The organism is Streptomyces sp. A01 (assembly GCF_059026195.1).
This window is the reverse complement of record NZ_JBWLKN010000010.1, coordinates 1-56,798: the sequence shown is the minus strand read 5'-3', so window position 1 is coordinate 56,798 and position 56,798 is coordinate 1. Positions and strand designations below refer to the sequence as shown.

The following is a 56,798-nucleotide window of genomic DNA, read 5'->3' as shown; positions in this document are numbered from 1 at the left end:
CCTGGGTCTTCTACATCTTCGGCGCCTTCCTGATCTGGACGGCGTGGAAGCTCATCCAGGAGGCCCGTGCCGAGGAGGAGGAAGAGGAGTTCGAGGAGAACCGCTTCCTGAAGATGGTGGAGCGGCGCTTCCCCTCGACCGACAAGTACCACGGCACCAAGCTGTTCGTCGTCGAGAACGGCAAGCGGCTGATAACGCCGATGCTCATCGTCATGCTGGCCATCGGTACGACGGATGTCCTGTTCGCGCTGGACTCGATCCCGGCGATCTTCGGCCTGACCCAGGACCCGTACATCGTCTTCACCGCGAACGCCTTCGCCCTGATGGGTCTGCGCCAGCTGTACTTCCTCATCGGCGGACTGCTGAAGAAGCTGGTCCACCTGTCGTACGGGCTGTCGGTCATCCTCGGCTTCATCGGAGTGAAGCTGGTCCTGCACGCGCTGCACGAGTCCGGTGTGCACGTTCCGGAGATCAGCATCCCGGTCTCGCTCGGCGTCATCTGCGCGGTGCTCGTCATCACGACCATCACCAGCCTCGGCGCCAACAAGAAGCAGACCAAGGTGGACGCCGCGAAGAACGCCGCGGAGAAGGACAGCGTCGACGTCTGATCGGGCAGCCCGAAGGGGCGCACCGGGGAGTGGCATCCCTGGCGCGCCCCTTCGGTGCGTTCTCCGGTGCTATCCGGCCATGTGCCGCCGCGTCCGCGTAAGCGCTGCCGTCAAGAGCCTCGCCTACGGACAGGTCTGCTGCCTGGGGTTCGTCGTGCTACCAGCCGCGCTCGCGCCACTCGGCGAGGTGCGGGCGCTCGGCGCCGAGCGTGGTGTCGGCGCCGTGGCCGGGGTAGACCCAGGTCTCGTCCGGCAGCACGTCGAACAGCTTGCTCCGCACGTCGTTGATCAGGCTGGTGAAGGACCGCTCCTCGCCCCAGGTGTTCCCGACACCGCCGGGGAAGAGGCAGTCGCCGGTGAAGACGTGGGGATGGCCGTGCGCGTCGTCGTAGACCAGGGCGATGCTGCCCGGGGTGTGGCCGGCGAGATGGCGCGCGGTCAGCTCGACCCGGCCGACCCGGATCGTGTCGCCGTCGTCCACCAGGACATCGGTCGCCACCGGAATGCCCTCGGCGTCGAGCCGTCCCGCGTAGGTGCGGGCGCCGGTGGCCTCCACCACGGCGTCGAGCGCCTGCCAGTGGTCGCCGTGCTGGTGAGTGGTGACGACGGAAGCAGCGCCGTCGTCGCCGAGGAAGGCGAGCAGCCTTGAGGAGTCGTTGGCCGCGTCGATGAGCAGTTGCTCACCAGTGGCCCGGCAGCGCAGCAAATACGCGTTGTTGTTCATCGGGCCGACGGCGAGCTTCGAGATCATCAGGTCGGGCAGCTCGCGTACGTCGGCGGGTCCGCCGACCTCCACCGTTCCGCTGTACGTCATGGTCTCAGCCTAGCGGCGGGAGGGCGGGCAGCGGAGCGTCAGACGACGTGGGGACCGAGTCGCCGCCGCGGCCGGTGAGCCAGCCGAGCAGTGCGACGGGCGTACCCTCGACAGTGGCCGGGTCGCCCTCGGCTCGTCCCGTGCGCCAGCTGCGGCCTCCGGGGGCGGTGAGGAGCAGCGGCGGCACGGCTGGGTGGCCGGAGAACTTCCCGTCGGCGAGGAACTCGATCTCCTGCTCGACGAAATCGGCGGGCAGATCCGTCAGCTGGTAGCCGATGTCCAGGTCAACGTGGTGCAGCTCGATCTCGACGAGCCGCCGGAACGGCAGCCGGGCGGCGCGTTCGGTCACGCCGTTGCGCATGGCGACCTCGAAGTCCCAGCGGTCCTTCGGTAGGGCGGCGGCCGCGGAATTGAAGCGGAAGGCGCTCGTGCGCAGATCGTCGAGGTGCACGGCCATGGGTCGGTCGGCGTCGCGCTCGATGTCCGCGTTGCGCGCGCCGTCATCGGGGTACATCGGGATTTCTTCGCCGGTGCGCGCCCACGTGAGGAGATTCACGAGGGCGTCGGCGTTGCGGGAGAGGTGCCCGAGGATGTGGCCCCGTGTCCAGCCGGGCAGCAGCGACGGACGGGCGGCCGCGTCATCGTCCAGCGAGGTCACCGCGGTCAGCAGTCGGTCGGTGGCTGCCTGGACGGCGGCCGCGTCGTGCGCGAAGTCGGTCATGATCCAAAGGTAGTGCTCGCCACCCGATCGGGTGAAGGTGGCAGAGTTTCTCCGTAATTCGAATGTGCGTGCTATAGGCTCGTTGATGGCATCGAAGTACGACGTCAAGGGAGCGCCCCCCATACCCTGGGTTTCCGGGGCACCGCTCCGCTCTGCCTCTCTCAAGAAAGGTGCCGACCGGCGTGGCCGACCGTCTCATCGTCCGTGGCGCTCGCGAGCACAATCTCAAGAATGTCTCGCTCGACCTCCCGCGTGACTCCCTCATCGTTTTCACCGGGCTCTCGGGGTCGGGTAAGTCCTCTCTCGCGTTTGACACGATCTTCGCCGAGGGGCAGCGCCGGTACGTCGAGTCGCTCTCCTCCTACGCCCGCCAGTTCCTGGGCCAGATGGACAAGCCCGATGTGGACTTCATCGAGGGCCTGTCTCCCGCGGTCTCCATCGACCAGAAGTCCACATCGCGCAACCCGCGCTCCACGGTCGGCACGATCACCGAGGTCTACGACTACCTCAGGCTCCTCTTCGCCCGGATCGGCAAGCCGCACTGCCCGGAGTGCGGCCGCCCGATCGCCCGCCAGTCGCCGCAGGCGATCGTGGACCGTGTGCTTGAGCTGCCCGAGGGCAGCCGCTTCCAGGTCTTGTCGCCACTGGCGCGGGAGCGCAAGGGAGAGTTCGTCGACCTCTTCAGCGACCTGCAGACCAAGGGGTACAGCCGGGCCCGGGTGGACGGGACGACGATCCAGCTCTCCGACCCGCCCACGCTCAAGAAGCAGGAGAAGCACACCATCGAGGTGGTGGTCGACCGCCTCACCGTGAAGGACAGCGCCAAGCGGCGGCTGACCGACTCGGTGGAGACGGCCCTCGGCCTCTCCGGCGGCATGGTCATCCTCGACTTCGTGGACCTCGAAGAGGACGACCCGCAGCGCGAGCGGATGTTCTCGGAGCACCTTTACTGCCCGTACGACGACCTGTCCTTCGAGGAGCTGGAGCCGCGCTCCTTCTCCTTCAACTCTCCCTTCGGCGCCTGCCCGGACTGCTCCGGCATCGGCACCCGCATGGAGGTCGACCCGGAGCTGATCGTCCCGGACGAGGACAAGTCCCTGGACGAGGGGGCGGTCCACCCCTGGTCCCACGGCCACACCAAGGACTACTTCGGCCGCCTGGTGGGAGCGCTCGCCGACGCGCTCGGCTTCCGTACGGACATCCCCTGGGCCGGGCTCCCGCAGCGGGCCAAGAAGGCCCTGCTCAACGGGCACCGGACGCAGATCGAGGTCCGCTACCGCAACCGCTACGGACGCGAGCGCGCCTACACCACCGCGTTCGAGGGCGCGGTGCCCTTCGTCAAGCGGCGGCATTCGGAGGCGGAGAGCGACACCAGCCGGGAGCGCTTCGAGGGCTACATGCGCGAGGTGCCGTGCCCGACCTGTGAGGGCACCAGGCTCAAGCCGATCGTCCTCGCTGTGACCGTGCAGAGCCGGTCCATCGCGGAGATCGCCGCGATGTCGATCAGCGAGTGCGCCGACTTCCTGCGTGACCTCAAGCTCAGCGCGCGGGAGAAGAAGATCGCCGAGCGGGTGCTCAAGGAGGTCAACGAGCGGCTGCGGTTCCTCGTGGACGTAGGCCTGGACTACCTCTCGCTCAACCGGGCGGCGGGCACGCTCTCCGGTGGTGAGGCGCAGCGCATCCGGCTCGCCACCCAGATCGGCTCCGGCCTCGTCGGCGTGCTCTATGTCCTCGACGAGCCGTCCATCGGCCTGCACCAGCGCGACAACCACCGGCTCATCGAGACCCTGGTGCGCCTCCGCGACCTCGGCAACACCCTCATCGTGGTGGAGCACGACGAGGACACCATCAAGGCCTCGGACTGGGTGGTGGACATCGGCCCCGGAGCGGGCGAGCACGGCGGCAAGGTGGTGCACAGCGGCTCGCTGGCGGAGCTGCTCCGTAACGACGACTCGATCACCGGGCAGTATCTGGCGGGCAAGCGGGCCATCGCGACACCGGTGGACCGCCGCCCGGTCGACGCCGAGCGCCAGCTGACCGTCCATGGCGCGCGGGAGAACAACCTCCAGGACATCGATGTGTCCTTCCCCCTGGGTGTGCTGACCGCCGTCACCGGCGTGTCGGGTTCGGGCAAGTCGACGCTGGTCAACGACATCCTGTACACCCACCTCGCGCGAGAGCTGAACGGTGCGCGGTCCGTGCCCGGGCGGCACACCCGGGTCGAAGGCGACGACCTCGTCGACAAGGTCGTGCATGTGGACCAGTCGCCGATCGGCCGTACGCCGCGCTCCAACCCGGCGACGTACACCGGCGTCTTCGACCATGTCCGCAAGCTCTTCGCGGAGACGATGGAGGCCAAGGTCCGTGGCTATCTGCCCGGCCGGTTCTCGTTCAACGTCAAGGGCGGCCGCTGTGAGAACTGCTCCGGCGACGGCACGATCAAGATCGAGATGAACTTCCTGCCGGATGTGTACGTGCCGTGCGAGGTCTGCCACGGCGCGCGGTACAACCGGGAGACCCTTGAGGTGCACTACAAGGGCAAGTCCATTGCCGAGGTGCTGGACATGCCCATCGAGGAGGGCCTGGAGTTCTTCGAGGCCGTGCCCGCCATCGCCCGCCATCTGCGGACGCTCAACGAGGTCGGGCTCGGCTATGTGCGGCTCGGACAGTCCGCGCCGACCCTCTCCGGTGGTGAGGCGCAGCGCGTCAAGCTCTCCAGCGAGCTGCAGAAGCGCTCGACGGGCCGCACGGTGTACGTGCTGGACGAGCCGACCACCGGCCTGCACTTCGAGGACATCAGCAAGTTGATCAAGGTGCTGTCCGGTCTGGTCGACAAGGGCAACACCGTGATCGTCATCGAGCACAACCTCGATGTCATCAAGACGGCTGACTGGGTCGTGGACATGGGTCCGGAAGGCGGCAGCGGCGGCGGTCTGGTCGTCGCCGAGGGAACCCCGGAGCAGGTGGCGTCGGTCTCGACCAGCCACACGGGCAAGTTCCTCCGGGACCTGCTGGGCGACCGGGTCAGCGACGCCGGGTCGCCTCCGACGCGGAAGAGGGCCGTGAAGAAGACGGCCGCGAAGGTGGCCATCGCGGCCGGAGCGACCGGGAAGACCACCGCGAAGCAGGCCATAGCCACCAAGAAGGCCCCGGCCGCGAAGAAGCCCGCGAAGTCCGCCACGGGGAAGGCGGCCACCACGAAGAGGACCGTGGCGAAGAAGGCCACGCGCACGCGCGGCGCGTAAGCGGTCCTGCCCAGCCGCCGGCCCCAGGTCAGGCGACCACGCCACGGTCGTCGCGGGACCGGCACCCGACACCGGGACGGCGGCATGGGTCCAGGGCCGGCGGCAGTCGCCGCCGACGGGCTCCAAGAGACGAGACCCGTCCGGCGGCGGGCGGCGAGGGGCGTCGGGGGAGCCCCGCCGGGCGCCAGGGGGCCGGGCGCCAGGATGCAAGGGCGCGTACCGGTCAGGCGAGCTCCGCTGCGTAGGGCGGTTCGGCGCCCGGCCGGGAGCAGGTGAGGGCGGCAGCGCGGGCTGCGAAGCACAGGATGTCGCGCCAGGTGTCGGTGCTGAGCCGTGCCAACGCGTCGCTGGACAGCGCGTCGTGAGAGGCGAGCCGGTGCAGCAGAGCGGCATTGACGGTGTCGCCTGCGCCGATGGTGTCCACCACATCGACCGGGGCGCCAGGCACCCGGACGTCCCCGCCTGCCCGCGTGTGGACGCTGAGCCCGTCCCCGCCATGGGTGAGGACAACAGCCGCCGGGCCTGCCGCCAGCCAGTCGCCAACGGCGCCGCCCGCGTCGGACGAGCCGGCCAGCCAGGTCGCGTCCTCGACGGAGAGTTTCAGCAGGCTGACGTGCGGCAGCCAGCCACGGAAGCGGGCACGGTAGGCGTCCCCGTCCGGGATCAGCGCGGCCCGGATATTGGGATCTAGAGCGGTGAACACCCCCCGCGCGGCCTCCCGGCGCAACAGCGCCTCATACGCGCTGGCGCCCGGCTCCAGCACGAGTGAACACGTCCCCAGCGACAGGGCGGTCGTCCCCGGCGGCAGGGCGGCCGGAAGCTGGAAGAGCCGGTCCGCGGTGCCCTCGACGTAGAAGACGTACCCGGCCGAGCCGTCGCCGCCGACCTCGGCCACCGCCAGCGTGGTGGGCTGCGGGCCGCGCTGCACCAGCGAGGTGTCCACCCCGGCGGCACGCAGCCCTTCGAGCAGGGTCGCCCCGAAGCCGTCCGAGGAGACCCGGGAGCAGAACGCGGTGGGTGAGCCCAGCCGCCCCAGGGCGACGGCGGTGTTGTACGGGCCGCCGCCGCGCCGGGGCACCAGCAGGGGCAGCTCTCCCTGGGTGGCCGGCGTCCCCGTCCCGCCCGGGATCAGGTCGATCAGGGCTTCTCCGGCAACGACGATCATGAGTGGGAGTCCTCTCCTGCAAGGGGGCGCGTCCCTGGCTGCGGATCGGGACGCTTCAGGGGTGTGGGTGGGGCGCGTGTGGAAGGCCGGGTGTGTGGGGGGACGGGGGCCGCCACACGGGCTGGGCGGCGCTGCTGGAAGGCGGGATCGGCGCGTCGCAAGGGGCGGACGAGTGGGTGGTGGCGAGGGCGGTGGCTGGGGCGTCCGTGGAGGCGCTGGTGGGTGGGCAGCCGCAGGACGTGCGGTGGGCGAAGGAGCACGGCAGCCGCACGGTCCGGGGCGGTCGGCCGGGAGCGTCCAGCCGGTCGAGCAGCAGGCGTACGGCGGTGGCGCCGAGCTCCAGGCACGGCTGGGCGATGGCCGTGAGCCGCGGCTGGAAGAGGTCCGCCCAGGTGAAGTCGTCGAAGCAGGCCAGGGCGATGTCGCGCGGGACAGCGAGGCCGAGTTCGCGCAGGGCGCTCAGGGCGCCGATGGTCATGGCGTTGTTCGCCGTGATGAGCGCGGTGGGGGGAGCGGAGTGCGACAGCAGCCGTCCGGTGGCCAGCCGGGCGCCCTCCGCCTGGGAGTTGCCGTCCGCTACGAGAGAGGGGTCGAACGCCAGGTCCCGGCGCCGTAGTCCGGCGCGGTAGCCCGCCATCCGCTCGGTGGTGGTGCTCAGTCCCGCCAGTCCGGAGACCAGTCCGATCCGGGTGTGGCCGAGGCCGGCGAGGTGCAGGACGAGCTCTTCCATGGGCCCGGCGTTCTCCGAGCAGACCTGGTCGTACACCTGGTCGTACGCGGGAGGGCCCGGCTCCGCCGCGGCCGAGGGGGCGCCCGCCGCGTCCGCCGCGCCGCTCACACCGCCCGCGCCGTCCACCAGCCGGTCGATGAACACGGCCGGGACCCGGTGCCGCGACAGATAGCCGATCACGCCGCCGGGGTCGGCGGACGGCGCGACGATCACGCCGTCCACCCGCCGCTCGTGCAGAAGCTGTACCGCCTGGCGTTCGCGTACCGGGTCGTCGTGCGGGTCGGCGATCAGCAGGCCGTAGCCGTGCCGCATGGCGTTGGTCTCCACGCCCCGCAGGATCTCGGTGAAGTACGGGTTGCTGACGGCGGACACGGCGAGGCCGATCGAGCGGGTGCGGGAGGTCACCAGGGAGCGGGCGAGGGTGTTGTGGGTGTAGCCCAGCGCGTCGATGGCTCGCAGTACCGCTTCACGGGTGGCGGGGCGTACCGGGCGGGTCGCGTTCAGGACATGCGAGACGGTGGCGATGGAGACACCGGCGTGCCTCGCCACGTCGTGCATGGTCGCCATCGGTGTCCCTCTCCGGTTCTTGAAGAGTCTCTGGTGAGTCCCTGTTGAGCCGTCACCCACGCGGTGGCACGTCCGGAGCCCTCGGTCCGCGGCACCGGCTCCGGCCGCCTCGTCCGGCGTCGGTGCCGACAGTGGGCGGGGCAGGAACGTACCGCACGCGATCACCCCGCGTAAACGTTTACGCAAGCGTTTACGCACTCGCTGGGCCAGGTATCGTCGGGGGGCGAACGGTCCGTGATCACCTGTGTCCCGTGGAGTCACCATGAGCTGCCAGCCCGCGAGTCGTCGTACCGTCCTGCGAGGGGCGGCGCTGGCCGGTGCGGCGGGGCTCGGCGTGGCCGCCTGCTCGGCGGGGGAGCGCCGCCCGGGGTCGCCGACGCCCACCGCGCCCGTCGAGCTCGGCGCGCCGACCGAGGTCCCGGTCGGGGGAGCGAAGCTCTACCGCGACGACCGGCTGCTGGTCGCGCAGCCGGTGAAGGGCGAGTTCAGGGCTTTCAGCGCGGTGTGCACACACTCGGGGTGCACCCTGAGGAAGATCGAGGACGGGAAGGCCCACTGTCCTTGCCACAAGAGCCAGTTCGATCCGGCGACCGGCAAGGTGCTGGACGGCCCGGCTGGGGCGCCGCTGCCCTCGGTGCCGGTGCGGACGGAGGGCGGCAAGCTCGTGGCGGGCCCCAAGGCGTAGCGCGCCGGGCGCCCCCGCTCACCCGTCCCGGACGGGCCGGGCCGGCCGGGCTCCGCGGCCCGGGGCTCCCGCTGCCAGCCTCTCCCGGTCGGCGGCTCGCGCGGTGGCCTGGCGGGACTACGTCCAGTCCCAGCCGATGCCGAGTATGCCGGGGCGTACGCCCTGCTCGGTGAGGTGCACGGTGCGGTGCTGGCCGCTCAGTGTGAGTTCCCGCTGTCCGCTGCGCGGGGCACCGGCCGAGCCCTGGGCGAAGCGGTGGCAGCGGACCGGCAGGGCCGCCGGGTCGAACCGCACCTGGAGGACATACTGCCCGCCCGCGTACGTGAAGCCCCTGACGTATTCGGTGCTCTCGCCCGCGGTGCCGTCCTCGACGACGTAGCCGAAGACGTAGGTGTCCCCGGCGCGCAGCCGGGCGTCGAAGAGCAGTTCCGTGACGAGGACGCCGGTGCCCGTGTGCCAGCGCATCCTGCCGACCCGGCAGTTGTCCGTCGCCCGCACCCGCATCAGGCTGGGCTCGCAGCCGCTGTCGCCGTGGTGGATGGAGAGGTAGCGGTCCACGCCGTCCCGGTGGGCGCGGACCACCTGCTGCGACTCACGCGCGCGCAGTTCGCGCTTGGGCCCGATCTGGACGCGCTCCAGGTGGCAGACGGTGTGCAGGCCGCCGTCGACCGGCGAGCCGAGGTCGGCGATCAACTGCGCCAGCGCGCCGGACTGTTCGAGCAGTGAGCGGAGGGAGCGGGAGACGGGGCGTTCGGTCTCTGGCCGCAGGGCCGGTTCGAGCAGCCGGGTCAGTGAGTGCGCGGGCAGTTCCAGCACCTCTTCCAGAGCCCGTACGGCGCGTAGCGACTCGGGCCTGCGCGGCGTACGGGCGCCCTGCTGCCAGTAGCTGAGGCTGGTGACGCCGACCTTGACGCCGCGCTGGGCGAGCCGGTGCTGGACCCGGTGCAGGGCGAGGCCGCGCGCGGTGAGTGCGGCGCGCAGCGCCAGCGGGAAGGGACCGGTGCTCAGCGCCTGGGCCAATTCGGCTTCGGCCGTGGCCGACTGCGCGGTGGTGTGTCTCATCGCATGCCTCCCCTGAGTGAGCTCAGGACGGATATTCACACACCGATGTTCACGAGTGAACGTTCACGAGCGGAACAGACCGCTTCGATGCTCGGGCTGCTGCTATCCAGCGAGGAGGGCACAAGGCGTTCACATGTGGTCCTGACCGTTCACATCGGTGTGTCATTCCGCATTGAAACGTGTTGACCGTACCCAGACAACACCCGATGCTCCTCCCAGCGTCCGGACGCGCTCCTCCACCCAACCCCCCGCCCCTGGGAGGAACGCCATGCCCCACTTCATACGACCACGCCGCTCGCGGCGACCGAACGGCAGACGGCTGTCCGTCGCGGCGCTCGCCTTGGCCGCGCTGTTCGCGGCCCCCGCGGCGACGGCCACGGCCGCTCCCGATGACACCCGGAGTGCGCTGGGTGCCAACCGGCTGAACATCACCATGCAGGCGCAGCAGAAGAGCAACTGGTGCTGGGCCGCCGCGGGCAACACCATCGCCACCTGGATGGGCAAGAAGTACAGCCAGAACCAGTTCTGCAACGCGGCCTTCAACCGCCAGCAGGGCACCGAATGCCCCAACAACCAGGCGACGCTCGGCAATGTGCAGACGGGCCTGCGCTGGGCTGGGATATCCCCGGGTTCGTACGTCAGCGGCTGGCTGCAGTACGCCACCGTGCAGAATGAGATCAACGCGCAGCGCCCCATCGAGACCCGCATCCAGTGGTCCTCGGGCGGTGGGCACATGCACGTCATCTACGGCTATGACACGGCGAGCAGCTGGGTCTACTGGGGCGACCCGTGGCCGAACAACGACCGCTACAACTGGGCCTCGCACAACTGGTACGTGGACAACAACGAGTTCTCCTGGACCCACTCGCTCTACAAGATCGGAGCGTGAGGTCATGACCGCCAAGCACACTCCCCGGCAGACAGCCGCACTCACCTCCCGACGGTCCCGTGTACGGGCGGCGACCGTCACCGTCGCCGCCGTGGCCGCCACGCTGCTGGCGGGCGCGCCGCACGCGGCTGCCGCCGAGGCCCCCGCCGCCCCCAAGGCGCCCGCCGCGGCGAGCGTCGACGCGGCCCGTGACGCGAGCGCGGCACCCAGCACCCTGAACACCCTCTCGCGCTTCTTCGCCCGCGACGGCGCGGTCAGCAAGGCGAAGGCCGACCCGCGTATCGACGGCGCGACGGTGCCCGTCTACACCCTTTCCCGCGACTTCGTGGCCGACGCCTCGGGGAAGAGTGACGCGCCCATCGCCAAGCTGGAGTTCCTGGCCAGCAAGGCGGTGGCCACCGACGGCCAGGTGGCGTCGGTGTGGGCGGCGCGTACCGGCGGCAGCTGGAAGGTGGTCAACATCGCCACCGGCTCCGACGAGACGTACTACGCGGCCAAGGGCGCCAAGAAGCTGGGCGGCGGAACCGTCTTCCGCGAGCCGCAGATCGACGCCTGGTACGTGCAGCGCGGCGCCCGCGTCCTGCCGCTGGACTCCGACGCGACCCGCGCGATCGGCGCACGCGGCACGAGCGTGGACGCGTACCGCGAGCGGGTCAACAAGGCGTACGCGGACAAGCTGCCTGGCTCGGACTACGCCAAGAAGGGCCAGGCCGGCGGGTACGCCGAGAAGCCGGGAGGCTCAGCTCCCGCCGGGTCGCTGAGTGCCGAGGACGTCAGCGGGGACGCGCGGGACGGCGGCCGCCAGACCGCTGCCACCTCGCCTTCCGCCGACGAGGGTCTGCTGACGGGGACGTCCGCGCTCATCGCGCTCGCCGCGCTCACCGCTCTCGGCCTGTCCGGAGCGGCGGCCGTGCGGCTGCGGCGCCGCTGACCCGTGAAGTACTGAAGCCCACGGGGCTGCGGAGGCCGTAGAGGCTGCCGAGACCGTTGAGGCCAGAGGATGGGACCGGCCCCGGTGCGGAGACGCGCCGGGGCCGGTCGGCGTACGGACGGCTACGCACCGTCGCGACGCTTCGCGTGCGGCGGCGGACGTGCTGGTGGCGAGGCGGGACGGGGCGCGCGCCGGTGGCCGGACGGCGCGCTCCGGGCCGGGCCTGGCACGCCGCAGCGGCCGGACTGTCACCCCCCGCCAGTAGGGTGGTGACCATGGCCGACCCCAGCAGTTACCGACCCAAGCCGGGACAGATCCCCGACTCGCCCGGGGTCTACAAGTTCCGGGACCAGCACGCCCGGGTGATCTATGTAGGAAAGGCGAAGAGCCTGCGCCAGCGGCTCTCGTCGTACTTCCAGGACCTGGCGAACCTCCATCCGCGTACCCGCACCATGGTCACCACGGCCGCCGCCGTCGAGTGGACCGTCGTCTCCACCGAAGTGGAGGCGCTCCAGCTGGAGTACGCGTGGATCAAGGAGTTCGACCCGCGGTTCAACGTCAAATACCGCGACGACAAGAGCTATCCGTCACTGGCCGTCACGCTGAACGAGGAGTTCCCCCGCGTCCAGGTGATGCGCGGCCCCAAGCGGAAAGGCGTGCGCTACTTCGGCCCGTACGCGCACGCGTGGGCGATCCGCGAGACGGTCGACCTGATGCTGCGGGTCTTCCCCGTACGGACGTGCTCGGCCGGGGTGTTCAAGCGCTCCGCCCAGATCGGCCGCCCCTGCCTGCTGGGATACATCGGCAAGTGCTCCGCCCCGTGTGTGGGCCGGGTGACGGCCGAGGAACACCGGGAACTCGCCGACGAGTTCTGCGACTTCATGGCGGGCCGGACCGGCGCGTACATCCGGCGTCTGGAGCGGCAGATGCAGGAGGCCGCCGAAGAGATGGAATACGAGAAGGCGGGCAGGCTCCGCGATGACATAGCGGCGCTCAAGAGCGCCATGGAGAAGAACGCCGTCGTCCTCGCCGACGCCACCGACGCCGACCTGATCGCGGTCGCCGAGGACGAGCTGGAGGCCGCCGTGCAGATCTTCCATGTCCGGGGCGGGCGGGTGCGCGGCCAGCGCGGCTGGGTCACCGACAAGGTCGAGGCCGTGGACACCGCCGGGCTCGTCGAGCACGCCCTTCAGCAGCTGTACGGGGAGGAGCGAGGCGACGCCGTGCCCAAGGAGGTGCTGGTCCCAGTCCTCCCCGACGACACCGACGCGGTCACCCAGTGGCTCACCGAGCGGCGCGGGGCGAACGTCTCCCTGCGGATACCGCAGCGCGGCGACAAGAAGGACCTGATGGCGACCGTCGCGCGCAACGCCCAGCAGGCCCTGGTGCTGCACAAGACCAAGCGCGCCTCCGACCTGACCACCCGGTCCAGGGCGCTGGAGGAGATCGCTGAGGCGCTGGGTCTTGAGACGGCTCCGCTGCGCGTCGAGTGTTTCGACATCTCCCACCTGCAGGGAGACGACGTGGTGGCCTCGATGGTGGTCTTCGAGGACGGACTGCCGCGCAAGAGCGAGTACCGCCGGTTCCAGATCAAGTCCTTCGAGGGCCAGGACGACGTCCGGTCGATGCACGAGGTGATCGGCCGCCGCTTCCGCCGCTATGTGCAGGAGAAGCAGCGGACGGGCGAGTGGGGTGAGGAAGGAGACGCCGGGGAGACGCAGGAGACCGGTCCGCCCGGGCGGACAGCGGACTCCGGCCCGGAGTCCGGCCCCGCCCCGGAGCCGGTGGACCCCGCCCGTGAGGACGATGGCAGGCCGCGCCGCTTCGCCTACCCGCCGCAGCTCGTCGTCGTGGACGGCGGGCAGCCGCAGGTCGCCGCCGCCCAGCGGGCCCTCGACGAGCTGGGCATAGACGACGTCGCCGTCTGCGGGCTCGCCAAGCGCCTCGAAGAGGTCTGGCTGCCCCGCGAGGACGACCCCGTCGTGCTGCCCCGCAGCAGCGAGGGGCTGTATCTGCTGCAGCGCGTCCGTGACGAGGCACACCGCTTCGCGATCTCCTACCAGCGCACCAAGCGGGCGGCGAGCTTCAAGGCCGGACCGCTGGACGCGGTGCCCGGGCTGGGGGACACCCGCAAGCGGGCCCTCCTCAAGCACTTCGGATCGCTCAAACGACTGCGCGCCGCGACGGTCGACCAGATCTGCGAGGTCCCCGGCATCGGCCGCAAGACGGCCGAGACGGTCGCCGGGGCCCTCGCACAGGCGGCTCCGGCCGCTCCGGCGGTGAATACCGCCACAGGAGAGATCATGGAGGATGACGCCGCTTCCACGGCGGCATCATCGGAACGGGGGCAGTAACGATGAATGAGATCGATGGAGATGAAGCACAGGTGAGTACGGGCACGACGGGAGAGGCCACCGAAGCGGCGGCCATCCCCGAGCTGGTGATCATCTCTGGGATGTCGGGGGCGGGCCGCAGCACCGCCGCGAAGTGCCTGGAGGATCTTGGCTGGTTCGTCGTGGACAACCTGCCGCCCGCCCTGATCCCCACCATGGTGGATCTCGGGGCTCGCTCGCAGGGCAATGTGGCGCGTATCGCGGTCGTCGTGGACGTCCGTGGCCGCCGCTTCTTCGACAACCTCCGCGAGTCCTTCGCCGATCTCCAGGCCAAGCACGTCAAGCGCCGTGTGCTGTTCCTTGAGGCGTCCGACGACGCGCTGGTGCGCCGCTTCGAGTCGGTCCGCCGCCCGCATCCGCTCCAGGGCGACGGCCGGATCGTCGACGGCATCGCCGCCGAGCGGGACCTGCTCCGCGAGTTGCGAGGCGACGCCGACCTGGTGATCGACACCTCCAGCCTCAACGTGCACGAGCTGCGCGCCAAGATGGACGCCCAGTTCGCGGGCGACGAGGAGCCGGAGCTGCGGGCGACGGTGATGTCGTTCGGCTATAAGTACGGGCTGCCCGTTGACGCCGACCTGGTGGTGGACTGCCGCTTCCTCCCCAACCCGCACTGGGTGCCGGAGCTGCGGCCGTTCACCGGACTCAACGAGGAGGTCTCCGGCTACGTCTTCAACCAGCCGGGCGCCAAGGAGTTCCTCGACCGGTACGCCGAGCTGCTACAGCTCATCGCCACCGGTTACCGGCGCGAGGGCAAGCGCTACGTGACCATCGCCGTCGGCTGTACGGGCGGCAAGCACCGCAGCGTGGCGATGTCGGAGAAGCTGGCCGCCAGGCTCGCGGCGGAGGGCGTGGAGACCGTCATCGTGCACCGGGACATGGGGCGCGAGTGACGATCCGTTCCCGGCGGTTCCGGCGTCTGGTCGGAGCCCGTACCACCCGTGGCGCACAGCCCAAGGTCGTCGCCCTCGGCGGCGGCCGGGGGCTGTCCGCCTCGCTCGCCGCGCTGCGCCGCATCACCGGCGACCTGACCGCCGTCGTCACCGTCGCCGACGACGGCGGCTCCAGCGGCCGGCTGCGGGACGAGCTGGGCGTGCTGCCCCCCGGTGACCTGCGTAAGGCCCTGGCCGCGCTGTGCGGCGACGACGACTGGGGACAGACCTGGGCGCGCGTCATCCAGCACCGCTTCGCGAGCGAGGGCGAGCTGCACGGCCACGCCGTGGGCAACCTGCTCATCGTCGCCCTGTGGGAACAGCTGGGCGACCACGTGAAGGCGCTGGAGTGGGTCGGCAGGCTCCTGGGGGCGCATGGCAGGGTGCTGCCCATGTCGGCCGTTCCGCTGGAGCTCCAGGCGCTCGTACGGGGCCACGACCCGGCGCTTCCGGAGGAGATCTCCACCGTGCGCGGGCAGGCCACCGTCGCGCTCACCCGGGGCGAGGTGCAGTCCGTGCACCTGGTTCCCAACGACCCGCCCGCCGTGCCCGAGGCCGTGGCCGCGGTGCTCGACGCGGACTGGGTGGTGCTCGGGCCCGGCTCCTGGTTCTCCTCGGTGATACCGCATCTGCTCGTGCCGGAGCTGCTGGACGCGCTGATCGAGACCAAGGCCCGGCGGGTGCTGTCGTTGAACCTCGCACCACAGCCCGGCGAAACAGAAGGCTTCTCCCCGCAGCGTCATTTGGAGGTTTTGGCCCGACACGCCCCTAAACTCGCCCTGGACGTGGTGCTGGCCGACGAGGCCGCCGTGCCCGATCGCGACACCCTCCGGAAGGCCGCAGCGCGGCTCGGCGGCACGGTCGAGCTGGCGCCTGTGGCCGCGCCTGGGTGCCTTCCCCCGCAGGACACCGGGGAAGGCTCAGCCAGGCACGACCCAGAGCTGTTGGCCGCCGCGTATGACCGTATTTTTCGGATGCATGGAAGGATCGGCCCATGGCGATGACGGCAGCGGTGAAGGATGAGATCTCCCGGCTTCCCGTCACCCGGACCTGCTGCCGGAAGGCGGAGGTCTCGGCGATCCTGCGGTTCGCGGGCGGGTTGCACCTGGTCAGCGGGCGCATCGTGATCGAAGCGGAGCTGGACACCGGGATCGCCGCCCGCCGGGTGCGCAAGGACATCCTGGAGATCTTCGGGCACGCCTCCGACCTGGTGGTCATGGCGCCTGGCGGGCTGCGCAGAGGCAGCAGGTACGTGGTGCGGGTCGTGGCGGGCGGTGACCAGCTGGCGCGGCAGACGGGCCTGGTCGACGGCCGCGGCCGCCCGATCCGGGGCCTGCCCCCGCAGGTGGTCTCCGGCGCGACGTGCGACGCCGAGGCCGCCTGGCGCGGCGCCTTCCTCGCGCACGGCTCGCTCACCGAGCCCGGACGCTCGTCCTCCCTTGAGGTGACCTGTCCGGGACCCGAGGCCGCGCTCGCGCTCGTCGGCGCCGCCCGCAGGCTGCAGATCGCCGCGAAGGCGCGCGAGGTGCGCGGCGTGGACCGGGTGGTCGTCAGGGACGGGGACGCCATCGGCGCGCTGCTGACCCGGCTCGGCGCCCATGAGTCGGTGCTGGCCTGGGAGGAGCGCCGGATGCGGCGCGAGGTGCGGGCCACCGCCAACCGGCTCGCGAACTTCGACGACGCCAACCTGCGCCGCTCCGCGCGGGCCGCCGTCGCCGCGGGCGCGCGTGTGCAGCGTGCGCTGGAGATCCTCGGCGAGGAGGTGCCCGAGCACCTGGCCGCCGCGGGGAGGCTGCGCATGGATCACAAGCAGGCGTCGCTGGAGGAGCTGGGCGCGCTCGCCGACCCGCCGCTGACGAAGGACGCCGTCGCCGGCCGTATCCGCCGGTTGCTGGCCATGGCCGACAAGCGGGCCCAGGACCTCGGCCTGCCCGGCACGGAGTCGAATCTGGCCGACATGGGCGAGGAAATGGCCGACGGGCTGGTCGGCTGACGCGCCGGTCAACCAGCTGATGCGGCTGATCAGCCGCACGGCTGACGAACCGCCCTGGCGCTGACCGGCCAGTGTGCTTCCAGGCGCCCGCCGGACGCCATCCCGGACCCCCGCGCACGCACGTCGCGGCCCGCCCGGCAGCCCCTCGCACGAGCAGTGCCGACCGCCGCATAGTGGTCGCGGGACACCTGTGCTATGCCCCGCCCCGACTGTCGCCCAGCCCCCTGTCAATGTCACGTGCGTCTCGTGCAGGAGGTAGGGTCAAAGGCGGTCGGGGACATCCCATACAGCTCGCCGGCGTCCAGACCGGCACACCAACGAGGAGATCGGTTCGTGACGATCCGCGTAGGCATCAACGGCTTTGGCCGTATCGGTCGCAATTACTTCCGCGCGCTCCTTGAGCAAGGCGCGGACATCGAGATCGTCGGTGTCAACGACCTGACCGACAACGCCACCCTGGTGCACCTGCTCAAGTACGACACCATCCTGGGTCGTCTGAAGCAGGAGGTCAGCCACACCGCCGACACGATCACGGTGGGCAACCAGACATTCAAGACGATGGCTGAGCGCGACCCGGCCGCCCTTCCGTGGGGCGAGCTCGGCGCCGATGTCGTCATCGAGTCCACCGGCATCTTCACCAAGCGTGACGATGCCGCCAAGCACCTTGCGGCTGGCGCCAAGAAGGTCCTCATCTCGGCTCCGGCCAAGAACGAGGACATCACCATCGTGATGGGCGTCAACCAGGACAAGTACGACGCGGCCAACCACCACGTCATCTCCAACGCCTCCTGCACCACCAACTGTGTGGCGCCGATGGCCAAGGTTCTCCTGGAGAACTTCGGGATCGTCAAGGGCATGATGACGACGGTCCACGCGTACACCAATGACCAGCGCATCCTGGACTTCCCGCATTCCGACCTGCGTCGCGCCCGCGCCGCGGCGGAGAACATCATTCCGACCACCACGGGTGCCGCCAAGGCCACCGCGCTGGTCATCCCGGAGCTCGCCGGCAAGCTGGACGGCATCGCGATGCGCGTCCCGGTGCCGACCGGTTCCGTCACCGACCTGGTGATCGAGCTTGAGCGTGAGGTCTCGAAGGACGAGGTCAACGCCGCGTTCCAGAAGGCGGCCGAGGGTCAGCTCAAGGGAATCCTGGAGTACACCGAGGACGCGATCGTCTCCTCGGACATCGTCAACTGGCCGGCGTCCTGCACCTTCGACTCCTCCCTGACGATGGTCCAGGGCAAGAGCGTGAAGGTCATCGGCTGGTACGACAACGAGTGGGGCTACTCCAACCGCCTGGTCGACCTGACCACGTTCGTCGGCGGCCAGCTCTGATCTCCCCCAGCTAACGCTGGGAGGTGCCCCCACCCCAGCTAACGCTGGGAGGTGCCCCCACCCCAGCTGACGCTGGGCGGTGGCCCTGCCCCAGCTAACGCTGAGGTGTCCGCACCACAGCTACCGCTGGGCGGTGCCCCAAGCCGCCGGGACACCGCGATGTGTTGAGGACAGGGCTCGGGTGACGCGACGGCGCGTTGTCCGGGCCCTGTTCCGTGCAGGCTCACAGTGGAGACTCAAGGAGTCCAGGAAGCATGAAGACGATCGACGACCTCAGCAAGGACGGACTGGCGGGCAAGCGGGTCTTTGTCCGCGCCGACCTCAATGTGCCGCTTGAGGGCGCCACCATCACCGACGACGGCCGCATCCGTGCCGTCGTCCCGACCATCACCAAGCTCGCCGAGGCGGGCGCCAAGGTGATCGTCGCCTCCCACCTCGGCCGCCCCAAGGGCGCTCCGGAGGAGCGGTACTCGCTCGCCCCGGTCGCCGGACGGCTCGGGGAACTGCTCGGCAAGAACGTCACGTTCGCCACCGACACGGTGGGGGACAGCGCGAAGGCCACTGTCGCCGCTCTCGGCGACGGCGAGGTCACGCTGCTGGAAAACCTCCGCTTCAACGCCGGTGAGACGAGCAAGGGCGATGCCGAGCGCGCCGCCTTCGCCGACCAGCTCGCCGCGCTCGCGGACGTGTACGTCGGCGACGGCTTCGGCGCCGTGCACCGCAAGCACGCCTCGGTGTACGACCTCCCCGCCCGGCTGCCGCACGCGGCCGGTGGGCTGATCGCCACCGAGGTCGATGTTCTCAAGAAGCTCACCGAGGACGTCAAGCGGCCGTACGCCGTGGTCCTCGGCGGCGCGAAGGTCTCCGACAAGCTCGGCGTCATCGACCACCTGCTGGAGAAGGCCGACCGCATCCTCATCGGCGGCGGCATGGCGTACACCTTCCTCAAGGCCCAGGGCCACGAGGTCGGCATCTCGCTGCTTCAGGAGGACCAGGTCCCCGTCGTACGCGAGTACCTGGCGCGGGCCAAGGAGCGCGGCGTGGAGTTCGTGCTGCCGGTGGACGTGCTGGTCTCGCCGGAGTTCCCCGACCTGAAGACCAAGGCTCCGGCGAACCCGACGACGGTGGCCGCCGACGCCATCCCGGCGGACCAGGAGGGGCTGGACATCGGCCCCAAGACCCGCGAGCTGTACGCATCGAAGCTCGCCGACGCGGCCACCATCTTCTGGAACGGGCCGATGGGCGTCTTCGAGCACCCCGACTACGCCGACGGCACCAAGGCCGTCGCCCAGGCGCTCCTCGACACCTCCGCCTTCACGGTCGTGGGTGGCGGGGACTCGGCCGCCGCTGTGCGCATTCTGGGCTTCGATGAGAACGCTTTCGGCCACATTTCGACCGGTGGCGGCGCCAGCCTCGAATATCTCGAAGGCAAGACGCTCCCCGGCCTTGCCGCACTGGAGGACTGAACACCGTGAGTGACCGTACCCCGCTGATGGCGGGCAACTGGAAGATGAACCTCAACCACCTTGAGGCCATCGCGCATGTCCAGAAGCTCGCCTTCGCGCTCGCCGAGAAGGACTACGACACGGTCGAGGTCGCGGTGCTGCCGCCGTTCACCGACCTCCGGTCGGTGCAGACGCTGGTCGACGGCGACAAGCTGAAGATCAAGTACGGCGCCCAGGACATCTCGGCGCACGACTCCGGCGCGTACACCGGTGAGATCTCCGGCCCGATGCTCTCCAAGCTGAAGTGCGCGTATGTGGCGGTCGGCCACTCCGAGCGCCGCCAGTACCACGGCGAGACGGACGAGATCTGCAACGCCAAGGTCAAGGCCGCGTACAAGCACGGCATCACCCCCATCCTGTGTGTGGGTGAGGGCCTGGACGTGCGCAAGGCGGGCAACCAGGTGGCGCACACCCTCGCGCAGGTGGAGGGGGGCCTGAAGGACGTACCGGCCGACCAGGCCGAGTCGGTCGTCATCGCCTACGAGCCGGTGTGGGCCATCGGCACCGGCGAGGTCGCCACGCCCGAGGACGCCCAGGAGGTCTGCGGGGCCATCCGCAAGCGTCTTGCCAAGCTGTACACCCAGGAGCTGGCCGACAAGGTCCGCATCCAGTACGGCGGCTCCGTGAAGTCCGGCAACATCGCGGCGATCATGGCCAAGCCGGACGTGGACGGCGCGCTGATCGGTGGCGCGGCACTCGACGCGGACGAGTTTGTCAAGATCGTCCGCTTCCGCGACCAGTAGCAGCTATGACGACGGGCCCGCCCCGTCGTACTCTGTCGGGGCCGGGACCGGCGTGAACGCGCTGTCCGGCCCCGACAGCGTTCATCGGGTCAGAACAGATTCACCAGATCGTTTTCAGATTTCTTGCGTCCGAGAGAGTTGGTCCAGCCGTGGTCATGGGGTTCTCTATCGCCCTCATCATCTTCAGCGCGCTGATGATGATGCTCGTGCTCATGCACAAGGGAAAGGGTGGCGGCTTGTCCGACATGTTCGGTGGCGGAATGCAGTCATCTGTCGGCGGGTCCTCGGTCGCCGAACGTAACCTTGACCGCATCACCATCGTGGTCGGTCTGTTGTGGTTCGTATGCATTGTCGTGCTGGGCGTGCTGATGAAGCTGGATAGCTGACGCTCCGTCGCAAGCGCGGCCTATTATGGGGCTTGCGTCCTCGGGGGCGGGTGTAACTCCTGTCACTGGACGCGCGTTGGGCCTTACATAGACTGGGGCGCCCGGCAGCGGAGCCGCCTAACGGATGCTTCGCGGCACCATCACGCAGGGAGTTACAACCGTGGCAAGTGGCAACGCGATCCGAGGAAGTCGGGTCGGAGCGGGGCCGATGGGGGAGGCTGAGCGAGGCGAGTCCGCGCCGCGCCTCCGCATCTCCTTCTGGTGCTCGAACGGGCACGAGACACAGCCGAGCTTCGCCAGCGACGCGCAGGTCCCGGAGACTTGGGACTGCCCCCGCTGCGGCTTCCCAGCTGGTAAGGACCGGGACAGTCCGCCGGACCCGCCGCGCACCGAGCCGTACAAGACGCACCTGGCGTATGTGCGGGAACGGCGCAGCGACGCCGACGGTGAGGCGATCCTCGCGGAGGCGCTCGCCAAGCTCCGCGGCGAGATCTAGCGGCCTTCGCTCCCTTGGTTCTCCGGCGCGGTCCGTCTTCCGCGCCGCGCTCGTTTCGCAGCCCTTTTCACCCGGCGCACGGGGTGGGTGGCATCACGCCTCAGTGCCGCACGCTCGGTGTCCCCCAGGGGAATGGCGCGGCTCGGTACCGCATGCGGTAGCGCGCGCCCCGCACCGCGACAGGCGGTGCCGTCGGGGCGTCTCAGCCTCGGCGTCCCACCGGGGCACCAGCTGTGACACGGCCCCGTGAGCACGGTGGACAGTCAGCACTGACCAGGCCCGGCAGCCCTTCCGGAAGGAAGGCGCGGCCGGGCCTTCGTCGTGGCCGCGGGCGTTGTCAGTGGGTGGCGATAACGTCGGTGAGGTCGCAGTCAGGTGAGCGGGAGGGGGCGCTGTGACTCCTGGGCGAGGCGTGAGCGGGGATGTGGAGACGAGTGGCGGGCGCGCGGAAGCGAGCGCGGCCGCCTGGCGGCACGCCGGTGGGTCCGGGGAGCTGGGGGCGGGCTTCGGACGGCTGTGGTCGGCGGCGGTCATCTCCCGGCTGGGAGACGCGCTGCGCGGGGCGGCCCTGCCCCTGCTGGCGGTGTCGTTGACGGACTCGCCCCTGCTGGTCTCCCTCGTGACCGCGTGCGGCTTCCTGCCCTGGCTGATGTTCGGCCTGCTGGGCGGCGCGATCGCCGACCGGGTGGACCAGCGGCGGGCGATGTGGATGGTGGACGCGGTGCGCGGGCTGCTGATGGCCGCCTTCGCGGCGGCCGTCGCCCTCGGGCACGCCGGCATCGGGCTGCTGATCGCCGTGGCCTTCGCCCTCACCACGCTGCAGACGGTCTTCGACAACGCCGCCACGGCACTGCTGCCGTCCATCGTCCCGCCGCACGCGCTGGGCAAGGTCAACGCCCGGCTGATGACCGGGCAGGAGGTCATGGGCAGGTTCGTGGGCGCGCCGCTGGTGCCGGTGCTGCTCGGCATCGCCCTCTCCGCCCCCTACTTCGCCGACGCGGGCACGTATCTGCTGGCCGCTGTGCTCGTCGCCTCGCTGCGGAGCTCCCCGACACAGCGGAAGCCGCGCCAGTCCGGGCGGACACTGCGGCGCGATATCGCCGACGGCATAGGCACGTTGTGGCGGGACCGGGTGCTGCGAACCCTCTGTGTGTCGACCACGCTCACCAATGTCGGCATCGGTGCCCTGATCGCCACCATGGTCCTGATCGTCACCGGCTGGCTTGGCGCCGGAGAAGGCGGGTACGCGGCTGTCATCACGGCGTACGGCGTCGGCAGCGTTCTCGGGGGCCTGGTGGCGGGGCGGGCCGCGCGGTGGCTCGGCTGGGGCCGGGCGCTGCTGCTGTGCGGGGTGGTCCAGGTCGGCGCGCTGGTCGCCCTCGGGTCGATACGGGAGCTGTCTGTCACCATCGCCGCTTTCGGGGTCTTCGGTCTCATGGGAATGATCTGGAACGTCACCGAGATCACGGTGATGCAGCGGCGCAGTCCGGAGGCGTCGATAGGCCGGGTCAGTGCGGCCTTCCGCACGCTGTCCATCGGGGGTGCTCCGCTCGGCGCCGTGCTCGGCGGGCTGCTCGCGGCCGCCTGCGGGCTGAACACCCCAGCGCTGTTCGCGGCGGCGCTGCTCTGCTGCGGGGTGCTGGCGTTGCTGCCCGTATCGCGCGAGGTGGCGGAGGAGGAGCGGCAAGGTGCCGACGGGGCGTAATGCCGTCTTCACCTGTCCCTGATCAACTAGGTTGGGCCACGGCGGGGTGCAAGGACGAGAGGGATAAGGACTGATGTCCGAGATGAACGCTGAAGGCCATGTCCGGCTTGACCAGAGGCCGGAGTGGATCGCGCTGGGGAAGCACCGCGAGCAGCTGGGCGAGGTGCGTCTGCGGGACCTGTTCGCGAACGACCCGGGACGTGGCGAGCGCTACGCCTTGCCGGTCGGCGACCTGTACGTGGACTACTCCAAGCACCTGGTGACCGACGAGACGCTGCGGCTGCTGCGTGACCTGGCCGCGGCCACCGGCGTGGCCGAGCTGCGTGACGCGATGTTCCGCGGCGACAAGATCAACATCACCGAGCGGCGTTCCGTGCTGCACACGGCGCTGCGCGCCCCGGCCTCCAAGGTCATCCAGGCGGACGGGGAGAACGTCGTGCCCGCCGTGCACGCCGTGCTCACCAAGATGGCCACCTTCGCCGACCGGGTCCGCTCCGGTCACTGGACGGGCCACACCGGCAAGCCGATCAAAACCGTCGTCAACATCGGCATCGGCGGCTCGGACTTGGGTCCGGCCATGGCGTACGACGCGCTGCGCGCGTACTCCGCCCGGAATCTGGACTTCGGCTTCGTGTCCAACGTCGACGGCGCCGATCTGCATGAGGCGATCCGGGACCTCGACGCCGCGGAAACGCTGTTCATCGTCGCGTCCAAGACCTTCACCACCATTGAGACCATCACGAACGCGACCTCCGCCCGCGACTGGCTGCTGACGGAACTGCGCGCTGGTACCGACGCCGTCGCCAAGCACTTCGTGGCGCTGTCCACGAATGAGGAGAAGGTCGCCGAGTTCGGCATCGACACGACCAACATGTTCGAGTTCTGGGACTGGGTCGGCGGCCGGTACTCCTACGACTCCGCCATCGGTCTCTCGCTGATGATCGCGATTGGCCACGACCGGTTCCGGGAGATGCTGGCGGGCTTCCACCTCGTGGACGAGCACTTCCTGAGCGCGCCGCCCGAGGAGAACGTTCCGCTGCTGCTCGGCCTGCTCGGTGTCTGGTACGGCGGCTTCCACGACGCGCAGTCGCACGCGGTCCTGCCGTACAGCCACTACCTGTCGAAGTTCACGGCCTACCTCCAGCAGCTGGACATGGAGTCGAACGGCAAGTCCGTGGACCGGCAGGGCAACCCGGTCACCTGGCAGACAGGGCCCGTGGTGTGGGGCACGCCCGGCACCAACGGTCAGCACGCTTACTACCAACTTCTGCACCAGGGGACCAAGTTGATCCCCGCCGACCTGATCGGCTTCGCCAAGCCGGTGGACGACCTGCTGCCCGGGCTCGTCGCGCAGCACGACCTGCTGATGGCCAACCTCTTCGCGCAGAGCCAGGCGCTGGCGTTCGGCAAGAACGCCGACGAGGTCAGGGCCGAGGGAGCGCCGGAGGAGCTTGTGCCGCACAAGACGTTCCGGGGTGACCGGCCGACCAGCACGATCCTCGCGGACGAGCTGTCCCCGTCGGTGCTCGGTCAGCTGATCGCGCTCTACGAGCACAAGGTGTTCGTGCAGGGCGCCATCTGGAACATCGACTCCTTCGACCAGTGGGGCGTCGAGCTCGGCAAGGTCCTCGCCAAGCGGGTCGAACCCGCGGTGGTCGCGGGGGAGGAAGTGCCGGGGCTTGACGGGTCCACGGCCGCGCTCGTACGGAAGTATCGGGCGATGCGGGGGCGTTGAGCGCTTTTGTTTCCGACCGGGGGCTCCGCTGCGGACTGCGGATCGCGGACTGCGGTCTGGTGCTGGTGGTGCCCCCGGGGCCCGCGTGTTGTCCTCAAGCGCCGGACGGGCTTGTTGTGTCCTCAAGCGCCGGACGGGCTGGTGTTTGTCCTCAAGCGCCGGACGGGCTGGGAGGTGCGGGATGGGCGTGTTGTGGCCTCAAGCGGGCTCGGTCTTGTCCTCAAGCGCCGGACGGGCTGGGAGGTGTGCCGGTCGGGCTGGGAAGGTTGCGTACGGGTCCGGGAGTGTCCGGGACGTGCTCGCAGCCATCCACAAGTGGGCTTGGTCTTGTCCCCAGCGCCGCCGGGCCATGAAGTGTGCCGGACGGGCTGGGAAGTGTGCCCTGCGAGCTAGGACGATGCCCCGGCGGGCCGGGAAGCTGCGAAGCGGGCCCGGCGCCAGGAGTGTGCCCGGCGGGCTGGGAGGCTGCGGGAGCGGGCTCGGAACCTGTGAAGCGGGCCAGGAGGATGCCTGGCGGGTTCTGAGAGTGGCCGGAGCGCCGGGCGGGCTGGAGGTCAGCCCGGCCGGCGCTTGAGGGCGGAGGTGCTCCGGGGTGGGAGCAGCCGTGTCGGGGGGCGTCAGGGGGACGACGGGGGGTACAGGCCGCGGGGGAGTTCGCCGGCGGCTGCTCGGTCGAGTAGCCACAGGGTGCGGCTCTGGCCGCGGGCCCCGGCGGCGGGGGCCTGGATCTCCCCGGCGCCCGACAGGGCGATGGCCACCGCTCTCGCCTTGTCCTCGCCCGCGGCGAGCAGCCAGACCTCCCGTGCCGCGCGGATCGCGGGCAGGGTCAGCGTGATGCGGGTGGCCGGTGGCTTGGGCGCGCCGTGTACCCCGACCACGGGCCGCTCGGCCTCGCGTACGGCGGGCAGTTCGGGGAAGAGCGAGGCCACATGCGTGTCAGGGCCGACCCCGAGTAGCAGGACGTCGAACGACGGCACGGGGCCGCCTCCGGCACCGGCCGGGGGAGACGAGGTGTCCTTGGCGGCGGCGGTGGACAGTTCGGCGGCGTAGGCGGCGGCTGCCGCGTCCGCGTCGCCGGTGTGCGGGCCGTCCGAGGCGGGCATGGGATGCACCCGCGCCGGGTCGAGGGGCACCGCGTCCAGGAGCGCCTCCCTGGCCTGGGTGACGTTGCGGTCCGGGTCGCCCTCCGGCAGGAACCGCTCGTCTCCCCACCACAGGTCGATCCGCGACCAGTCCACCGCGTCCCGCGCCGGGCATGTGGCGAGCGCGGCGAGCAGCCCGTTGCCGTTGCGGCCGCCGGTGAGGACGATCGAGGCGGAGCCACGGGTGGCCTGCGCGTCCACGATCTTCGTGATCAGCCGCGCCGCCGCGGCCTGGGCCATCAGCTCCTTGTCGTGGTGGACGACGACCTGAGGCGCCGTCACTTCGACGCCGCCTTCTTCGCCGCCGCTGAGCCCGACTTCTTTCCCTGGCCCCCGGCACCTCCGGCACTCGCGGGACCGGGCGCGGCGCCGTCCTGACCGGCGGCCCCCTGCCCGGAGGTGTCCTGACCGGTGTCGGCCGGGGCCCCGGACTTGGGGGCGGCCTTGCCGCTGCCCGCGGTGGAGGCGCCCAGCCTCTGCACGCCGTACTTCACGGCCGAGGCGTACATCTCGTCCGGGTCGAGCCGCCGGAGCTCCTCCGCGATGAGCTCGGAGGTGTCGCGCCGGTGCAGCGCGACATGCCGGTCGGGCTGGCCCGGCATGGCCAGTTCGGCCAGCGAGCCGTCGGCCCGGTCCAGGCAGATCGTGCCGTCGGCGGTCTCCAGCCGTACGGCGGTCAGTCCCGGACCCTGGGAGACCCTGCGTTCGACCCGTACGCCGAGCCGCTCGGCGAGCCACAGCGCCAGCAGTTCGCTGCTGGGGTTGTACGCCTCGCCCTCGACCACGGCGGACTGGATCGGGGAGTGCTTCTGGTCGAGCGCCGCCGCGAGCACGCTGCGCCACGGGGTGATCCGGGTCCAGGCCAGGTCCGTGTCGCCGGGGGTGTAGGTGCTGGCCCGCAGGGCGAGCGTGGCGACCGGGTCCTCGGTGGCCTGCGCGTCGGTGATGCGGCGCGCCGCGAGCTGGCCGAGCAGGTCGTCGCTCGGGTGCTCCGGCGCGTCCTCCGGCCACCACAGCACCACGGGGGCGTCCGGCAGCAGCAGCGGCAGCACCACCGAGTGGGCGTGGCCCGCGAGTTCACCGTGCAGCCGCAGCAGCACCGTCTCTCCGGTGCCGCTCTCGCCGCCGACCCGCACCTCGGCGTCGAGCCGGGCGATCTTGCGGTCGCGCGGTGAGCGCCCTGGGCGCCGGATGACGACCAGGATGCGCGAGGGATGCTCCTTGGAGGCCTCGCTCGCCGCCCTGAGCGCGTCGTAGTGGTTGCCCTCGTCGGTGACGATGACGAGGGTGAGCACCATGCCGATGGCCGGGGTGCCGGTCGCCCGCCGCGCCCGGACCAGGGCGGAGTTGATCTGGCTGGACGTGGTGTCCGTGAGGTCGATGTTCATGGCCGCCGCCAGCTCCGTCCGTCTCGTGCGAGCATGTCGTCCGCCGCCTTGGGACCCCAGGTCCCCGCGGTGTACTCCTCGGGCTTGCCGTGCTTGTCCCAGTACTCCTCGATCGGGTCGAGGATGCGCCAGGACTCCTCGACCTCCTGGTGCCGGGGGAAGAGGTTGGCGTCGCCGAGCAGGACATCGAGCAGCAGTCGCTCGTACGCTTCGGGGCTGGACTCGGTGAAGGACTCGCCGTAGGCGAAGTCCATCGTCACGTCGCGGATCTCCATGGAGGTGCCCGGCACCTTGGAGCCGAACCTGATGGTGACGCCCTCGTCCGGCTGGACCCTGATGACCAGGGCGTTCTGCCCCAGCTCCTGGGTGTCCGTGGTGTCGAAGGGGGAGTACGGCGCGCGCTGGAAGACGATGGCGATCTCCGTCACCCGGCGCCCCAGCCGCTTGCCGGTGCGCAGGTAGAAGGGGACGCCCGCCCAGCGCCGGTTGTCGATGCCCAGCTTGATGGCCGCGTACGTGTCGGTCTTCGACTTGGGGTCGATGCCCTCTTCTTCGAGGTAGCCGCAGACCTCGGTGCCGCCCTGCCAGCCGTGCGTGTACTGGCCGCGCACGGTGTGCTTGCCCAGGTCGCCGGGGAGCTTGACGGCGGTGAGCACCTTCAGCTTCTCGGTGACCAGGGCCTTGGCGTCGAAGGAGGCGGGCTCCTCCATGGCGGTCAGGGCGAGGAGCTGGAGCAGGTGGTTCTGGATGACGTCACGGGCGGAGCCGATGCCGTCGTAGTAGCCCGCGCGGCCGCCGATGCCGATGTCCTCGGCCATGGTGATCTGCACGTGGTCGACGTACGAGCGGTTCCACAGGGGCTCGAACATGGTGTTCGCGAAGCGGAGCGCCAGGATGTTCTGGACCGTCTCCTTGCCCAGGTAGTGGTCGATCCTGAAGACGTCGCTCGGCCGGAAGACCTGGTGGACGACCTGGTTGAGCTCCTGAGCGCTGGCCAGGTCGTGCCCGAACGGCTTCTCGATGACCGCGCGCCGCCAGGAGTCGCCCTGGCCCTCCGACAGACCGTGTTCCTTGAGCTGCTGGACGACGCTGGGGAAGAACTTCGGTGGGACCGACAGGTAGAAGGCGAAGTTGCCGCCTGTGCCGCGCTCCTGGTCGAGCTCCTCGATCGTCGTCTTGAGGGTCTTGAACGCCTCGTCGTCGGAGAACTCGCCCGGTACGAAGCGGAATCCCTCGGCGAGCTGCTGCCAGACCTCCTCACGGAAGGGCGTCCTGGCGTGTTCCTTCACCGCGTCGTGGACGACCTGGGCGAAGTCCTCGTCCTCCCAGTCCCGCCGGGCGAAGCCGATGAGCGAGAAGCCCGGTGGGAGGAGGCCGCGGTTGGCCAAGTCGTAAACGGCGGGCATCAGCTTTTTGCGTGACAAATCGCCCGTGACGCCGAAGATCACCAGGCCCGACGGCCCCGCGATACGCGGGAGCCGTCGGTCCTGAGCGTCACGCAGCGGGTTATCGCCGCGTGCGGAGGTAGGCAAGAGTCAGGCCTCCGTGGGGGTAAGGCGCTTGAGCTCGGCCTCGGTGGACTTCAGCAGGTCGGTCCAGGACGCCTCGAACTTGTCGACGCCCTCGGACTCCAGCAGCTTCACCACGTCGTCGTAGCTGATCCCGGCCTTCGCGAGCGCGTCGAGGTCGGCCTGGGCCTGCTCGTACGTGCCACGCACGGTGTCACCGGTGATCTGGCCGCGCGCGGCGCTGGCCTCCAGCGTCGCCTCGGGCATGGTGTTGACCGTGCCGGGGGCGACCAGGTCGTCCACGTACAGGGTGTCCTTGTAGGCGGGGTCCTTGACGCCGGTCGAGGCCCACAGCGGACGCTGCTTGTTGGCCTGCGCCTTGTCCAGCGCGGCGAACCGCTCGGAGGGCGGCGTCGAACCATCAGCCGAGCCGAACACCTTCTCGTACGCCTGGTAGGCCAGCCGGGCGTTGGCGAGCGCCGCCTTGCCGCGCAGCGCCTCGCCCTCTTCGCCGAGCGCCTCAAGGCGCTTGTCGATCTCGGCGTCCACCCGGGACACGAAGAAGGACGCCACCGAGTGGATCTTGGAAAGGTCCAGGCCCGCGGCCTTGGCCTGCTCCAGGCCGGCCAGGTAGGCGTCCATCACCTCGCTGTAGCGCTCCAGCGAGAAGATCAGCGTGACGTTGACGCTGATGCCCCGGCCGATCGTCTCGGTGATCGCGGGGAGCCCGGCCTTGGTGGCCGGGATCTTGATCAGCGTGTTCGGGCGGTCCACCAGCCAGGCGAGCTGCCTGGCCTCGGCGACCGTGGCGTCCGTACGGTGTGCCAGGCGCGGGTCCACCTCGATGGAGACCCGGCCGTCCTGGCCGCCGGTCGCGTCGAAGACCGGCCGCAGGATGTCGGCGGCGTCGCGGACGTCCGCCGTCGTGATCATCCGGACCGCCTCTTCGACGGTCACCCCGCGGACGGCGAGGTCGGTGAGCTGCTGTTCGTAGCCGTCGCCGCTGGAGATGGCCTTCTGGAAGATCGACGGGTTGGTCGTGACGCCGACCACGTGCTGCTGGTCGATCAGCTCGGCCAGATTGCCTGAGGTGATCCGCTTGCGGGACAGGTCGTCGAGCCAGATCGCGACGCCTTCGTCGGAAAGGCGCTTGAGTGCGTCTGTCATGAGAATTGCAACTCCTCCTAGTCGTACTACAGGCGTCAGCGCGCTGCGGCGTCGATCGATTCCCGGGCGGCCTGCACCACGGCGTCGGCGGTGAGGCCGAACTCGTGGTAGAGCACCTTGTAGTCCGCCGAAGCGCCGTAGTGCTCCAGCGAGACGATCCGCCCGTGGTCACCGACGAAGCGGTACCAGGTCAGGCCGACCCCGGCCTCGACGGCGACGCGCGCCTTCACGGTCGGCGTCAGCACGCTGTCCCGGTACGCCTGGTCCTGCTCCTCGAACCACTCGACCGACGGCATGGACACCACGCGCGTCGGAACGCCCGCGGCCTGGAGCTGCTCCCTGGCCTCGACGGCGAGCTGCACCTCGGAACCCGTGCCGATGAGGATGACCTTCGCCTGGCCGCCCTCGGCGTCCTTCAGTACGTAACCGCCCTTGGCGGCGTTCTCGTTCGCCTCGTACGTCGGCACGTTCTGCCGGGTCAGCGCCAGGCCGTGCGGCGCGGGCTTGTCCTTGTGGCGGCGCAGGATCTCGCGCCAGGCGATGGCCGTCTCGTTGGCGTCGGCCGGGCGGACCATGTTCAGCCCGTGGATGGCGCGCAGCGCGGACATGTGCTCGACCGGCTGGTGGGTCGGGCCGTCCTCGCCGAGGCCGATTGAGTCGTGCGTCCACACGTAGGTGACCGGCAGCTTCATCAGCGCGGCCAGTCGGACGGCCGGGCGCATGTAGTCGGAGAACACCAGGAAGGTGCCGCCGTAGATGCGGGTGTTGCCGTGCAGCGCGATGCCGTTCATGGTCGATCCCATGGCGTGCTCGCGGATGCCGAAGTGCACGGTGCGGCCGTACGGGCTCGCCTCCGGCAGCGGGTTGTCCGCCGGGAGGAACGAGGACGAGGCGTCGATGGTGGTGTTGTTCGAGCCGGCGAGGTCGGCGGAGCCGCCCCACAGCTCGGGGATCACAGCACCGAGCGCCTTCAGTACCTCGCCGGACGCCTTACGGGTCGCGACGTCCTTGCCGGCCGGGAAGGACGGCAGCTCCTTCTCCCAGCCCGCGGGCAGTTCGCCTGAGCTGACACGGTCGAACTCGGCGGCGCGCCCGGGGTTGGCGTCACGCCACTTCAGCAGCTGCTTGTCCCAGTCGCTGCGGACCTCACGGCCGCGGTCGATCACCGAGCGGGCGTGCGCGAGGACGTCGCCGTCGACCTGGAAGTGCTGCTCCGGGTCGAAGCCGAGCACCCGCTTGGTCGCGGCGACCTCTTCGGCGCCGAGCGCGGAGCCGTGCGAGGCCTCGGTGTTCTGGGCGTTCGGGGCGGGCCAGGCGATGATCGTGCGCGCCGCGATGATCGACGGACGCGAGGTCTCGTCCTGCGCGGCCTTCAGCGCGGCGTACAGCGCCTCGATGTCGAAGTCGCCGTTCGGCGACTGCTCGACGCGCTGCACGTGCCAGCCGTACGCCTCGTACCGCTTCAGCACATCCTCGGACAGGGCCGTCGCGGTGTCGCCCTCGATCGAGATGTGGTTGTCGTCGTACAGCGCGACGAGGTTGCCCAGCTGCTGGTGGCCCGCGAGCGACGACGCCTCGGCGGAGACGCCCTCTTCCAGGTCGCCGTCGGAGACGATCGCCCAGATGGTGTGGTCGAACGGGGACGACTGCGGTGCCGCCTCCGGGTCGAACAGGCCGCGTTCGTAGCGGGCGGCCATGGCCATGCCCACCGCGTTGGCGATGCCCTGGCCCAGCGGGCCCGTGGTGGTCTCGACGCCCGTGGTGTGACCCACCTCGGGGTGACCGGGGGTCTTGCTGCCCCACGTACGGAACGCCTTCAGGTCATCCAGCTCCAGTCCGTAACCGGAGAGGAAGAGCTGGATGTACAGCGTGAGGCTCGTGTGACCAGGAGAGAGAACGAACCGGTCGCGGCCGGTCCAGTTCGCGTCCGCCGGGTCGTGCCGCATCAACTTCTGAAAGAGAAGGTAAGCGGCGGGAGCCAGGCTCATGGCCGTGCCAGGGTGGCCGTTACCGACCTTCTGCACGGCGTCCATGGCCAGGACGCGGGCGGTATCTACGGCCCGCTGGTCCAGTTCGGTCCACTCAAGATCTGTGGTGGTCGGCTTGGTGCTCACCCTGAGTCAGGGCTCCTCTCCACAAGGTCGAATGCCGGTGACGGTTCTTCACGCCGGGCACGGCCGAGCCTACCTCTGGAACAGTGGTCACCCTTTCGATCACTACACCAGGTGGACATCGCGACGAGTGGCTGGCCACACGGGTTCCCCGGGCGTCGCCCGTTAGTCACCTTGCTGTCGCCGGTACGCGTTCCCACCTTGCCCGCACCCGCGCGGGCGCGCCTCCCGGAACCCCGGATCACACCGGATTCCCGGCCGCTCCGCCGCCCGGCGCGGCACTCAACACGACCCGACCCCGGCGACGGACGGAGGATGGGCAACGTCTAGAGTGGCGTGGTACGCGCAAGTCTTTACCGGACCTTCATGTCCGGTGCTTGCTGGTCTCGCCGCGGCTCACGCCGCTGATGTCACTAAACCAGGGGTGTGCGTGACGGCCGTCGAATCCCGTCCTGCGGGGGTGCTCCCTACTCAGCGCCCCAGCCACCGGCCGTTCGGGGCCCGTGCCAAGGCGTTCATCGCGCTGACAAAGCCGCGCGTCATCGAGCTGCTGCTCATGACGACCATTCCGGTGATGTTCCTGGCCGCTGAGGGCGTTCCCGATCTATGGCTGGTGCTGGCGACCTGCGTCGGCGGATATCTGTCCGCCGGGGGTGCCGGTGCGTTCAACATGTATATCGACCGGGACATCGACGCGCTGATGGACCGCACTTCTCAGCGGCCGCTGGTGACCGGCATGGTCTCGCCACGCGAGTGCCTCGTCTTCGCCTACACGCTCGCCGTGGTCTCCACCGCCTGGTTCTACTTCCTGGTCAACCCGCTGTCGGCGGCACTGGCCCTGGGCGCCCTGCTCTTCTACGTCGTCGTGTACACGATCTGGCTCAAGCGGCGCACCGCGCAGAACATCGTCTGGGGCGGTATCGCGGGCTGCATGCCGGTGTTCATCGGCTGGTCGGCGGTGACCAACTCGGTCTCCTGGGCCGCGCTGGTGCTCTTCCTCGTCATCTTCTTCTGGACGCCGCCGCACTACTGGCCGCTGTCGATGAAGGTGAAGGACGACTACGAGCGGGTCGGCGTGCCGATGCTGCCCGTCGTCGCGGGCAACAAGGCGGTCGCCCGGCAGATCGTCGCCTACAGCTGGGTGATGGTGGCGGTATCGCTGGCCCTGTGGCCGCTCGGTTACACCGGCTGGTTCTACCCCCTCGTCGCGGCCGTGCTCGGCGCGTTCTGGCTGAAGGAGGCGCACGGGCTCCAGTCGCGCGCCAAGGCGGGCGTGACCGGCGCGAAGCTCAAGGAGATGCGGCTGTTCCACTGGTCCATCACCTACGTCTCGCTGCTGTTCGTCGCCGTGGCCGTGGACCCGTTCCTGCGGTAGCCCGCCATCCGGCGGCCCCGAGCCCGTTCTCGCGCGGCGCGCCGCCTCGCTCGCCAGACCCCACTCTCCTCCCACCCTCGCCGTCCCGGTTCTCTCGCCGTGGCGGCGAGCCGCGTTCCTCCGCGCGACGTACGCGTAGGCCGTGTCCGGCGGATCGTGCCAGGGAGGGGGCCCCTGCCCGTGCGTCGCGTGCGGGTGTGCTGTGGCTGGTCGCGCAGTTCCCCGCGCCCCTGACAGGGCATGCCCCTTCGCTGTGCCAGGGCCTCTCCTCCAGGCCTGGCGGCCTGGGGAGGCTCCATGCGCGGCCTGCTGCCGGGCACGTGTGATCCGCCGGGCACCCGCGCCGCCTCCCGTACGCCTGTACGCCCGCGCGCGTGGCCAAGCACACGCGCCCGCGCCGTCGCCAGTTGATCTACTCATCGGTAGCATCCTGCTCATGGCAGAAACCAAGCAGGCCGAAGAGAGCACGCCCGACCCGGCGCCCGGGGCGGCCGTCAACGACGCCAAGGCCGAACGCCGGGCGGCGAAGCTGGCCCGGCAGATCGACGCCTTCGCCAAGAGCCACGGCGGCAGCGCCGAAGGCCAGCTCGCGCACATCGCGCGCGGCTCCATCCGGATCGCCCTCGTCGGCGCCAACGGCGAATGGGGCACCCTCGTCGCCCCCTCCTACGACAGCGCCAAGCGCGCCGTGGAGATCGCCGGGATCACCGTCCACGACGACTTCGGCGGCGAGTTCGCCGCGAAGGTCCGCACTGGGCCTTACGAGTGGTCACGGATGGCTGGTATGCAGCTGGGCGGCCCGAAGAACCCGTAACGTTCGCGGCACCGACACCTCACGCGGCCCGCGCACGTTAGACCGCCCGGAGACCGCACGGGCAGGGAGACGCGGATGCTGGATGGCCCAGAGCGCCGGCTCGTCGCGCTCGGCGGCGGCGCTGAGGCGCCGGGCCCGCGCTGGAGACCCGGGCGGGCGCCCCGCCCAGGCCACCCGTGGGACGAGGCGTCCGAGCGCGCGTCCGCCACGGGAGCGCGCCCGGCGCCGCCACCGGCACCGAGCGCGGACGAGAAGCCCGGTCGGCAGGCCAGGACCGGGCGGCCGGACGGCTCCGGGGCCCGCGCCGCGGCGGGCTGGGTGCCGTCCGCCAGGCAGCCGGAGGCGGCCGAGGCCGCGTGGCCGGGCGGGTCCCGAGACGCGGAGCCGGACACGGGGGAAGCGGGTGCGCCGCCGCCCCCGCTCGTGGACCAGTACGGGCACGGCATGGTCCACGGGGAGCTGGGGCTGGGCTCCTTTGAGTCACATCTGGCCGCCGCCGCCGGTTCCCACGGCGCGGCACCTCCCGGCACCACCTTCTTCGACAGCTGGACCGGCCTGGCCGTACGCCGCTGGTGCCCACCGCTCCTGGGCCTCGAACCGCACTGTGCTCCGGTGCGCTACCTCGCCAGGCGGCGCGAGCTGGGCGCCTACCGCGCCGGGCGGCTGCTGCTGCGGGGCACCGGCATCGAGACCTATCTGCTGGAGACGGGCGCGCCGAGCGAGCTGACCTCGGCCGCCGAACTGGCCGGTGCCGCCGACGCCCCCGTACGTGAGGTCGTCAGGATCGAACCCCTGGCCGAGCAGGTCGCCGACACCTCGGGAAGCGTCGACGCGTTCATCGCCAACGCCGCCGAAGCGCTCTACTCCGCGGCCCAGCACGCCATCGCCTTCGCCGCCGCCCCCGGCGCCGGTGAGGGCGAGCCGCCGGACCCGCACGCGGTGCGACGGGCCGCCGACCGCTGGCTCAGCGGCCGTGCGGCGAAGACTGCGCTGAACGATCCGGTGCTGCTGCGGCATCTGCTGTGGACCGCCGTGGCCACCGGGCTGCCCGTGCAGCTGCACGGCGGCGAGCCGGAGCGGACCGCTGAATTCCTCAACGCCACGGCCGGGCTCGGGACCGACCTCGTCCTGCTGCCCGGCCCCGCCGGGCATCGGCAGGCGGCGCGGCTCGCCGCGGTCTTCCCGCACGTGTACGCGGACGCGGGACCGCGCCCTGAGGACACCCTGAGCCAGGCGCCGTTCGGCAAGCTGCTGTTCTCGACGGGCGCGCGGGGACTCCCCGAGCTGTACGTGGTGGGGGCCAGGCTGTTCGCGGAGCGGATGAGGCGGCTGGCGGCAGCGTGGGTGGCGGACGGGGTGTGCGCCGCGCCCGAGGCGTGGCGGATCGCCGGCCTCGTGGCGTCGGGCAACGCCCGCCGGGTCTACCGGCTGGACGCGGAGGCGTCGGCGGTCGGCTGAATCGCCTCGTGCGCGCCGGTCGGCGCGGGAACGGCCGCCGGGACCGGTTCGCCACGCTCGCGCAGCACCAGGAACACCCGGAGCACCGCGATCCACACCAGGCACGAGCCGAGCATGTGCGTGCCGACGACGAACTCCGGCAGGTGCGTGAAGTACTGGACGTAGCCGATGACGCCCTGGGCGAGCAGCACGACCAGGAGTTCCACGACCGTACGGGAGGCGGCCTTCGGCGCGCTCACAGCCCGCAGCGTGAACCACAGGGCGATGGTCAGCCCGAAGACGATGTACACGAAGTCCACGTGCAGCTGTGTGATCTCCTGCCAGTCCAGCGGGATGCGGTGCACCTCGTTGGCGTCACCCGCGTGCGGGCCCGAACCGGAGACGACCGTGCCGATCACGATCAGCGCGGCGGCGGCGCCGACCAGCAGCCGGGCCAGCTCGCGGACCGGCCGTGGCACGAGGTCGCGGGGCTCGTCGTCGCCCTCGCGGGTCCGCTGCCAGCTCACCACGGCGACCGTGAGCAGGGCGGTGGAGAGCAGGAAGTGCGAGCTGACCACGTACGGGTTCAGGCCGGTCAGCACGGTGACACCGCCGACGATGGCATTGCCCATCACGATCCAGAACTGCGCCCAGCCGAGCCGGGTGAGCGAGCGGCGCATCGGCTTGTACGCGCGGGCGGCGATGATGAACAGGCCCACCACGGCGCACAGCACGTACGTCAGCATGCGGTTGCCGAACTCGATGACGCCGTTGATACCCATCGCGTGGGTCGGCGTCAGGCTCTCCTCGGTGCAGCTCGGCCAGGTCGGACAGCCAAGCCCGGACTGCGTGAGCCGAACGGCGCCGCCGGTCACGACGATGAGCACGGCCATCACCACGGTGGCGAGCGCGGCACGCCGCACGAAGCGCGCGGACGGCTGCCAGCGGCGGGCGATCAGCTCAAGGGGATTCCACGAATTCTGCACGAGCTCATGGTAGGCGGGACCTTGTGCACCGATTCACGAGGGGGGCGCTTACTCCCGGAAAGGACACACTCCCAAAATGGGCGTGCTCGCGGGAAGGACGCCTCCCGGACGCCTACTCCCAGCGGAAGAAGCGGGCCGCCGCGCCGAGCGCGAGCACCGCCCACCCGGTGAGCACACCGAGGTCCGCCCACGGCATCCCGGCCCCGTCCCGCAGTACGTCCCGCAGACCGCCGGAGAGCGCCGACACGGGCAGCGCCTGGAGAACGGCCTCCACTCCGCCGGGGAAGTTCTCCAGCGGCACGATCACCCCGCCGCCGAACAGCAGCAGCAGGAAGACGAGGTTCGCCGCGGCCAGCGTGGCCTCGGCCTTGAGCGTTCCCGCCATCAGCAGCCCCAGTCCGGAGAACGCGGCCGTGCCCAGCAGGAGCAGCAGCGCCACGATGGCCGGGTTGCCATGCGGCGACCAGCCGAGCGCGAGGGCGACCGCCGTCAGCAGCGCGATCTGCAGGACCTCGGTGACCAGCACCGCGCAGGTCTTGGCCGTCATCAGCCCCCAGCGCGGCAGCGGGGACGCGCCCAGCCGCTTGAGCACCCCGTAGCGCCGCTCGAACCCGGTGGCGATGGCCTGCCCGGTGAACGCCGTGGACAGCACGGCCAGGGCGAGGACGCCGGGGGCCAGGAAGTCGACGGCGTCGCCGTCTCCGGTGTCCACGATGTCCACGGCGCTGAACAGCGTCAGCAGCAGGGTCGGGATGATGATGACGAGCAGCAGCTGCTCGCCGTTGCGCAGCAGCAGTCGGGTCTCCAGCGCGGCCTGCGCCCGGATCATCCGGCCCAGCGGGGCGGCGCCCGGGCGGGGAGCGAACGTCCCGGCGGGCTCGGGGGAACCGGCGGAACCGGTGGTGTCAGCAGTGCCAGTTCTCACGCGCGCAGCTCCTTGCCCGTCAGCTCCAGAAAAACGTCCTCCAAGGTGTGCCGCTCCACCGTGAGGCGGTCCGGCAGCACCCCGTGCTGCGCGCACCAGGCGGTCACCGTGGACAGCAGCTGCGGATCGACGCTGCCGGTGACGCGGTACGAGCCCGGGGTCAGCTCGGCGGCCGCGCAGTCGGCGGGGAGAGCCTTGAGCAGCGAGGCGACATCGAGGCCGGGGCGGCCGGTGAAGCGCAGCGAGTTCTCCGCGCCACCGCGGCACAGCGCTTCCGGGCTGCCCGAGGCGATCACCTTGCCGCCGTCGATGATGGCGACGCCGTCGGCCAGCTGCTCGGCCTCGTCCATGTGGTGGGTGGTGAGCACGACGCTCACGCCGTCGGCGCGCAGCTCCCGTACGAGGTCCCAGGTCGCGCGCCTGGCCTGCGGGTCGAGTCCGGCGGTCGGCTCGTCGAGGAAGACCAGCTCAGGGCGGCCGACGACGGCCATCGCCAGCGCCAGCCGCTGCTGCTGGCCGCCGGAGAGCCGCCGGTAGACGGTGCGCCCGCAGCTCCCGAGGCCCAGCCGCTCGATCAGCGTGTCCACGTCCACCGGGTGGGCGTGCAGGGTGGCGGTGTGGCGCAGCATCTCCTCGGCGCGGGCGCCGGGGTAGACGCCGCCGGACTGGAGCATCACGCCGACGCGCGGGCGCAGCGCCGCGGAGTCGGCGAGCGGGTCGAGCCCGAGGACCCGCACGGTCCCGGCGTCCGGGCGCCGGTAGCCCTCGCACGTCTCGATGGTGGTGGTCTTCCCCGCGCCGTTGGGGCCGAGGACGGCGGTCACGCCGCCGCGCGCCACGGACAGGTTGAGCCCGTCCACGGCGGTCTTCGGCCCGTACCGCTTGACCAGGCCGACGACCTCGACGGCAGGCTCTTCTCGCATAGCGGGCAGTCTACGAAGGCGCTGGCGCCGGCTTGGCGGCAGGGCTTGCGGGGTGGCTCTTCGCCGGGGCGCGGGCCGGGTTCTGGGGTGCGAACTGTGTCCTCGAACGCCGGACGGGCTGTCTTTTGCCTGGACGGAGCTTGTTTTGCCCAGGTGGCTGGTCCGCGCGGCGTGTGAGTGGCGCTGTGCGTGTGTCCTCAAACGCCGGACGGGCTGTTAATGGCTGGTGCTGGTGCTGGTGCTGGTGCTGGCGGTCTGGAGCCAGTGTTTCGCGAAGGTGACCGCTTGCTGGAGGGGGAACAGGCGGCACTCGGCTTCGCCTGTTCGGCCGGTGGTCAGGGCGGGGCTGGCGGAGCGTTCGAAGGCGGTGCCGAGTTCGGCGAACGCGTCGCTGTCGATCACCGTGTCCTGGTAGGTCATCCAGCGGCGGCCCTGGGGCGTCGCCACGGCGCAGGAGAATTCCGTCGTCGGCGCCCCGGGCTGGTGGTATTCGGCGAGGTGGAACGCGGTGCAGCTGGCGAAGCCCGCGCCGAGCAGGAGGACCCTGGCCCCCACTTCCTCCAGCCGGGCCAGCGGGCTGCGCTCGCCGAGGCGGCAGTCGGGTTCGTGGCCTGCGGTGATCTTCTCGGCCGCCGGGCCGATGGCGGTGAAGGACGTCTGGGGGTGGGCGCTGCGCAGCGCGCCCGGCCAGCGGCGCGCGGTCTCGGGGATGACGCCCATGCCGTACGTCGGGGTGGTGCGCGGGTCGTAGGCGGGAAGCGAGTCGCGGACCGGCTGCCACCAGTCCGCGGGGATGGGCGGGTTCCGCCAGGTGGCCGGATCGGAGTTGTCCCCGCTGTGCGTGGGGAGGACCAGCGTGCCCTCGGCACCGAGCACATCGAGGAGGGCTTCGACGACGGTCACCGCCCCGCCGCTCACCCAGCCGAGCGCGGACAGCGAGGAGTGGGTGAGCAGCGTCTCGCCCTCGCGTACGCCGAGTCGGCGCAGGTCAGCGGCGAGTGACTGGCGGGTGCACAGGCGCCGGGTGGCGGGATCGAGGGGCATGAGGGGCAGCGTGCCGTAGGTGCGCGGGCGGCCGCCAGTGCTTTTCGGGGCCGGGCGAGCGGGCCTCGCGTAGATCATTTCCGCAGGTCAACTTAGGTTCCCCTAAGTGACGCAGCCCACCGAACGTCCATCCGTGCCGGGTTGTATCGGCCTGGGGAATTACGCAACAATGGCGTTGTGAAATACGCGAGCGAGGCCCGTTCCGAGGCCCACGGGAAGCCCGCGGCCCAGTCGGCCGCGCAAGGCCCCGTGCCCGCTCACGATGACCAGCGCAGTACGCGTAACCGCGTCGCGCGCTCCATTCTCGACCATGGCCCGTCCACCGCGGCCGATGTCGCCCAGCGCTTGAAGCTGACCCAGGCGGCCGTCCGCCGCCACCTCGACACCCTCGTCGCCGAGGGCGTCGTCGAGCCCAGGGAACAGCGGATCTACGGGGCGCGGGGCCGGGGCCGCCCGGCCAAGGTCTTCGCCCTCACCGACTGCGGCAGGGACGCCTTCGACCAGTCGTACGACGAGCTGGCCACCGACGCGCTGCGCTGGATCGCGCAGTCGGCCGGCGGGGGCCAGCTGGGCGAGGCCGCCGTCGCGGCGTTCGCCCGCGCCCGGCTGGCCGCCCAGGCCGTGGCGTACCGCGCCGCGGTCGACGCTGCCGCGCCCGAGGACCGTACCCAGGCCCTGGCCAAGGCATTGACCGCCGACGGGTACGCTGCTACGGCGCGCAGCGCACCCAATTCCCAGCTGGGTGAACAGCTCTGCCAGCACCACTGCCCGGTCGCCCACGTCGCTGAGCAGTTCCCGCAGCTGTGTGAGGCGGAGACCGAGGTCTTCTCCCATCTGCTCGGGACCCATGTGCAGCGTCTGGCCACCATCGCCCATGGCGACGGGGTGTGCACGACGTTCATTCCGAAGACAAAGTCCACTACAGCATCCGCAAGCACGTCCGGGAGGAAACCCGCATGACTCTCCCCACGGAGACTGCTCACCCTGAGCTTGAGGGCCTGGGCACGTACGAATACGGCTGGGCCGACTCCGACGTCGCCGGCGCCGGTGCCAAGCGCGGCCTCTCCGAAGAGGTCGTACGCGACATCTCCGCGAAGAAGTCCGAGCCGGAGTGGATGCTGAAGCTGCGGCTCAAGGGTCTGAAGCTCTTCAGCAAGAAGCCCATGCCGACCTGGGGCTCGGACCTCTCCGGTATCGACTTCGACAACATCAAGTACTTCGTGCGCTCCACCGAGAAGCAGGCCGCTTCCTGGGAGGACCTGCCCGAGGACATCAAGAACACCTATGACCGGCTGGGCATCCCGGAGGCCGAGAAGCAGCGTCTCGTCGCCGGTGTCGCCGCCCAGTACGAGTCGGAGGTCGTCTACCACCAGATCCGCGAGGACCTGGAGGAGCAGGGCGTTCTCTTCCTGGACACCGACACGGCGCTCAAGGAGCACCCGGAGGTCTTCCAGGAGTACTTCGGCACCGTCATCCCGGTCGGCGACAACAAGTTCGCCTCGCTGAACTCGGCCGTCTGGTCCGGTGGCTCGTTCATCTACGTCCCGCCGGGTGTGCACGTCGACATCCCGCTCCAGGCCTACTTCCGTATCAACACGGAGAACATGGGCCAGTTCGAGCGGACGCTGATCATCGTCGACGAGAACGCCTACGTGCACTACGTCGAGGGCTGCACCGCCCCGATCTACTCCTCGGACTCGCTGCACAGCGCCGTCGTCGAGATCATCGTCAAGAAGGGCGGCCGCTGCCGCTACACGACGATCCAGAACTGGTCGAACAACGTCTACAACCTGGTCACCAAGCGTGCCGTGGCCTACGAAGGCGCGACCATGGAGTGGGTCGACGGCAACATCGGCTCCAAGGTCACCATGAAGTACCCGGCCGTCTACCTGATGGGCGAGCACGCCAAGGGCGAGACGCTGTCCATCGCCTTCTCCGGCGAGGGCCAGCACCAGGACGCGGGCGCCAAGATGGTCCACATGGCCCCCAACACCTCCTCGAACATCGTCTCCAAGTCGGTGGCGCGAGGCGGTGGCCGCACCTCCTACCGCGGTCTGATCGAGATCGGCGAGGGCGCCAAGGGCTCCAAGTCCAACGTGCTCTGCGACGCCTTGCTGGTGGACACCATCTCGCGCTCGGACACCTACCCCTACGTGGACGTCCGCGAGGACGACGTGTCCATGGGCCACGAGGCGACCGTCTCCAAGGTCAGCGACGACCAGCTGTTCTACCTGATGAGCCGCGGCCTGTCCGAGGACGAGGCGATGGCCATGATCGTCCGTGGCTTCGTCGAGCCGATCGCCCGCGAGCTGCCGATGGAGTACGCGCTGGAGCTCAACCGGCTGATCGAGCTGCAGATGGAGGGCTCGGTCGGCTGATCGCAAGCCGCCCGTCCCGCCCGAGCAGCACTGTTTTCTGACGCAGAGAGAGAGCACCACGACAGCCATGGCTGAGAACACTCCCGCCGGCAGCACCACCGACGGCGCCATTCAGGTCGGGGGCCCGAAGCAGCCCATCGATGCCCGGGTCAGCGCCCCCGCCTCGTATGACGTGGCGGACTTCCCGGTGCCGCACGGTCGCGAGGAGGAGTGGCGGTTCACGCCGCTGGAGCGCCTGCGTGGCCTGCACGACGGCACCGCCGAGGCCAAGGGCGGCCTGCGGATCGACATCAGCGCCCCCGAGGGCGTCACCGTCGAGACCGTCGACCGCGAGGACCCCAGGCTCGGCCGCACGGGCAAGCCGGTCGACCGGGTCACCGCCCAGGCGTACAGCTCGTTCGAGAAGGCGTCGGTCGTCTCCATTCCCAAGGACACGGTGCTGACCGAGCCGGTGCGCATCGGCGTGCACGGTGAGGGCGGCGTCGCCTACGGACACCAGGTCATCGACGTCGGCGACTTCGCCGAGGCGCTGGTCGTCATCGACCACACCGGCGACGCGACGCTCGCGGGCAACGTCGAGTACCTCATCGGCGACGGCGCCAAGCTCACCGTCGTCTCCGTCCAGGACTGGGGCGACGACGCCGTGCACGTCGCGCAGCACACCGCGCTGATCGGCCGGGACGCCACGTTCAAGTCCGTCATCGTGACCTTCGGCGGCGACCTCGTCCGGCTCCACCCGCGCGTGGTCTACGGCGCCCCGGGCGGTGAGGCCGAGCTGTACGGCCTGTACTTCACCGACAACGGCCAGCACCAGGAGCACCGGCTGTTCGTCGACCACGACACCCCGCACTGCCGGAGCAACGTGGTCTACAAGGGCGCGCTCCAGGGCAAGGACGCCCACGCGGTGTGGATCGGCGACGTGCTCATCCGCGCCGCCGCCGAGGGCACCGACACCTACGAGCTCAACCGCAACCTCGTCCTCACCGACGGCGCGCGCGTCGACTCCGTGCCGAACCTGGAGATCGAGACCGGCGAGATCGTCGGAGCCGGCCACGCCTCGGCGACCGGCCGCTTCGACGACGAGCAGCTGTTCTACCTGATGGCGCGCGGCATCCCGGCCGATGAGGCCCGCCGTCTCGTCGTCCGCGGCTTCTTCGCCGAGCTTGTCCAGCAGATCGGCATCCCCGACCTTGAAGAGCGCCTGCTCACGAGGATCGAGGCCGAGCTGGAGGCGTCCGTCTGATGGTCGCCCCGTTCGTACGAGTCTGCGCGCTGGGCGAGCTCGAAGAGGACACCCCGAAGCGCGTGGAGCTGGACGGCGTCCCCGTCTCGCTCGTCCGCACCGAGGGCGAGGTGTTCGCGATCAACGACATCTGCTCGCACGCGAACGTCTCGCTGTCCGAGGGCGAGGTGGAGGACTGCTCCATCGAGTGCTGGCTGCACGGATCGAGCTTCGATCTGCGCACCGGCAAGCCGTCCGGACTGCCCGCGACGCGCCCCGTACCCGTATACCCCGTCAAGATCGAAGGGGACGGCCCAGAGGCTTCTGTGCTCGTCTCCGTCACCCAGGAGTCCTGAGGTACCCATGGCAACGCTTGAGATCCACGACCTGCACGTCTCCGTCGAGGCCGAGAACGGCCCCCAGGAGATCCTGCGCGGCGTCGACCTGACCGTGAAGCAGGGCGAGACGCACGCCATCATGGGCCCGAACGGCTCCGGCAAGTCCACCCTCGCTTACTCCCTCGCGGGCCACCCGAAGTACACCGTCACGGGCGGCACCGTGACGCTGGACGGCGAGAACGTCCTGGACATGACCGTTGACGAGCGCGCCCGTGCGGGCGTCTTCCTCGCCATGCAGTACCCGGTCGAGGTCCCCGGCGTCTCCGTCTCCAACTTCCTGCGCACCTCGGCGACCGCCATGCGCGGCGAGGCCCCCAAGCTGCGGCTGTGGGTCAAGGAGGTCAAGGAGGCCATGGCCCGGCTCTCCATCGACCCCTCCTTCGCCGAGCGCAACGTCAACGAGGGCTTCTCCGGCGGCGAGAAGAAGCGCCACGAGATCCTCCAGCTTGAGCTGCTGAAGCCGAAGATCGCCGTGCTGGACGAGACGGACTCCGGCCTCGACGTCGACGCGCTGCGGGTCGTCTCCGAGGGCGTCAACCGCGTCCGTGAGTCCGGCGAGGTCGGCACGCTGCTGATCACGCACTACACGCGCATCCTCCGCTACATCAAGCCCGACCACGTCCACGTGTTCGCGCACGGCCGGATCGCCGAGTCCGGCGGTCCCGAGCTGGCCGACAAGCTGGAGAACGAGGGCTACGAGGCGTACGTGAAGGGCGGCCCGAGCCTGTGACCGACGTACGCGAGGCCACCGGCCCGCGGACTGCCCGTACCCCCGGGGCGACAGCCCCGGGGAAGAGCGAAAGGGGAGGAGCATGACCCCACTGCCGGGCCTCCTCGACACCGAGGCGATCCGCAAGGATTTCCCGATCCTTGACCGCACGGTGCACGACGGCAAGCGGCTCGTCTACCTCGACAACGCCGCGACCTCGCAGAAGCCGCGACAGGTGCTTGACGCGCTCAACGGGTATTACGAGCGGTACAACTCGAACGTTCACCGTGGCGTCCACGTCCTCGCCGAGGAAGCGACCGCGCTGTACGAAGGCGCCCGCGACAAGGTCGCGACCTTCATCAACGCGCCGAGCCGCGATGAGGTGATCTTCACCAAGAACGCTTCGGAGTCGCTGAACCTCGTCGCGAACATGCTCGGCTGGGCCGATGAGCCCTACCGCGTGGACCACGAGACCGAGATCGTCATCACGGAGATGGAGCACCACTCCAACATCGTGCCGTGGCAGCTGCTCTCGCAGCGCACGGGCGCGAAGCTGAAGTGGTTCGGCCTCACCGACGACGGCCGTCTCGACCTGTCGAACATCGACGAGATCATCACGCCGAAGACGAAGATCGTCTCCTTTGTGCTGGTCTCCAACATCCTCGGCACCGTCAACCCGGTCGAGGCCATCGTCCGGCGGGCGCAGGAGGTCGGCGCGCTCGTGCTGATCGACGCCTCGCAGGCCGCGCCGCACATGGTGCTCGACGTGCAGGCGCTGCAGGCCGACTTCGTGGCCTTCACCGGCCACAAGATGTGCGGGCCGACCGGCATCGGCGTGCTGTGGGGCCGCCAGGAGCTGCTGGAGGACCTGCCGCCGTTCCTCGGTGGTGGCGAGATGATCGAAACCGTCTCGATGCACTCCTCGACGTATGCTCCCGCGCCGCACAAGTTCGAGGCGGGTACGCCCCCGATCGCCCAGGCCGTCGGCCTCGGCGCGGCCGTGGACTACCTCTCCGCGATCGGCATGGACCGCATCGAGGCGCATGAGCACGCGATCACCGAGTACGCGGTCCGCAGGTTCCATGAGGTCCCCGACCTGCGCATCATCGGCCCGGCGACGGCCGAGGACCGGGGCGCGGCGATCTCCTTCACACTCGGCGACATCCATCCGCACGATGTGGGCCAGGTACTCGACGAGCAGGGCATCGCGGTCCGGGTCGGCCATCACTGCGCCCGGCCGGTCTGCCTGCGGTACGGAATTCCCGCGACCACGCGAGCGTCGTTCTATCTGTACTCCACGCCGGCCGAGGTCGATGCCCTGGTCGATGGGCTGGAGCACGTACGGAACTTCTTCGGGTAGGGGCTGCTGACTCGTGAAGCTTGATTCGATGTACCAGGACGTCATCCTGGACCATTACAAGCACCCGCATGGGCGGGGGCTGCGGGATGGCGATGCCGAAGTGCACCACGTCAACCCGACCTGTGGTGATGAGATCACCCTGCGCGTACGGCTGGACGGCGACACCATCGCCGACGTGTCGTACGAGGGGCAGGGCTGCTCCATCAGCCAGGCGAGCGCATCCGTGCTCAACGACCTGCTGGTCGGCAAGGACCTCGCCGAGGCGAGGAAGGTCCAGGAGACTTTCCTGGAGCTGATGCAGTCCAAGGGCAAGATCGAGCCAGACGACGCCATGGAAGAGGTGCTGGAGGACGCGGTCGCGTTCGCCGGTGTCTCGAAGTACCCGGCACGAGTCAAGTGCGCGCTGCTGAGCTGGATGGCCTGGAAGGACGCCACAGCCCAGGCACTGGGTGAGGGCACTGGGAGGAAGATCGTATGAGCGAGAACGCAACGACCACCAAGCCCGCCAGCGAGGAGGAGGTCCGCGAGGCGCTGTATGACGTGGTCGACCCCGAGCTGGGGATCGACGTCGTCAACCTCGGGCTGATCTACGGTGTCCACGTCGACGACGCCAACATCGCGACCATCGACATGACGCTGACCTCGGCGGCCTGTCCCCTGACCGACGTCATCGAGGACCAGGCGAAGTCGGCCACCGAGGGCATCGTCAACGAGCTCCGCATCAACTGGGTCTGGATGCCGCCGTGGGGCCCTGACAAGATCACCGACGACGGCCGCGAGCAGCTGCGCGCGCTCGGCTTCAACGTCTGAGACGGTTGACGTCTGAGCCGGTTCTCGCGCGGGCATGACCCGCGCGGCGGCGGGTCCGACCCGTCACGCTGACATCACCATGCCCGCCAGGCAGACTGGCGGGCATGGCTGTTTCGCTGTACCAGATCGCCGTTGACGCCCACGACCCCAAGAGCCTCGCCGGCTTCTGGGCGCGGGTGCTCGACTGGCAGGTCGTCTACGAGGACGACGAAGAGATCATCATCGGTGCCGACGCCTCCGCGCTGCCCGGCATCGTCTTCCTCCCCGTGCCCGAGGACAAAGCGGGCAAGAACCGGTTGCACATCGACCTCAGCCCCGACGACGACCAGGCGGCGGAGGTGGAGCGCATCCTCGCGCTCGGCGCACGCCGCGCCGACGTCGGACAGGGGCCGGACGTGACCTGGACCGTTCTCACAGACCCTGAGGGCAACGAGTTCTGCGTCCTGTGGCCGAAGAAGACCCTGCTGGACTGAGGGAGTGGGCCGCCGTTCCCGCACCTCGCCGACGGGAGGTGGGAGCTCGGCACTTGGCACTTGGCACGATAATGCCGAGCGCGAACATCTCACGCTCGCATTGGCCGATACGGGCGACGCGAAATCGGCGGCTTCTCCCCGTGGGAACGGTCAGCCGACTGACGGCCCCGCCTCGCCGGTCCGATGACTGTGAGGCCCGATCGCTGCTCGTGGCCCACTTGACCGGCCGCGTCGTCCACTGAAGGAGAGCGCGTGCAACACCAGGCACAGCAAGAGGCGGCGAGCGCCGAGGTACAGGCTCGCATCCAGGACAGTTTTGACCGCCAAGGACTGATGGGCCATCTCGGTGCGCGGATAGCGCACATCGCGCCTGGACGCGTGCACATCATGCTCCCGAGCCGACCGGAAGTGACCCAGCAGAATGGCTACTTCCACGCGGGCGCCACCAGCGCCATCGCCGACACCGCGGGCGGCTACGCGGCATTCACACTGTTTCCCCCGAACAGCTCGGTGCTCACGGTGGAGTACAAGGTCAATCTCCTGGCGCCTGCCGAAGGCGATCACATCGAGGCGGTGGGAACGGTGCTGAAGTCCGGGCGCACGCTGACCGTGTGCCAGCTGGAAGTGTTCGGGGTCCAAGACGGTCGGCGGACACTCGTGGCGACTGGCCAGCAGACCCTGATCTGTCTGAAGGACCGCCCCGAACGGTGACCAGGGCGGGCGCCGGGGGCGCCGTGACGTCCTCCTCGGCCGGCGCACATGGCTCGCCGCACGGTAGTCGTCTCCACGGGGACGCGCGCGGCGTTCAAACCGGCAGGTTCCAGCCTGGACCGTCCTCGGTGCCGATCCACACGCGCTGCCCGGCGGACGAGACCGTGATGCCGAAGCCCTCCTGATGCGGCTCGCCGACTGCCTGCCAGTGTTGGACCGCCCTTTCGACCTGATCCCACAGACGTACCGGTCCGCGCTGCACGACCGTCCAACCTCCGTCGGGCCTGTGTGCCGTCCGCGCCTGCGAACCGGTGGAGACGTCCCAAAGGATTTGTTCTGCCCCCTCGCCCATGCGCTCGGCCGAGGGCGCGGCGAGCTGAGCAACCCAGCTTCCGGTCCACGTCCCGATGGTTGCCGGGTCGATCCGGCTCGGGCGCTCGTCGCCGGGCAGCAGAGCCAAGGCCGGGCGGGGCGGGCGGTCATGCGGGCGGGCAATCATGAAACTGGTGTACCCGGGCAGGAACCGGCCGGTGGCGGTGCCGGGGCCGGTTACGGTGAGCAGCGCCAACCCGGATGCGTAGCTCCACCCGGAGAGGGTGACCAGGATCTTCCCGCCCGGCCTCACCTGGTGCAGCCATGCCATGGGGAGGTAACGGACCGAACAGGTGGCGATCAGACGGTCGTATGCTCCTCCCTCCGGGTCTCCCCGCAAGCCGTCCCCGATGATCAGGCGAGGGGCGTATCCGGCGGCCTTGATGGCGGAGGCTGCGGCCCCGCCGATTAGCGGGTCGTACTCGATGCTGGTGAGACCGACGTCTCCGAGACGGTGAGCACCGAGAGCGGTCGAGTACCCGGTTCCGGTACCGATCTCCAACACCCGCTGGCCTGACTCGACACCGAGCTGACGCCACATGTGCAGCACCAGTGACGGCAAGGTGGATGAGGATGACGGAGAGCCCACCACGGTGCCGTCTGCGACGTCGTCGGGCCTGGTACGGCCGTCAAGCTGGGTGATGAGTGTCTGGTCGGTGTAAATTCCCCGCAGCCATCCGGCGTCGCCCTGGCGCACGGGCAGGTAGCGGGTCGGGACACTGCCGGGGACCTGTTCGAAGTATGACCCCGGGAACAGTTCCCGGGGAACCGTCGCGGCAGCACTGCGCCACGCGGGGTCAGTGAGTGTGCCGTCCTCGGTGAGCGCGTCCGCCAGGGCGGCGCGCAGTTGAGCAGATGTGCTCACGTGTCGAAGCCTTTCTGCAGCTGGTCAGCGAGGGCACGGGCGACCGCGTCGGTGATCTCGGCCGGCAGCCATGCCCACTGTCCGTTGGGGTTGCACTCCAGCAAGTACCAGGCGCCATCAGCGGTCACCGCGAAGTCGAACGCGCCGTACACCAGGCGGAAGTCGGCGAGGTAGGCAGCGATAGAGCACGCGACCGCTGCGGGCACATCGATCGGCGTGCACCGCATGAGGTTCTGCCGGTGGCGCCAGTCGAGATCGGGGCTGTCGATCCGGACTCCGGACAACCGATCGCCAACGACTGTCACCCGCACGTCGAACGCCTTGTCCACGGTGGCCTGGAACATGGAGCAATGCTCAGATCCTGTGGATCGGCTCGGTAGGGCGTACCTTCCCGAGTGATCGATCGACTGGTATCGAGTAGGCCGACGTTGGCGCGTCGGCCGGGAAGGCACGCCCGTGCTTACGGTAGTCAACGACGACGGCTCGACGCGAGATGGATCCCTGATCGACGAGATCGTCCGGGAGGGCGCCCGGCGGATGCTGGCCGCCGCGCTGGAAGCTGAAGTCGACACGTACATAGCCGAGTTGGTCGGTGAGAGAGACGATCAGGGGCATCGTCTGGTGGTCCGTAACGGACACCATCAGCCGCGGAAGGTCACCACGGCATCCGGGGTGATCGAGGTGAAAGCGCCACGCGTGAACGACAAGCGCATCGACGCGGCCACGGGTGAGCGCAAGCGGTTCTCCTCGGCGATCCTGCCGCCCTGGGCCAGGAAGTCCCCGAAAATCAGCGAGGTGCTGCCGCTGCTCTACCTGCACGGCCTGTCCTCCGGCGACTTCATGCCCGCGCTGGAGCAGTTCCTGGGCAGCTCGGCCGGCCTCTCCCCGGCCACGGTCACCCGCCTGACCGTGCAGTGGCAGGCCGACCACGCCGCCTTCGGCGAGCGCGATCTGTCCGAGGCGGACTACGTCTATGTCTGGGCCGATGGCATCCACCTGAAGGTCCGCCTGGAGCTGGCGAAAGCCTGCGTGCTGGTGCTGATGGGCATGCGCGCCGACGGCACCAAGGAACTCATCGCGATGGCCGACGGCTACCGCGAGTCGTCGGAGTCCTGGGCGAACCTACTGCGGGATGCCGCACGGCGCGGGATGCGCGCTCCCATCCTCGCGGTGGGCGACGGCGCGCTGGGCTTTTGGAAGGCCCTTGCCGAGGTGTTCCCGGCAACGCGCCCACAAAGATGCTGGGTTCACAAAACCGCGAATGTCCTCGACAGCCTCCCGAAGTCGGCCCAGCCGGCGGCGAAGAAAGCGGTCCAGGACATCTATAACGCGGAAGACCGCGAGCACGCGGCCCGGGCCGTGAAGGTGTTCGCCAAACAGTACGGCGCGAAGTTCCCCAAGGCCGTCAAGAAGATCGTCGATGACGAGGACGAGCTGCTGGCGTTCTACGACTTCCCCGCCGAGCACTGGATTCACCTGCGGACCACCAACCCCATCGAGTCGACCTTCGCAACCGTCCGCCTGCGGACCAAGGTCACCCGCGGCGCCGGCTCCCGCGCGGCCGCCCTCGCGATGGTCTTCAAACTCGTCGAGTCCGCCCAGGCTCGCTGGCGGGCCGTGAACGCACCCCATCTCGTTGCCCTCGTCCGAGCCGGAGCCCACTTCGAACGCGGCCAACTCGTCGAACGCGCCGAAGCCGACGCAGCCTAAGTGGTCTGCGGCCGAAATCCTTCGGGGGTTGATCAAGCTGCCAGCGCGGTGGAGAATTCTTCCTGTCGGTCGAGTGTGGCTCGGTCGAGCCGGGCCAGCAGATCGTCCAGGTCGGTGGTGGTGAACTTCCACTGGAACGGCTGTGCTGTGGCGTTGTATCGGTCTTCGAAGGCTCGGAGCCGGTCCCGGATCTGGTCGAGGTTCGTGAAGTCGTTGGGTGCCACGACTTTGCGCTGGACGACGGAGAAGAAGATCTCGATCTGGTTTACCCAAGAAGCGTGGACCGGGGTGTGGATCATGACGGCGTTGGGAAACGCCCTGGCCAGGCGGTCGATGGCCCTCTGTCCGCGGTGGGAGGAGCCGTTGTCGACGATCCAGAAGACGCGTTTCGCGCTGGCGTAGGGCTCGCTGGTCATGACCTGGGTGACCAGCTTCATGAAGGGCACGATGCCGGTGGTGGGCTCGCAGCGGCCCATGACGTGGGCGCGGTGGACGTCGTAGGCGGCCAGGTAGGCCAGTGCGCCGCCGCGCCGGTACTCGTGGTTGACGCGCATCGCCCGGGCCTGGCCGGGGGCCAGGGTGGGGTGGCAGCGGCAGCGGGCCTGGATCGAGGTCTTCTCGTCGCTGGAGAGCACGTACTCGTCCGCTCCCAGCGCGACGCCCTCGAAGACGCCGGCGTACAGGTCCATGATGCGAGTGGCCTTGGCCCGGAAGTCCGGGTCGCGGATGAAGATCCAGGACCGGTACTGCCACGGCTTGAGTGCGTCCTGCGCCAGCCAGCGGCGCACGGTGGTGGCGGAGATCGAGCCGGCGAGGCGGCGCGCGACGACCTCGCGTGCCAGTTCCGGGCACGACCAGCGCGACAGCGGGGTCCCGGTCTCGGCGGGCAGTTGGCAGGCCAGCGCCTTGACCTCGGCGACTTGCACCGTGGTGAAGCGCCGCGGACGTCCGCAGGGCCTGCGGTCCGCCAGCGCGGGCAGGCCCCCGTCGGTGAACCGGCCCCGCCAGGTGCGCACGGTGTCCAAGTGCACTCCCGTCTCGCGGGCGATCGTTACGTTGCCGCGCCCCCGAGCGGCGTGCAGCACGATCTGTGCCCGTACCCGGTCCTGGTGCGCGGTCTTGTGACCGTAGGCAGCCTTCTTCAGACGGTGGCGTTCGGCGGCGGTCAGGGATATCGGGCGGGCGGCGGCAACGGGCATGGCAGGCAGGCCGATCAGCAGAAGTGGACCATTTGTGCGTCCGCAGGCCCCGGCGGTCGCCCTTCCTCCGTGAGGGCGGCGCCGGGGCTTTCTGCCTGTCCGGGATTGTCCTCCGCTTGAATCGGGGCATCTGGGTGGCAACCGTCGGCGCAGGCCGCCGGGAACCTCAGCCGAGGCTGACCGTGCGGGTACAGGTCTTACCGGAAGGCGGCGATGTGGCGCTGGACCCAGTCGGCGAAGGTGCGGGGCGCGCGGCCGAGAACCCGCTCGACGTCGGGGCTGATCCGCTGCTCGGCGGGGTTGGGCTCGCCGAGGATGCTCAGGGTGGTCTCGACCACGATCTCGGGCATGAACTGCAGCATCTGTGCGCGGGCCTCGTCGGGGGTCTGCTCGATGAACCGGATCGGCTCGCCCAGCGCGTCACCGATCGCCTCAGCCCGTTGCCGGGGCGTGGTGAGGGCGGGCCCGGTCAACTCGTAGACCTGCCCTGCGTGACCGTCCTCGCGCAGGGCTGCGGCGGCGACCTCGGCAATGTCGGCGGGGTCGATGGTCGTCAGGCCGACGTCACCGAACGGCGCGGCGACTGTCCGCTGGGCACGGACCGACTCGACCCAGGCGTACGCGTTGGAGTTGAAGCCACCGGGCCGCAGGATCGTCCAGTCCATGCCCGACTGCCGGACAGCGTCCTCCCTGGACCGTCCCACACCGCCGTGGGAGGACGACTGCGGTCGGGTTGCGATTCCCTGGGAGGACAGCAACACGATGCGTGCTACTCCGCCGGCTTTCGCAACGTCGAGGATGTCTCGTGGGCTGAACGGGTGCGCACTGCCACCGCCGTCGTGCAGGAACAGCGCGTCAGCCCCGTCGAGAACAGACCGAAGACTCTCAGGGGCGGTCACGTCCGCCTGCCGGTGCCGGACACCCTCCGGCAAGGCCACCTCTGAGTTTCCTCGGGACACCGCCGTCACCTGCTCACCGGCTGCCGCGAGTGCCCGCACAAGCGGTCGTCCGACGTTGCCGGTCGCTCCCAGTACTACGATCATGAACAACTCCCGTGTCACTTCACCGTGTTCTTCACGCCCGAGCGGGCGAGAACGCCGCTGGGCGGGGTGGCCTCGCTGCGGCCCGGTGAAGCTAACACCGTCGATATAGTAGGTACCTAGAGGAAAGTGACTATCCGTAAGGGGATCCGCATGGCCGGCAAGGCAACTTGGATGGCACTTGCGCCGACCGACTCCGAACATGCCTGTCCGATCGGCCCGGTCGTGGACATCGTGTTCAGCCGGTGGACCACACCCATCCTGTGGACCCTCAACATGCACGGCCGGCAACGGTTCGTTGAGCTGCAACGACGGATCGCCACGATCACACCGAAGGTGTTGACCCAGCGGCTACGGCAACTCGAACGCGACGGCATGATCGTGCGCACCTACCACCCAGAGATTCCGCCTCGGGTCGAGTACGAGATCAGCGAGCTCGGCCGCAGCCTCGCCCCGCTGTTCGCCCATCTCGCCGAATGGGCCATCACCAATCTCGACAGCGTCGAACGGGCCCGGCACGACTACGACACCGATTTGGCGCGGTAGCGCGTCAGCAAAGACAGCCCCAACCTTGGCGCAACCTCCAACAACGGTGCACTGAACGGGTGGCGGCCTCGGCAGGCTCAGAGCGCCCTCGACTGCGCCGCCCAGATCCACCCCCGCCTTCGACCTGCCAACGCACATGCCCACGACCAGCTCCAGAGTCAACCCCCGAAGGACTTCGGCCGCAGACCACTAAGGATGATCAGAGCGATCAACGCCCCACCCGGGCTGCTGCACCACTCACACGGGACGTGTGGCCTCCGGCGTCAACAGTGTCTCGTAGTGGGCGGACCGTTCGTCGAACCGTGCCAGGACGGCCCTTGCCTCGGCCGGGACGTGCGCGACCTCATAGTCCGGGCCGATGAACTCCCGGACGACGTCGATCGAGTCGAACAGCATGATGGTGGCGAACTCGACCTCACCCCTGTCGAGCGGACGCCGAAGCAGGTAGGCGCCGTGGTAGCCGGCGAGCTTGCGCTCGGCGATGGCGGGCAGCACACGCGTGCTGACGATCGACTCGTATGCGTCGGCGTTCTCGGGTGCCGTCCATCCCCGCCAGATTCGAACGATCATGCGCACAGATTACAGGTGCCGATGGGCAATCCACAGGTCTTGACAATTGCTCTGGAACACCATGTGTGGGCACACGGTTACAGCCTGCGTGATCTCACGGCTGTGTACTTCGCGTACCCACACGCTGTGCGGCTGGTCGTCCACACGGTAGTGCGTGGTTCCACACGGGCTTGTAGACCACTCCGCCGGGCGCACGTGCTGCGAAGTCCCGGGCTTCGTGTGCGTCGCTGGTGACCAGCGTGTTGGGCACCAGGAAACCGTGCCGTTGCGCGGTCGCAAGCTGAGCGGGCTTGTGCTCGGCCGCGCGGTTGTTCCACGGGTGGTTGACATAGTGCGCTCCGGGGAGGGAAGCGAGGATGCCTCCGGTTCCCCAATGGGACTGCTCTGCGGCGAACCTGCGGTCTTGCCCGTCCAGTCCGGGAGGACCTTGGTAGGGCGAAGGTCTGCGGAACCAGACGGACCGCACCTGTGTGAGATCGAGCTCCCGACTCGCGGTGCGCAGGATGCCCCGCTGTTCACCTGTGCCGTACGTGGCGGACAGCGAGGCGCCCGCGTGCGGGTCGGTTCCGGGGTCGAAACGGACCACGGGAACCTGTCGCTCAGCCAGTATTCGCAGCACGACATCTGAGGTCACGTCATAGCTGTTGGTCAGCACCAGCACCGACCCGCGTTGGTCGGCCATCAGCCAGACTGATCCTGGTCATAGGACTCAGTGCTGTCGGAGTCGGTCGCCCCGCCAGGCCCGGCGCCGTCGCCCGGGGTCGTCGTCGTGGGTGTGAGCCCGCTGGTGCTGGTGCCGTGGTCGCCCAGCTCGACGGTGCGCCCGTGCTCGTCTGCGATCACAGCGATCTACGTTTCGGGGTCGATCACGGGCGTGAACTGCGGGACCGTGGCGGTGAGCGCGTACGGCCCCATTCTGCCAGTGCCCCATGGGGCGGGCGTCTGCGTCATCTGTGCTTTGCCTCCGTCTCATGCTGCTGCAGTCAGTCGTAGCTGCTCGACCAACCGGACGAGTTATGCGGACCTACCCCGGACGGACAGGTCTGTCCAGGAGAGGGCTTGTGCCGGGTCACGTTGGGCGGCCCGCACATCTGCCGGTGGGCCGTGTTTCGAACAACTTCGCCAAGTTGCGGAACGTGCAAGGCTTATGGGGTGTGACTGAGCGCTTTAATTGGCCAGTTGAGTATTCAGTTGTGCGCCCGGCGTCCCGGCTCAAGCATCGGCATCACGAACCCAAAGCGGTGGTGGCTGTCCCAGCGTCGGTGTTCTGCCCAGGCCGACCTGCCGTAACGAGGTAGTAGTCAAGGATCCGTTGCTCGTAGGCGCGCAGAAAGTTCCGCGGCCAGGTTCCCGGGGCCCACCACTGGCTGAGCCAGAGGTCCCACCCTGGCCAGACATGCGGCCCGATCGACTCGACGCGCACGCTCGTCAATCCGGCCTCCATGAGCGCATCAGCGAGCGCCTTCACCGGCCGTGCGATGTCCAGGCCGCTGGCGTACGTATCCAGCAACCGCGCGAGTTCCTCAGGCCGACCGGGCGCGTCGTCCACGGTGAAGAAGCTGGCGACAGCCACCCGGCCACCCGGTCGCAGCACCCTCCACGTCTCTGCTGCGAAGGCGCTGAGATCCGGGAAGTGCTGAGCGGCCTCCACGCTGATGACAGCGTCGAACTCACCGTCTTCCAACGGCATGCTCTCCGCAGCCCCCTGGACGAACCGCAGCCGTGCCGGCTCCTTCCGAAGCAGGTCGGCATGCGCGCTGCGCGCCCGCCGCAGCTGCTCCGGATGAATGTCCATGCCGGTAACCGTGGTGGAGCCGTATTCCCGCAAGGTGACCACGCATCCCATGCCAAGCCCGCAGCCCACTTCCAGAACTTTCGGCCCTCGCGGCAGCCCCGCGGCGTCCAGGACATGACGGTAGAGATCCTCCTGGCTGCGGATCCGCTCCACCTCGCTGAGCGGCAGGCCAAGGTCCATGGCTTGCCAGTACCCGAAGTTGATGAACCCTCCGGCGAAGATTCGATGGCCGCTTAGATCAGCCGGACCGTATGTCTCCTGTACCACGGGCCGCATGGCGGGGTGAACCCGCTGAGCACCGCCTGACACTGTGCCGCACCTCCTGAAAGCGCCCCCGCCGCGTAGTCGTACGCGGTTCTTTACGATCCCGTGCCGCCCGTGTGAGCTACTGGACTCAACCGTGACAACGCCGCGCACGGCAGAAGGGGACGGGCAGGACCGAGGACCGATCGTGGCCGTTTCGTCGCCGACAGGACCGCGCTAACCGCCTACCGGTGCCGAGGTCGTCGATGACGACGTCCCAGCATGGCAGGCCTCCTGTGGCTACAGAAGCCATTTCAGCGGCCCACCCGTCACAAGGCCGGCACGAAGCCACGGCGGATCAGCCAAAGGCAAGCTCATCTGGCCAAGTGCAACACTCACTGGCCAGCTGAAGCGCTCAGTCACAATGGGGCCTTCCCTCGCCCAACACCGTCCGCTTTTTTCGTAAGCGCTGTGCTACCAAGGATCGGCGCGCGGGCGCACGATTGTCCAGCTGCCGGCCAGTGCCCACGCCGTCATGCCGCACACTCCGGAACCACTGGGACGGAGTGTTGGAAGTGGCTGAGGCGATGAGTTGCGCGTACTGCGGCCGAGGAAGAACCTTCTGGACCGAGCGAGCCGGTGTGAGTCCGACGACGGCGCGAAGTCATGGGGCCTCCTCATGGCCGCGGATCACCCGAGCGTAGTAGGTGACCACGCGGCGGAACAGGTCGTGCCCGGGTGGCGTCCGGTGTGGCGCAGACACCAGTCCTGGGCATCCTCCTGCCGCTCCAGACCACCGGATTCGGCACGGCAGCCGACCGTCATATAGAACGCGTCATACGTCACGCCGGACTCCGGTGGCGCACGCGTTGTACTCAGCGGCAAAACCCCCGATGGTGTCCGCCAGCGGATCTGGGCACACCTGTTGGTCCAC

At 69.7% G+C, this 56,798-nt stretch carries 52 protein-coding genes and 2 pseudogenes (1 of these 54 running past the window's edge); 31 read left to right on the top strand and 23 right to left on the bottom strand.

What is annotated here, in order from left to right:
* On the top strand, positions 1-608 hold the 3' portion of the coding sequence (locus AC5P1B_RS15625; protein WP_493887724.1) for a TerC family protein. 388 nt of this gene lie to the left of the window's left edge; only the last 608 of its 996 coding nucleotides appear in the window; its start codon lies beyond the left edge, outside the window; its stop codon occupies positions 606-608.
* Positions 609-765: 157 nt separating this feature from the next.
* Here AC5P1B_RS15625 and AC5P1B_RS15620 read toward each other — a convergent pair whose 3' ends face one another.
* Positions 766-1,422 carry an MBL fold metallo-hydrolase gene (locus tag AC5P1B_RS15620; protein ID WP_493887723.1) on the bottom strand — a complete coding sequence of 219 codons (657 nt, stop codon included), beginning with the start codon at positions 1,420-1,422 and terminating at the stop codon, positions 766-768.
* 4 nt (positions 1,423-1,426) lie between these two features.
* Entirely contained in the window at positions 1,427-2,143 is a 717-nt protein-coding gene (locus AC5P1B_RS15615; protein WP_493887721.1) for a maleylpyruvate isomerase family mycothiol-dependent enzyme, read from the bottom strand.
* A gap of 182 nt (positions 2,144-2,325) precedes the next feature.
* Here AC5P1B_RS15615 and uvrA point away from each other — a divergent pair, with 182 nt between their 5' ends.
* Complete coding sequence (uvrA, locus tag AC5P1B_RS15610) at positions 2,326-5,388, top strand: excinuclease ABC subunit UvrA (RefSeq protein ID WP_493887720.1); 3,063 nt, start codon at positions 2,326-2,328, stop codon at positions 5,386-5,388.
* A 223-nt stretch (positions 5,389-5,611) separates the two neighbouring features.
* On the opposite strand, the gene AC5P1B_RS15605 is transcribed toward uvrA, so the two are convergent.
* A complete protein-coding gene (locus AC5P1B_RS15605; protein ID WP_493887719.1) occupies positions 5,612-6,553 on the bottom strand; it encodes a carbohydrate kinase family protein in 942 nt (313 codons plus the stop codon).
* Positions 6,554-6,608: 55 nt separating this feature from the next.
* Positions 6,609-7,850 carry a LacI family DNA-binding transcriptional regulator gene (locus AC5P1B_RS15600; protein ID WP_493887717.1) on the bottom strand — a complete coding sequence of 414 codons (1,242 nt, stop codon included), beginning with the start codon at positions 7,848-7,850 and terminating at the stop codon, positions 6,609-6,611.
* A 262-nt stretch (positions 7,851-8,112) separates the two neighbouring features.
* Between AC5P1B_RS15600 and AC5P1B_RS15595 the strand changes: the two genes are divergently transcribed.
* Positions 8,113-8,535, top strand: coding sequence for a Rieske (2Fe-2S) protein (locus tag AC5P1B_RS15595; protein WP_493887716.1), 423 nt, complete (start codon positions 8,113-8,115; stop codon positions 8,533-8,535).
* A gap of 117 nt (positions 8,536-8,652) precedes the next feature.
* Here the strand turns inward: AC5P1B_RS15595 and AC5P1B_RS15590 are convergent, their stop codons facing one another.
* On the bottom strand, positions 8,653-9,597 hold the full coding sequence (locus tag AC5P1B_RS15590; protein ID WP_493887715.1) for a hypothetical protein: 945 nt from the start codon (positions 9,595-9,597) through the stop codon (positions 8,653-8,655).
* A 268-nt stretch (positions 9,598-9,865) separates the two neighbouring features.
* Here AC5P1B_RS15590 and AC5P1B_RS15585 point away from each other — a divergent pair, with 268 nt between their 5' ends.
* The 13 genes from AC5P1B_RS15585 (at position 9,866) to pgi (ending at position 24,643) form a co-directional block, all read left to right on the top strand.
* Positions 9,866-10,486, top strand: coding sequence for a papain-like cysteine protease family protein (locus AC5P1B_RS15585; protein WP_493887714.1), 621 nt, complete (start codon positions 9,866-9,868; stop codon positions 10,484-10,486).
* A gap of 4 nt (positions 10,487-10,490) precedes the next feature.
* Positions 10,491-11,417 carry a hypothetical protein gene (locus AC5P1B_RS15580; RefSeq protein ID WP_493887713.1) on the top strand — a complete coding sequence of 309 codons (927 nt, stop codon included), beginning with the start codon at positions 10,491-10,493 and terminating at the stop codon, positions 11,415-11,417.
* Positions 11,418-11,692: 275 nt separating this feature from the next.
* Entirely contained in the window at positions 11,693-13,771 is a 2,079-nt protein-coding gene (gene uvrC, locus AC5P1B_RS15575; protein WP_493887712.1) for an excinuclease ABC subunit UvrC, read from the top strand.
* Between the two features lie 2 nt (positions 13,772-13,773).
* Positions 13,774-14,703: an RNase adapter RapZ gene (rapZ, locus tag AC5P1B_RS15570; RefSeq protein WP_493887711.1), complete on the top strand. Its 930-nt coding sequence runs from the start codon at positions 13,774-13,776 to the stop codon at positions 14,701-14,703.
* On the top strand, positions 14,700-15,746 hold the full coding sequence (locus AC5P1B_RS15565) for a gluconeogenesis factor YvcK family protein (protein ID WP_493887710.1): 1,047 nt from the start codon (positions 14,700-14,702) through the stop codon (positions 15,744-15,746). Before rapZ ends, AC5P1B_RS15565 begins: the two co-directional genes overlap by 4 nt.
* Positions 15,737-16,735: a DNA-binding protein WhiA gene (whiA, locus tag AC5P1B_RS15560; RefSeq protein WP_493887708.1), complete on the top strand. Its 999-nt coding sequence runs from the start codon at positions 15,737-15,739 to the stop codon at positions 16,733-16,735. Before AC5P1B_RS15565 ends, whiA begins: the two co-directional genes overlap by 10 nt.
* A gap of 333 nt (positions 16,736-17,068) precedes the next feature.
* Complete coding sequence (gap, locus tag AC5P1B_RS15555; protein ID WP_493887707.1) at positions 17,069-18,073, top strand: type I glyceraldehyde-3-phosphate dehydrogenase; 1,005 nt, start codon at positions 17,069-17,071, stop codon at positions 18,071-18,073.
* A gap of 254 nt (positions 18,074-18,327) precedes the next feature.
* Complete coding sequence (locus AC5P1B_RS15550) at positions 18,328-19,539, top strand: phosphoglycerate kinase (protein WP_493887705.1); 1,212 nt, start codon at positions 18,328-18,330, stop codon at positions 19,537-19,539.
* Positions 19,540-19,544: 5 nt separating this feature from the next.
* Positions 19,545-20,321: a triose-phosphate isomerase gene (gene tpiA, locus AC5P1B_RS15545; protein ID WP_493887704.1), complete on the top strand. Its 777-nt coding sequence runs from the start codon at positions 19,545-19,547 to the stop codon at positions 20,319-20,321.
* A 155-nt stretch (positions 20,322-20,476) separates the two neighbouring features.
* Positions 20,477-20,707, top strand: coding sequence for a preprotein translocase subunit SecG (gene secG, locus AC5P1B_RS15540; RefSeq protein WP_493887703.1), 231 nt, complete (start codon positions 20,477-20,479; stop codon positions 20,705-20,707).
* Between the two features lie 160 nt (positions 20,708-20,867).
* On the top strand, positions 20,868-21,203 hold the full coding sequence (locus tag AC5P1B_RS15535) for an RNA polymerase-binding protein RbpA (protein ID WP_493887702.1): 336 nt from the start codon (positions 20,868-20,870) through the stop codon (positions 21,201-21,203).
* Between the two features lie 493 nt (positions 21,204-21,696).
* The gene (locus AC5P1B_RS15530) at positions 21,697-22,908 is read left to right on the top strand and encodes an MFS transporter (RefSeq protein ID WP_493887922.1); all 1,212 of its coding nucleotides are present in this window, start codon (positions 21,697-21,699) and stop codon (positions 22,906-22,908) included.
* 82 nt (positions 22,909-22,990) lie between these two features.
* Entirely contained in the window at positions 22,991-24,643 is a 1,653-nt protein-coding gene (pgi, locus tag AC5P1B_RS15525) for a glucose-6-phosphate isomerase (RefSeq protein ID WP_493887921.1), read from the top strand.
* A 617-nt stretch (positions 24,644-25,260) separates the two neighbouring features.
* Here pgi and pgl read toward each other — a convergent pair.
* From pgl to tkt, 5 genes are read right to left on the bottom strand one after another with little or no spacing between them, the layout of a single operon-like run.
* On the bottom strand, positions 25,261-26,067 hold the full coding sequence (gene pgl, locus AC5P1B_RS15520) for a 6-phosphogluconolactonase (RefSeq protein WP_493887701.1): 807 nt from the start codon (positions 26,065-26,067) through the stop codon (positions 25,261-25,263).
* Positions 26,064-27,173 (bottom strand): glucose-6-phosphate dehydrogenase assembly protein OpcA, encoded by a 1,110-nt coding sequence (gene opcA / locus AC5P1B_RS15515; RefSeq protein WP_493887700.1) that lies wholly within the window; start codon positions 27,171-27,173, stop codon positions 26,064-26,066. Before opcA ends, pgl begins: the two co-directional genes overlap by 4 nt.
* On the bottom strand, positions 27,170-28,705 hold the full coding sequence (gene zwf / locus AC5P1B_RS15510) for a glucose-6-phosphate dehydrogenase (RefSeq protein ID WP_493887699.1): 1,536 nt from the start codon (positions 28,703-28,705) through the stop codon (positions 27,170-27,172). Before zwf ends, opcA begins: the two co-directional genes overlap by 4 nt.
* A 3-nt stretch (positions 28,706-28,708) precedes the next feature.
* Complete coding sequence (tal, locus tag AC5P1B_RS15505; protein ID WP_493887698.1) at positions 28,709-29,848, bottom strand: transaldolase; 1,140 nt, start codon at positions 29,846-29,848, stop codon at positions 28,709-28,711.
* 35 nt (positions 29,849-29,883) lie between these two features.
* Positions 29,884-31,962 (bottom strand): transketolase, encoded by a 2,079-nt coding sequence (gene tkt / locus AC5P1B_RS15500; RefSeq protein WP_493887697.1) that lies wholly within the window; start codon positions 31,960-31,962, stop codon positions 29,884-29,886.
* A gap of 427 nt (positions 31,963-32,389) precedes the next feature.
* On the opposite strand from tkt, the gene AC5P1B_RS15495 reads away from it, so the two are divergent.
* From AC5P1B_RS15495 to AC5P1B_RS15485, 3 genes are all read left to right on the top strand, one after another.
* Positions 32,390-33,334, top strand: a complete 945-nt coding sequence (locus AC5P1B_RS15495) for a heme o synthase (protein ID WP_493887696.1) — start codon at positions 32,390-32,392, stop codon at positions 33,332-33,334.
* Between the two features lie 436 nt (positions 33,335-33,770).
* On the top strand, positions 33,771-34,148 hold the full coding sequence (locus tag AC5P1B_RS15490) for a hypothetical protein (RefSeq protein WP_493887695.1): 378 nt from the start codon (positions 33,771-33,773) through the stop codon (positions 34,146-34,148).
* A 444-nt stretch (positions 34,149-34,592) separates the two neighbouring features.
* Positions 34,593-35,606 carry an amidohydrolase gene (locus AC5P1B_RS15485; RefSeq protein ID WP_493887920.1) on the top strand — a complete coding sequence of 338 codons (1,014 nt, stop codon included), beginning with the start codon at positions 34,593-34,595 and terminating at the stop codon, positions 35,604-35,606.
* Here the strand turns inward: AC5P1B_RS15485 and AC5P1B_RS15480 are convergent.
* The 4 genes from AC5P1B_RS15480 to AC5P1B_RS15465 form a co-directional block, all read right to left on the bottom strand.
* Positions 35,570-36,571, bottom strand: coding sequence for a COX15/CtaA family protein (locus AC5P1B_RS15480; protein ID WP_493887694.1), 1,002 nt, complete (start codon positions 36,569-36,571; stop codon positions 35,570-35,572). The genes AC5P1B_RS15485 and AC5P1B_RS15480 overlap by 37 nt on opposite strands.
* Positions 36,572-36,683: 112 nt before the next feature.
* Entirely contained in the window at positions 36,684-37,400 is a 717-nt protein-coding gene (locus tag AC5P1B_RS15475) for an ABC transporter permease (RefSeq protein ID WP_493887919.1), read from the bottom strand.
* A gap of 92 nt (positions 37,401-37,492) precedes the next feature.
* Entirely contained in the window at positions 37,493-38,419 is a 927-nt protein-coding gene (locus AC5P1B_RS15470; protein ID WP_493887693.1) for an ABC transporter ATP-binding protein, read from the bottom strand.
* A 216-nt stretch (positions 38,420-38,635) separates the two neighbouring features.
* On the bottom strand, positions 38,636-39,463 hold the full coding sequence (locus AC5P1B_RS15465; RefSeq protein ID WP_493887692.1) for an AAC(3) family N-acetyltransferase: 828 nt from the start codon (positions 39,461-39,463) through the stop codon (positions 38,636-38,638).
* A gap of 177 nt (positions 39,464-39,640) precedes the next feature.
* Between AC5P1B_RS15465 and AC5P1B_RS15460 the strand changes: the two genes are divergently transcribed.
* The 10 genes from AC5P1B_RS15460 to AC5P1B_RS15415 all read left to right on the top strand — a co-directional run bounded on the left by AC5P1B_RS15460 (position 39,641) and on the right by AC5P1B_RS15415 (position 47,524).
* Positions 39,641-40,423 (top strand): helix-turn-helix transcriptional regulator, encoded by a 783-nt coding sequence (locus AC5P1B_RS15460; RefSeq protein WP_493887690.1) that lies wholly within the window; start codon positions 39,641-39,643, stop codon positions 40,421-40,423.
* Positions 40,420-41,841, top strand: coding sequence for a Fe-S cluster assembly protein SufB (gene sufB, locus AC5P1B_RS15455; RefSeq protein ID WP_493887689.1), 1,422 nt, complete (start codon positions 40,420-40,422; stop codon positions 41,839-41,841). The genes AC5P1B_RS15460 and sufB overlap by 4 nt, the downstream gene beginning before the upstream one ends.
* A 67-nt stretch (positions 41,842-41,908) precedes the next feature.
* Positions 41,909-43,084, top strand: coding sequence for a Fe-S cluster assembly protein SufD (gene sufD / locus AC5P1B_RS15450; protein WP_493887688.1), 1,176 nt, complete (start codon positions 41,909-41,911; stop codon positions 43,082-43,084).
* Positions 43,084-43,419, top strand: a complete 336-nt coding sequence (locus AC5P1B_RS15445) for a non-heme iron oxygenase ferredoxin subunit (protein WP_493887687.1) — start codon at positions 43,084-43,086, stop codon at positions 43,417-43,419. The genes sufD and AC5P1B_RS15445 overlap by 1 nt, the downstream gene beginning before the upstream one ends.
* A gap of 7 nt (positions 43,420-43,426) precedes the next feature.
* The gene (gene sufC / locus AC5P1B_RS15440; RefSeq protein ID WP_493887686.1) at positions 43,427-44,191 is read left to right on the top strand and encodes a Fe-S cluster assembly ATPase SufC; all 765 of its coding nucleotides are present in this window, start codon (positions 43,427-43,429) and stop codon (positions 44,189-44,191) included.
* An 82-nt stretch (positions 44,192-44,273) separates the two neighbouring features.
* Positions 44,274-45,530, top strand: a complete 1,257-nt coding sequence (locus tag AC5P1B_RS15435; RefSeq protein ID WP_493887685.1) for a cysteine desulfurase — start codon at positions 44,274-44,276, stop codon at positions 45,528-45,530.
* A gap of 13 nt (positions 45,531-45,543) precedes the next feature.
* On the top strand, positions 45,544-46,008 hold the full coding sequence (gene sufU, locus AC5P1B_RS15430) for a Fe-S cluster assembly sulfur transfer protein SufU (protein WP_493887684.1): 465 nt from the start codon (positions 45,544-45,546) through the stop codon (positions 46,006-46,008).
* Positions 46,005-46,340, top strand: coding sequence for a metal-sulfur cluster assembly factor (locus AC5P1B_RS15425; RefSeq protein WP_493887683.1), 336 nt, complete (start codon positions 46,005-46,007; stop codon positions 46,338-46,340). The genes sufU and AC5P1B_RS15425 overlap by 4 nt, the downstream gene beginning before the upstream one ends.
* A gap of 104 nt (positions 46,341-46,444) precedes the next feature.
* Positions 46,445-46,813: a VOC family protein gene (locus AC5P1B_RS15420; protein WP_493887682.1), complete on the top strand. Its 369-nt coding sequence runs from the start codon at positions 46,445-46,447 to the stop codon at positions 46,811-46,813.
* A 333-nt stretch (positions 46,814-47,146) separates the two neighbouring features.
* Positions 47,147-47,524, top strand: a complete 378-nt coding sequence (locus tag AC5P1B_RS15415) for a PaaI family thioesterase (RefSeq protein WP_493887918.1) — start codon at positions 47,147-47,149, stop codon at positions 47,522-47,524.
* Between the two features lie 94 nt (positions 47,525-47,618).
* On the opposite strand, the gene tgmC is transcribed toward AC5P1B_RS15415, so the two are convergent.
* On the bottom strand, positions 47,619-48,761 hold the full coding sequence (gene tgmC / locus AC5P1B_RS15410) for an ATP-grasp peptide maturase system methyltransferase (protein ID WP_493887681.1): 1,143 nt from the start codon (positions 48,759-48,761) through the stop codon (positions 47,619-47,621).
* Entirely contained in the window at positions 48,758-49,105 is a 348-nt protein-coding gene (locus AC5P1B_RS15405; RefSeq protein ID WP_493887680.1) for an MvdC/MvdD family ATP grasp protein, read from the bottom strand. Before AC5P1B_RS15405 ends, tgmC begins: the two co-directional genes overlap by 4 nt.
* Before the next feature lie 112 nt (positions 49,106-49,217).
* Here AC5P1B_RS15405 and AC5P1B_RS15400 point away from each other — a divergent pair, with 112 nt between their 5' ends.
* A complete protein-coding gene (locus tag AC5P1B_RS15400; protein WP_493887679.1) occupies positions 49,218-50,471 on the top strand; it encodes an IS256 family transposase in 1,254 nt (417 codons plus the stop codon).
* Between the two features lie 32 nt (positions 50,472-50,503).
* On the opposite strand, the gene AC5P1B_RS15395 is transcribed toward AC5P1B_RS15400, so the two are convergent.
* The gene (locus AC5P1B_RS15395; protein ID WP_493887678.1) at positions 50,504-51,670 is read right to left on the bottom strand and encodes an IS630 family transposase; all 1,167 of its coding nucleotides are present in this window, start codon (positions 51,668-51,670) and stop codon (positions 50,504-50,506) included.
* 197 nt (positions 51,671-51,867) lie between these two features.
* Positions 51,868-52,713, bottom strand: a complete 846-nt coding sequence (locus AC5P1B_RS15390; RefSeq protein ID WP_493887677.1) for an NAD(P)H-binding protein — start codon at positions 52,711-52,713, stop codon at positions 51,868-51,870.
* 150 nt (positions 52,714-52,863) lie between these two features.
* Between AC5P1B_RS15390 and AC5P1B_RS15385 the strand changes: the two genes are divergently transcribed.
* Positions 52,864-53,256, top strand: coding sequence for a winged helix-turn-helix transcriptional regulator (locus AC5P1B_RS15385; RefSeq protein ID WP_493887676.1), 393 nt, complete (start codon positions 52,864-52,866; stop codon positions 53,254-53,256).
* A gap of 237 nt (positions 53,257-53,493) precedes the next feature.
* Here the strand turns inward: AC5P1B_RS15385 and AC5P1B_RS15380 are convergent, their stop codons facing one another.
* The 5 genes and pseudogenes from AC5P1B_RS15380 to AC5P1B_RS15360 form a co-directional block, all read right to left on the bottom strand.
* Positions 53,494-53,826, bottom strand: a complete 333-nt coding sequence (locus AC5P1B_RS15380; RefSeq protein WP_493887675.1) for an antibiotic biosynthesis monooxygenase — start codon at positions 53,824-53,826, stop codon at positions 53,494-53,496.
* A gap of 60 nt (positions 53,827-53,886) precedes the next feature.
* Positions 53,887-54,508: pseudogene (locus AC5P1B_RS15375) on the bottom strand (MvdC/MvdD family ATP grasp protein); the annotation flags it as partial.
* Positions 54,508-54,741, bottom strand: a pseudogene (gene tgmA, locus AC5P1B_RS15370) (putative ATP-grasp-modified RiPP). The pseudogenes AC5P1B_RS15375 and tgmA, both read right to left, overlap by 1 nt.
* A gap of 310 nt (positions 54,742-55,051) precedes the next feature.
* The gene (locus tag AC5P1B_RS15365; protein ID WP_493887674.1) at positions 55,052-55,801 is read right to left on the bottom strand and encodes a class I SAM-dependent methyltransferase; all 750 of its coding nucleotides are present in this window, start codon (positions 55,799-55,801) and stop codon (positions 55,052-55,054) included.
* A gap of 753 nt (positions 55,802-56,554) precedes the next feature.
* Complete coding sequence (locus AC5P1B_RS15360; RefSeq protein ID WP_493887673.1) at positions 56,555-56,710, bottom strand: DUF7848 domain-containing protein; 156 nt, start codon at positions 56,708-56,710, stop codon at positions 56,555-56,557.
* Positions 56,711-56,798: the final 88 nt, after the last annotated feature.

Coding starts and splice junctions, on each gene's coding strand:
- AC5P1B_RS15620 (WP_493887723.1), bottom strand. CDS start 1,422: ATGACGTACAGCGGAACGGTGGAGGTCGGCGGACCCGCCGACGTACGC.
- AC5P1B_RS15615 (WP_493887721.1), bottom strand. CDS start 2,143: ATGACCGACTTCGCGCACGACGCGGCCGCCGTCCAGGCAGCCACCGAC.
- AC5P1B_RS15605 (WP_493887719.1), bottom strand. CDS start 6,553: ATGATCGTCGTTGCCGGAGAAGCCCTGATCGACCTGATCCCGGGCGGG.
- AC5P1B_RS15600 (WP_493887717.1), bottom strand. CDS start 7,850: ATGGCGACCATGCACGACGTGGCGAGGCACGCCGGTGTCTCCATCGCC.
- AC5P1B_RS15595 (WP_493887716.1), top strand. CDS start 8,113: ATGAGCTGCCAGCCCGCGAGTCGTCGTACCGTCCTGCGAGGGGCGGCG.
- AC5P1B_RS15590 (WP_493887715.1), bottom strand. CDS start 9,597: ATGAGACACACCACCGCGCAGTCGGCCACGGCCGAAGCCGAATTGGCC.
- AC5P1B_RS15585 (WP_493887714.1), top strand. CDS start 9,866: ATGCCCCACTTCATACGACCACGCCGCTCGCGGCGACCGAACGGCAGA.
- AC5P1B_RS15580 (WP_493887713.1), top strand. CDS start 10,491: ATGACCGCCAAGCACACTCCCCGGCAGACAGCCGCACTCACCTCCCGA.
- uvrC (WP_493887712.1), top strand. CDS start 11,693: ATGGCCGACCCCAGCAGTTACCGACCCAAGCCGGGACAGATCCCCGAC.
- rapZ (WP_493887711.1), top strand. CDS start 13,774: ATGAATGAGATCGATGGAGATGAAGCACAGGTGAGTACGGGCACGACG.
- whiA (WP_493887708.1), top strand. CDS start 15,737: ATGGCGATGACGGCAGCGGTGAAGGATGAGATCTCCCGGCTTCCCGTC.
- AC5P1B_RS15550 (WP_493887705.1), top strand. CDS start 18,328: ATGAAGACGATCGACGACCTCAGCAAGGACGGACTGGCGGGCAAGCGG.
- secG (WP_493887703.1), top strand. CDS start 20,477: ATGGGGTTCTCTATCGCCCTCATCATCTTCAGCGCGCTGATGATGATG.
- pgi (WP_493887921.1), top strand. CDS start 22,991: ATGAACGCTGAAGGCCATGTCCGGCTTGACCAGAGGCCGGAGTGGATC.
- opcA (WP_493887700.1), bottom strand. CDS start 27,173: ATGAACATCGACCTCACGGACACCACGTCCAGCCAGATCAACTCCGCC.
- tal (WP_493887698.1), bottom strand. CDS start 29,848: ATGACAGACGCACTCAAGCGCCTTTCCGACGAAGGCGTCGCGATCTGG.
- AC5P1B_RS15490 (WP_493887695.1), top strand. CDS start 33,771: ATGGCAGAAACCAAGCAGGCCGAAGAGAGCACGCCCGACCCGGCGCCC.
- AC5P1B_RS15485 (WP_493887920.1), top strand. CDS start 34,593: ATGGTCCACGGGGAGCTGGGGCTGGGCTCCTTTGAGTCACATCTGGCC.
- AC5P1B_RS15475 (WP_493887919.1), bottom strand. CDS start 37,400: ATGATCCGGGCGCAGGCCGCGCTGGAGACCCGACTGCTGCTGCGCAAC.
- AC5P1B_RS15470 (WP_493887693.1), bottom strand. CDS start 38,419: ATGCGAGAAGAGCCTGCCGTCGAGGTCGTCGGCCTGGTCAAGCGGTAC.
- AC5P1B_RS15465 (WP_493887692.1), bottom strand. CDS start 39,463: ATGCCCCTCGATCCCGCCACCCGGCGCCTGTGCACCCGCCAGTCACTC.
- sufB (WP_493887689.1), top strand. CDS start 40,420: ATGACTCTCCCCACGGAGACTGCTCACCCTGAGCTTGAGGGCCTGGGC.
- sufD (WP_493887688.1), top strand. CDS start 41,909: ATGGCTGAGAACACTCCCGCCGGCAGCACCACCGACGGCGCCATTCAG.
- AC5P1B_RS15445 (WP_493887687.1), top strand. CDS start 43,084: ATGGTCGCCCCGTTCGTACGAGTCTGCGCGCTGGGCGAGCTCGAAGAG.
- sufC (WP_493887686.1), top strand. CDS start 43,427: ATGGCAACGCTTGAGATCCACGACCTGCACGTCTCCGTCGAGGCCGAG.
- AC5P1B_RS15435 (WP_493887685.1), top strand. CDS start 44,274: ATGACCCCACTGCCGGGCCTCCTCGACACCGAGGCGATCCGCAAGGAT.
- AC5P1B_RS15425 (WP_493887683.1), top strand. CDS start 46,005: ATGAGCGAGAACGCAACGACCACCAAGCCCGCCAGCGAGGAGGAGGTC.
- AC5P1B_RS15420 (WP_493887682.1), top strand. CDS start 46,445: ATGGCTGTTTCGCTGTACCAGATCGCCGTTGACGCCCACGACCCCAAG.
- AC5P1B_RS15415 (WP_493887918.1), top strand. CDS start 47,147: ATGGGCCATCTCGGTGCGCGGATAGCGCACATCGCGCCTGGACGCGTG.
- AC5P1B_RS15405 (WP_493887680.1), bottom strand. CDS start 49,105: ATGTTCCAGGCCACCGTGGACAAGGCGTTCGACGTGCGGGTGACAGTC.
- AC5P1B_RS15395 (WP_493887678.1), bottom strand. CDS start 51,670: ATGCCCGTTGCCGCCGCCCGCCCGATATCCCTGACCGCCGCCGAACGC.
- AC5P1B_RS15390 (WP_493887677.1), bottom strand. CDS start 52,713: ATGATCGTAGTACTGGGAGCGACCGGCAACGTCGGACGACCGCTTGTG.
- AC5P1B_RS15385 (WP_493887676.1), top strand. CDS start 52,864: ATGGCCGGCAAGGCAACTTGGATGGCACTTGCGCCGACCGACTCCGAA.
- AC5P1B_RS15380 (WP_493887675.1), bottom strand. CDS start 53,826: ATGATCGTTCGAATCTGGCGGGGATGGACGGCACCCGAGAACGCCGAC.
- AC5P1B_RS15365 (WP_493887674.1), bottom strand. CDS start 55,801: ATGGACCTTGGCCTGCCGCTCAGCGAGGTGGAGCGGATCCGCAGCCAG.